The organism is Streptosporangium pseudovulgare (assembly GCF_014648055.1).
GTDB classification, from domain to species: domain Bacteria; phylum Actinomycetota; class Actinomycetes; order Streptosporangiales; family Streptosporangiaceae; genus Streptosporangium; species Streptosporangium pseudovulgare.
Genome location: NZ_BMQJ01000014.1, coordinates 57,672 through 115,342 on the forward strand (window position 1 = coordinate 57,672; position 57,671 = coordinate 115,342).

Sequence of the window (57,671 nt, forward strand, 5' to 3'; positions counted from 1 at the left end):
GCCACCAGCAGCGCGCTGGCCTCGTCCACGGCGAGCCGCAGCGGCCGGGCGATGGTGTCGGCGTTGTCGATGATGATCTCGCCGCCGTCCCAGGAGACGTCGATCAGATCGCCCGGGGTGTGGCCGGGCAGCCCGCACATCCACACCAGTTGCAGGTCGTCGATGAGCTGCTTCTCGGTCAGCCCGAAGACCTTCGCCACCTCCGGGACCTGCGCGCCCGGATGCGACATCAGGTAGGGCACCAGGGCCAGCAGCCTGGGCAGCCTGTCGGCCGTGCTCATCGCCCGCTCCGTTCCGCGCCGGCGGCACCGCGCCCGCGCACTCGCCGCTCCCCGTCGAGGCCTGTCAGACCGGTGGAACCGTCGGGACCGGTGGGTCCCCGATCCTCCGTACGGCGCCGCTCCCGCGCGGCGCGTTCCCGCGCCGTCACGCCAGGGCCCCCTTCAGCCTGCAGATCACCGCGTCGCGGGCGTCCGGCGGCCCGACCACCTCGGCGTCCGCGGCGAAGCCGACCACCCACCCGGCCAGCCGCTCGGGGTCGTTGAAGTCGATCTCCAGCTCGTCCCACCCGCCGGAGGCGGGCCGTACCTGCTTGGCCACCTGGCGCAGCCCCTGGCAGGTGCCCTCGCGGACCCGGATCAGCGCGGTACGCTCCCGGACCGTCAGCGCGTCGCTGTAGCCGACCATCGACTTCAGGTCGACGCCCTCGGGCACCACCACGTCGCCGGGGCGGCCGATCGGGGTGACCGGCCCGGTGATCCGGCTGAGCCGGAAGACCCGCGCGTCGTCGCGGTCGCGGTCGTGACCCACCATGTACCAGCGGCCGCGACGGCTGACCACGCCCCACGGCTCCACCGTGCGGGTCAGCACGGTCTGACTGGAGGCGGCGCGGTAGGGGAAGCGGACCGCGCGCCGGTCGCGCACGGCCTCCCACAGCGCCGGGAACGCCGGGTCCTGGGTGTCGAGCCGCAGTTCCAGGGCGCCGCCGAGCACCCCGCCGGCCTCCTCGGTCTCCACTCCCCCGGCGCGCAGCTTCAGCAGCGCCTTGCCGGCCGCCTCGGCCAGGCTGGCCCGCTGCCACACCTGGGCCGCCAGGCCCACCACGGCCGCCTCGTCCGGCTCCAGGGTGATCTCGGGCAGCTCGTAGCTCTGCCGGACGATCCGGTAGCCCGGATCCTCCTCCCAGGGGTCCTTGTGCACCTCGATCGGGATGCCGATCTCGCGCAGCTCGTTCTTGTCGCGCTCGAACATCCGCTGGAAGGCCTCGTCGTTCTCGGCGTCGTAGCCGGGCACGGCCTGGCGGATGTGGTCGGCGCTGAGCGGCCGCCGCGTGGCCAGCAGGCAGATGACGAGATTCAGCAGCCGCTCGGTCTTCCGGCGTGACATCGGGCCTCCTTCCTGTCCAAGTGACGCTACTCTTCCCGCGTGATCAGATGGCGCAAGGGAGTGGTCGCGCGGGTCCGGCGCGAGTGGCCGGGAGCGGTGGAACTCGACGTCACCACCGAGGAGGGCGGCGCGCGAGCGCTCGCCTATCCCGCCCTGGTGGGGCGCCCCGAACCCGGCGACACGGTGCTGCTCAACACGACCGCGCTCGCGATGGGCCTCGGTACGGGAGGTTACGCCATGGTGGTGGCGCTTCCCGACAGGTTGCCGCAAGATCCTTCCGGCCCCGGACACCTGGTGAAGGCACGCTACACCCCGTTGCAGGCGACCGTGCTCGGCGTCGACGAGCAGGACTCGCCCTTCCATGATGTGCTGCGCGACGCCGACTCGCTCGACGGCATGCCGGTGATCGTCGCCGACCTGCACTCGGCGCTCCCGGCGATCCTGTGCGGCCTGTACGGCCCGCACCCGCCGCAGTCGCCGTCCGGGGACGCGCGGGACACCGGCGGGGATTCCTCCCCCGAGGGGGCGGGCGGGGCGGTACGGCCGCCCCGGGTCGTCTACGTGATGCTCGACGGCGGCGCGCTGCCCGCCTGGTTCTCCATGTCGTGCGCGCGGCTCAGGGAGACCGGCTGGCTCGCCGGGACGGTCACGGTCGGCCAGGCGTTCGGCGGCGACATGGAGGCGGTGACCCTGCACACCGGCCTGCTCGCCGCCCGGCACGTCATGGGCGCCGACGTCGCGGTCGTCACCCAGGGGCCGGGCAACCTCGGCACCGGCACCCGGTGGGGCTTCTCCGGCGTCTCGGCCGGCGAGGCGGTCAACGCCGCCGCCGTCCTGGGGGGGCGGCCGGTCGCGGCGCTGCGGGTCAGCGAGGGCGACCTGCGCGAGCGCCACATCGGGGTGTCCCACCACTCGCTGACCGCCTACGGGCGGGTCGCCCTGGCCCCGGCCCAGGTCGCCGTGCCGGACCTGCCCGGCGGCTTCGGCGAGCGGGTCGCCCGGCAGGCGGAGCCGCTGTCGGCCCGGCACGAGCTGGTGCGGGTGCCGGTGGACGGCCTGCGCGAGACGCTCGCCGACTGCCCGGTGCGGCTGTCGACGATGGGCCGGGGCCTCGCGGAGGACCTGCCCTACTTCCTGGCGTCGGCCGCCGCCGGCCGCCACGCGGCCTCACTGCTGACCCGGCAGGACACGGGCTCCGGCGCCTCCTAGGAGGCAGCCGAAGATGTGCGGTCCGGCCTCGCCGTGAGAGGCGGTGAGGTCGGGCCGGCGCCATGGCCAGGCGTCGTCCGGCGGCGCCGAGGTCCGCTACCGGTGCGGGTCATGAGCCGTTCTCAGCTCCTTTTCACACAAGGTGCGTATGAACGGTGTCATGAGCCGGTACGTCTGCGCGAAAATCATGGTCGTCGACGACGAGCCCAGCATCAGGGAGTTGTTGTCGGAGGCTCTGGAACTGCACGGCTTCCTGGTGAGCACCGCCTCCAGCGGCTGCGGGGCGCTGGAGGCGGTGACGCGCGAGCGGCCCGACCTCATCGTGCTGGACGTGATGCTGCCCGACCTCGACGGGTACGCGGTGGCGCGGAGGCTGCGCGCACGGGGTGACAGCCCGCTGGTGCTGTTCCTGACGGCCAAGGACGCGGTCGGCGACCGGATCGCAGGGCTGACCGCGGGCGGCGACGACTACGTGACCAAGCCGTTCAGCCTGGACGAGGTGATTCTGCGCATCCGGGCGATCCTGCGCCGGGTCCGGCCGCCGGAGGAGCAGGCCCACGACGGCGTGCTGCGGTACGCGGATCTGGAGCTGGATGAGGAGGCCCACATCGTACGGCGGGCCGGGCGGGTCATCCACCTGTCGCCGACGGAGTTCAGCCTGCTGCGCTACCTGATGATCAACGCTGAACGGGTGGTCAGCAAGGCCCAGATCCTCGACCGGGTGTGGGACTACGAGTTCGACGGCAACAGCAGGATCGTCGAGTCCTACATCAGCTACCTGCGGCGCAAGATCGACCAGGACCGTCCGCCGCTGATCCACACGCTGCGCGGCGTCGGCTACCGGCTGCAGGCGCCCTCGTGAGGCCCCCCTGGCCCCTGCGGCACCGGCTGCTGGCCGCGCTGCTCGGCCTGTGCGCCGCCGGGCTGACGACGTTCGCCGCGGCGAGCGTGCTGCTCCTGGACCGTTCGCTGCTGTCCAGGACGGACGCGCAGCTCACCGAGGTCGCCCCCACCTTCGGCAGGCGCCCGCCCTCCCCTCCGCCGCACAACGGCGCGGCGCCGGACGTGCAGCTCCCGACGCAGTTCAGGATCGCCTTCCACAGCTCTTCGGGCACTCTGCTGCGCAACCTGCCCGCCGAGGACTCCGACGCGCCCGCCATCCCCGCCTCGGTGATCTCCGCGGTCCCGCGCGGTCCCGTGACCGTGCCCGACAGGACCGGGACGGGCCAGTGGCGCGTACTCGTGAAACGCCTGCCCGACGGCACCAGGCTGACGGTGTCGATGTCGCTGGAGCCCAACCTGGCGACCGTGCACCAGATCCTGGTGATCGAGGTGGCCGCGGGCACGCTGGTGCTGATGCTGCTCGGCGCCCTCGCCCTCGCGGTGGTACGCCTGGGGCTGCGTCCGCTCACGCGCATGGAGCGTACCGCCGAGGCCATCGCGGGCGGGGACATCGACCGCAGGGTCGGCGACACCGCCCCGGGCACCGAGACGGGGCGGCTGGGCAGGGCGCTCAACACCATGCTCGAACGTCTGGCGACGGCGCTGCACGAGCACGAGCGCTCCGAGCAGAGGCTGCGCCACTTCGTCGCCGACGCCTCCCATGAACTGCGCACGCCGCTCACCTCCATCCGCGGCTTCGCCGAGCTCTACCACCACGGCCAGGGCGCCAGGGACCCGGTGGCCGAGCGCCTGCTGCGCAGGATCGAGGGCGAGGCCGAACGCATGGGCGTCCTGGTGGAGGACATGCTGCTGCTGGCCAGGCTGGACCGCGAACCCGCGCTGGAGACCGGCATCGTGGACCTGCACGTGCTGGCGGGGGACGTGGTGCACGCCGCCCAGGCCCGCGACCGGGGGCGGCCGATCAGGCTGGTCCTGTCCGAGGAGCCGGTGTTCGTGGTCGGCGACGAGCACCGCCTGCACCAGGTCATCGCCAACCTGGTCGGCAACGCCATGAAGCACACGGCCTCGGGCACGGAGATCCGCGTACGGGTCGGCCGCCGCATGGTCGCCGGGGTTCCCGCTCCCGGGGTCGTGCACGCCGGCGCCGGGCCCGCCTCCCGTGCCGGGGCGGCGCTGGTCGAGGTGCGCGACGAGGGGCGGGGCATCGACCCCGGGCACCTGCCGCACGTGTTCGACCGCTTCTACCGCGCCGACGCGGGCCGCTCGCGCGACAGCGGCGGGACCGGGCTGGGGCTGGCCATCGCCGCGGCGCTCGTACAGGCGCACGACGGCCGGATCGAGGTGACGAGCACGCCGGGCCGCCGCACCGCCTTCCGTGTGCTCCTGCCGCTCCACCAGCCCCGGGACGGCTGAGGGCATCGCCCGTTCACCTTCGCGTCGACAGTGGTTCACACATTGTTCCCAGCTTCGTGCTGTCGGATGTGCGCTGACGAAAGGAGGGACATGCTGCAAAGGTTCCGCAGACCGGCTGTTCCGGCGGCGGGCGGCGAGGTGGACGGCGAGGAAGGTCGGCGGTTGCGGGCGCCCAGCACGCTGCACGCCTTCAACCGGTACGAGATCAAGTACCTCGTCAGCACGGCGGAGGCGGCCGGGCTCCGGGAGGAGATCGAGCGGCGCCTCGACCGCGACCGCCACAGCGGCGACGAGGGGTACGGCATCTGGAGCGTCTACTACGACACCCGGCAGCTCCGCTTCTACTGGGAGAAGATCGAAGGGCTGAAGTTCCGCAGGAAGCTGCGGGTGCGCCACTACGGCGACCGGTTCGCGGTGAACGACGGCACGCCGGTGTTCGTCGAGATCAAGCAGCGGGTCAACCGGGTCACGCAGAAGCGCCGGGTGCGTCTGCCGTACCGGGACGCGCTGCGCCTGTGCGACGGACGACGGATGCCCGAGCACGAGCCCTCGCAGCGCGCCTTCATGGAGGAGGTGCTCGACCTGGTGCTCCGCCTGGACCTGCGGCCCACCGCGATGACCGGCTACCAGCGGCACGCCTACGTGGGCCGCGACGCCGACGTGGGCCTGCGTGTGACCTTCGACCAGCGCATCCGCGGCCGCGACCGGGACTTCCACCTCGGCGCCGACGCCGAGAACCGGCTCATCGTCCCGGCCGGCAGGACGATCGTGGAGGTCAAGGCCAACGAGCGGGTGCCGTACTGGCTGACCGACCTGACCGCCCGGCGGAGCCTGCAGGTGGCGCGGGTCTCCAAGTACTGCCAGAGCGTGGAGGCGTACGGGCTGGCCCCGCGCTCGGTCTTCCACGTCCCCGACCACGACCTCGACCCTGTTCTCCCGGAGGCATGACCCCCATGGACTTCTCCTTCCAGGACCTGTCGGGCACGTTCAGCGTGGCCGACATCGCGATCGCGATGACGCTGTCGTTCGTGCTCAGCGCGATGATCGGCTGGGTGTACCGGGCCACGCACCGCAACGTGTCCTACAGCCAGTCCTACGTCCAGACCCTGGTCGTCCTCGGCATGCTGATCTCACTGATCATGCTGGTCGTCGGCTCCAACATCGCCCGCGCGTTCGCGCTGGTCGGCGCCCTGTCGGTGGTGCGGTTCCGCAACGCCATCAAGGAGACCCGCGACGTCGGCTTCATCTTCCTGGTCATGGGCATCGGAATGGCCGTCGGCACCCGCTTCTACCTGCTGGGCGTCGTGGCCGCCGTCGCGATCTCGCTGATCGTCATGGTCATGCACCGGTTCAACTGGTTCCACCTGAACGTACGGCGTCAGGTGGTCAAGGTGCAGGTGCCCTCGGACGAGGACTTCACCGCCACGATCCAGGACGTGCTCATCCGGCACACCGACGAGTTCGAGCTGGTCAGCATGGAGTCGATCCGCGGGGGCGCGCTGACGGAGCTGATGTACACCGTCAAGATCAAGAAGGGCGGTGAGCCCGCGGACCTGATCGCCGGGCTGCGCGAGCGCAACCACGGCCAGTCGGTCACCGTCCTGACCGGGTACGACCAGACCGACCTGTAGTGTCATGGCGCCCCTCAAGCATCGCATCCCCGTCAGACTCCGGCAGAACTGGAAGCTGGTCGCGCTGTGCGCGGCGTTCCTGACCGCCTGCTGGGGCCTGTTCGGCAGCGGGACGATCCGTCCGTACGTCACCACCACCCAGGCCGCCGAGGCCGAGACCGTCACCACGAACCTGACCGGCACCAAGGACCTGTTCGACGCCTCGGTCGCGCACGACGTGAAGCTCACCTTCACCGACGGGGCGTACGAGGACATGCTCGGCGAGTACTTCAAGGACGGCGAGAAGAAGTACGTCGAAGCCGACCTGACCATCGACGGCACCAGGATCCCCAGCGTGGGCGTCCGGCTCAAGGGCAACTCCACCCTGAGGGGGCTGACCTGGAAGGGGCGGAGCAAGCAGAGGACCGGGCCCGGCGGCGGTGGCGGTGGCGGGAGGCCCGAAGGACCTCCCGGTGACTTCCAGCCCCCGGACGGCTTCCAACCGCCCGGCAACGGACAACCGCAGAACGGGCAACCGCAGAACGGCCGGCCCCAGACCGGCCAGCCGCAGAACGGGCAACCCCGGAACGGCCGGCCGCAGAACGGGCAGCCGCAAGGTGACGGGCCGCCCGGAGGCGGGGGCATGTTCGGCGCTCAGCTCAAGGGTGAGGAGCCGGAGAAGCTGCCCTGGCTGATCAGCTTCGACGAGTTCGTGGAGGGCCGCCGCTACCAGGGCCACAGCCAGGTGGCGGTGCGACCGGCCGCCATGGGCTCGACGACGATGCTGAACGAGGCACTGGGCATCTCGGTGGTCGGCGCCTCAGGCGAACCGACCCAACGGTCCACCTACAGCTCCTTCACGGTCAACGGCCGCTCCTCCGCCCCCCGGCTCCTGGTGGAGTACCTCGACGAGGGGTACGCCGAAGGTCTCGGCGACGGTGTGCTGTACAAGTCGCTGGCCTCAAGCGGCTTCACCTACAAGGGCGAGGACCAGACCGGGTACACCACCGATTTCAAGCAGATCAACAAGGTCGGCGGCAAGGACCTGCAGCCGGTCATCGGCCTGGTCAAATGGGTGAACGAGGCCTCCGACGCGGAGTTCGCCGCCGGGCTGGCCGACCGCCTGGACGTGACGTCGTTCGCCCGTTACCTGGTCCTGCAGAACCTCATGGTCAACTTCGACGACATGGCGGGCCCCGGCCGTAACTACTACCTGTGGTACGACCTGAAGGCCGGGAAGTTCAAGGTCATCACCTGGGACCTCAACCTCGCCTTCAGCGGAAACGCCAGGAGCGGCGTGAACGACACGATCTCGATGGGCTTCGGCCAGGGCCGCCCCCCTCGGGACGCCACCCCTCCCGGGGAAGGCGGACAGGGGCGTCCGGAAGGTGGGCAGGGGCGTCCGGAAGGCGGCATGATGCGTACGGGCCATCCCCTGAAGGAGAGGTTCCTCAAGAACGCCGCCTTCAAGAAGATCTACGAGGAGCAGTACCGCGCCCTGTACGCCAAGCTGCTGGGCGACGGCACCGCCTCCGGCCTCCTCGACGGCCTCGTCGCGGCCTACAAGCTGAACGAGGGCGCCGACGCCTCCAAGGTCGACGCCGAGGCGCAGACCCTGCGCACGTTCCTGCAGACCAGGACCGAGGCGCTCCGCTCCGACAAGGCGATCGGCTAGCCCCCTCGCCATGAGCCCTCCCGGCCCCGCCGCGGGCCGGGAGGCTCAGGCTCCGCGGCAGACCTCGAACTCAACGCCGGGATCGTCTCCGCTCACCGCGGGACTCCGGTCTCTGTGCCGAGTGCCGGGGCCGCCTCGGGCGGCCCCGGCACTCCCCTCCCGGTCCGGGTGCGCCGCGGGAGGAGGCCGCCCGGAGGCTACCGGCGGCCCCCGGCGGGCTCCGGGGCGTCGTGGAGGTCCCCGGCGGGCCCCGGGGCCTCGTGGAAGTCCTTGAAGGTGAAGGCCGCCGGCGTGGGGCCCTCCCCCCGCAGCAGGGCCAGCCGCTCCATCCCCTCCTCCAGCGTCGGGACGTACCCGGCGGGGATCCACCACATCACCGTGTACGGCTCCGCCATGCGCAGGAACCACTCCCTGCGCCGCCGCAGGAACTCCAGATGGACGGTGCGGTAGGCGAAGTCCCACAGGGTCTCGCGCGACTCCCACACCGAGAAGTTGATCAGCAGGTGGTCGCCGTAGTCGTGCTGGACGGTGTCCTGAGGATCGTCGCCGCCCTTGAGCCGCCAGACGAAGCCGGGGGAGCTCTCGGCGAGCGCGTTGATGGGTTCGAGTCCGGCCATGAAGTCCGCGAGTTCAGGGGAGTCGGTGGGCGCGCGAAGGTGGCCCACGTTCATCTGAGCGAGGTGCATGGTCATCAGGAGACCATTCCGCCCTCTTCTATGTCAATCTTCATTGTTTTTAGAAGAAGGCGACGCAGCACTCCCCCGGTCTCGGATCCATCCGGGCCGTCACCCCCTCCTCGCCCGAACCCTCCAGCATCCCCTGGCACAACGCCAGGTTCATCGAGCAGACCAGCATCGGGTGCTCCCCGGCCAGAACGTGGAACGGGCAGTTGCGCAGCCGCAGCCGTCCCTCCTCCTCGTACGGCTCGTAGCCGCGCCGGCGCAGCAGCCCCGCCAGGTCCTCCCCGGGCTCGGCGAGGCGGGTCCCGGCCCGCCGCGCGGCCTCCTCGGCCCGCTCGTCCCCGCCCAGCAGCTCGACCACCTCGGCCAGCACCAGCGCGAGCGTCCGGTAGTCCCGGGCCGGGACGCTGACCTGCCACTCCCCCGCCGCGCGCCGGTAGACCTTGGCCGGACGGCCGCTCCCGGGGCCGGTCCGGTCCGTGAGCCGGCGGAACCCCGCCTCCAGCAGCCCGGCCTCGACCAGCCGGTCGAGGTGGAAGGCGGCCAGGGTCCGCTGCGCCCCCACCGCCTCGGCCACCTCGCCGCGTCCCACCTCGCGGCCCTGCGCGGCCACGTACTCGTAGACGGCGCGCCGTACCGGATCCTGCAGGATCGCGACCACGCCGAGATCGTCACTGCTCACAGCGGAATCTTAGGTTCTGCCCCGGAAAACGCAGCCGGGGCCGCCTCGGGCGGCCCCGGCACGGGGAACGGATCATGGACGGACCGGGAAGGGGTCCGGAGGCGGCCTCAGTAGGCGCCGAGGACGTCCACCGCGAAGACCAGGGTGTCGGTGCCCTTGATCTTGTCACCGGAGCCCTGCTCGCCGTAGCCGAGGCTCGGCGGGATGCTCAGCAGCACCCGGCTGCCGACCGGGACGCCCACCAGGCCCTGGTCCCAGCCCTTGATGACCTTGCCGGTGCCGATCTGGAACATGATCGGCTGGCCGCCGCGCGCCCAGCTGCTGTCGAACTCGACGCCCGAGCCCCAGATCTTGCCGACGTACTGGACCAGGATCGACTGGCCGGCCTTGACCGCCGGGCCCGACCCCTTGATCACCGTCTTGGCGACGAGGTCCTTGGGCGCCTTCTCCTTGGTCTTGGTGTCCAGCTTCGGCGCGGCGTCGCCGCCGGGGTTCTCCAGCTTGATGCCCTTGATTCCGGCGTCGGTGGCCTTGCCCTGGACCGCCTTGTCCTTGGGCACGCCCACCACGTCGATCACGAAGACCTGCGACTGGCCGGCGGGGGCCTGCTGCTGCTGCTCGGCGGGCAGCGAGTCCTTGGCGACGACGGACAGGAAGCGGCCACCGTCCTTGGTCTCGGCGAAGCCCTTGCGCAGGATCTCCGGGACCTGTTCGTTGAGCGTGATCAGCTGCGGCCCGCCCTCGTCATAGGTCGAGCCGATCATCTTGTTGGTCTTGCCGTCCCAGGTGTAGACGGTGAAGTTGGCGACCACGTTCGACCCCTTCTGGGCCGGGGCGCCGGCCGTACCGGGGGTGATCACCTGGTAGGAGGAGGTCTCGGCGACCTTCGCGGGGAAGGCCACGGCCGGCTTGGCGTTGGGCGCGCCGGTGACCTTCAGCGCCGAGACCGCCTCGCCGCTCGGGTTGGCGGAGTTCGCGGTGGCGGTGCCGTCACCGGACCCACAGGCCGCGGCGAACATCAGGGGCAGGGCGGCCAGTACGGCCAGGCTGCGGCGACGCATAGATATCCCTCAGGCAGACGTCAGGTTCGCGTCACACTACTCGCCTTGGCATAGGGTCGCGATAAATCACCGGTCGCCTTGCCGAAGCATGACCATCACATTCCGGCGATGAGCTTCTCCACCCTCTCGTCCACGCTGCGGAAGGGATCCTTGCACAGCACGGTGCGCTGCGCCTGGTCGTTGAGCTTCAGATGCACCCAGTCGACGGTGAAGTCGCGCCGCTTCTCCTGCGCCCGGCGGATGAACTCCCCGCGCAGCCGCGCCCGGGTGGTCTGCGGCGGCACCGACTTGGCCTCGAAGATCTTCAGGTCGGTGGTCACCCGCTCCACCGAGCCGCGCCGCTGCAGCAGGTAGTACAGGCCGCGGCGGCGGTGCACGTCGTGGTAGGCCAGGTCCAGCTGGGCGACCCGGGGACTCGACAGCGGCAGGTCGTACTTGTCGCGGTACCGCTCGATGAGCTGGTATTTCGTCACCCAGTCGATCTCGCGGGAGACCAGGTCGAGATTGCCGGTGTCGACGGCGTTGAGGGTGCGCTCCCACAGCTCCAGCACCCGCTCGCTGATCTCGTCACCGCCGCGGCGGTCGACGAAGTCGCGGGCCTTGGCGAGGTATTCCTGCTGGATCTCCAGCGAGGACGCCTCCCTGCCGTTGGCCAGCCTGACCCGCCGCCGCCCGGTCATGTCGTGGGAGACCTCCCGGATGGCCCGGATGGGGTTCTCCAGCGACAGGTCGCGCATCACCGTGCCGGCCTCGATCATGCGCAGCACCAGGTCGGTCGCGCCGACCTTGAGCAGCATGGTCGTCTCGCTCATGTTGGAATCGCCGACGATGACGTGCAGCCGGCGGAACCGCTCGGCGTCGGCGTGCGGCTCGTCACGGGTGTTGATGATGGGCCGCGAGCGGGTGGTCGCGCTGGAGACGCCCTCCCAGATGTGCTCGGCCCGCTGGGAGACGCAGTAGACGGCGCCCCGGGGGGTCTGCAGCACCTTCCCCGCGCCGCAGATGATCTGCCGGGTGACCAGGAAGGGGATCAGCACGTCGGCCAGGCGGCCGAACTCGCCGTGCCGGCCCACCAGGTAGTTCTCGTGGCAGCCGTAGGAGTTGCCCGCCGAGTCGGTGTTGTTCTTGAAGAGGTAGATGTCGCCGGCGATGCCCTCCTCGCGGAGCCTCTTCTCGGCGTCGACCAGCAGGCCCTCCAGGATGCGCTCCCCCGCCTTGTCGTGGGTGACGAGCTCCACGACATTGTCGCACTCGGGGGTGGCGTACTCGGGGTGGCTGCCGACGTCGAGGTAGAGACGGGCGCCGTTGCGCAGGAAGACGTTGCTCGATCGGCCCCAGGAGACGACGCGGCGGAAAAGGTAACGCGCGACCTCGTCGGGCGACAGCCGCCGCTGTCCCCTGAACGTGCAGGTGACCCCGTATTCGTTCTCAAGTCCGAAGATGCGACGGTCCATTGCCTCACACTATTCGCCGAACCCCTCCCGCGGGAGGGATCAGTGGGGGGTTTTCGGTCCTACGGCTTATGCCCGGCGCGGTGCTCGGCTAAGCACGCGCGGGCCTCGGCCCGGCACGCCGCGGCCCGCGCCCGGGACGTCCCCGGGCGCGGGCCGCGGCGTGGGTCCCCGGCGGCGCGCAGGACCGGCGAGGAGGGGCGAGGGGGTCAGGGGGTGTAGATCTCCTGCACCTTGACGATCCGGCCGCGGTAGACGGTGATCAGCGCCGGGCGCTGCAGCTTCGCGGCCCGCTTCAGCAGCGTCGCGCGGGAGCAGCGCTTGGCGCCCAGGCCGCTCCGCCTGTCGACGGTCATGTTCGCCATCCGCGACGAGCAGCCGAGGGCGCTCAGGTAGACCACGTTCCCGGCCACGGGCGAGCTGTAGGCGGTGACGTCACCCTCCGGCGGGCCCTCGAAGTGGCCCTCGGTGTACTTGTCCCGCACCCACTTGATCGGCTCGTACTCGGCCCGCCCGCCGGACACGTGGGTGATCCAGCCGCGCAGGATGCCGTCCTTGCGGGAGCTGATGCGCTTGGTGAAGTCGTGGCCGGGGTCGGACTGGAACGTCGTCCCGAAGATCTTCGGCGCCGGGAAGTGGGGGATCGCGGCCACCCGGGCGGGGGCCGCCTGGACGGAGGCCGCCTGGGCGGGGATCGCAGCCGCCTGGGCGGGGGCCGTACCGGCGGCGAGGGCGGCGCACAGGGCGGCGGCGGTCAGAACGGATCGTTTCATGACTGCTTCGACCACGGCTCCGCGCCTCCGGTTCACCGAACCGGGATGTGATCCGCGTCACAACGCGCGGGCGCCGCGTCCCCCGACGGGGACGCGGCGCCCGCGGAGCGTGCGGTCAGCCGCCGGAGCCGGTGTCGATCTCCCCCTCGGGAGCGGTGGGCGGCGTCTGGGACCCGCCGTCCTGCGGCGCGGCGGGCGCGCCGGCCTCGGCGGTTCCGCCGTCCGCGGCGCCCTCCGCGGCGGACGGCTCGGCCAGCAGCGCCTCCAGCCTCGGACCGGCCAGGCGCTGGAACTTGCGGTGCGGCCGGTTGCGGTCGAGCACCGCCACCTCCAGCTGACCGGCGGGGGGACGCTCACCGCCCGGCTCGGTCAGCGCGAACAGCGCCGCCTGCAGCGCGTCGGCCAGCGACAGGCCGTCGCGGTAGCGCTCCTTGAGCCGGCCCGCGACCGCCTCGGCCTGGCCGCCCATCGCCACCAGGCCGGACTCGTCGAACACCGAGCCGTCGAAGGTGAGGCGGTAGATGTGGTCCTCGTCGACGGTGTCGCCGACCTCGGCCACCACGAGCTCCACCTCGAACGGCTTCAGCGACTCGGTGAAGATCTGGCCGAGGTTCTGCGCGTAGAGGTTGGCCAGGCCCCGGGCGGTGACGTCCTCCCGGTCGTAGGTGTAGCCGTTGATGTCGGCGTAGCGGATCCCGCCGAGGCGCAGCGCCTCGAACTCGTTGTACCGGCCGACCGCGGCGAAGCCGATCCGGTCGTAGATCTCACTGATCTTGTGCAGGGCACGGGAGGGGTTGGGGGCGACGAACAGGATGCCGTCCTCGTACTGCAGCACGACGACGCTGCGGCCTCGCGCGATGCCCTTGCGCGCGTAGTCCGCCTTGTCCCGCATCTGCTGCTCGGGCGAGACATATCCAAAGGGTATGGACACCTGCGGTGATCCTCTCGTGTTAACGCAGCGGAGCGGTGGGACCGTCGGGGGAACTCTTCCGGCCCTCCACCATCGCCTCGACGTTCTCGGCGATCTCGTCGTCGCTCAGGCGGCGGTAGCCGTCGGCGGTGATCACCGCGACGACGGGCCAGATCCTGCGGATGACGTCGGGACCGCCGGTCGCCGAGTCGTCGTCGGCCGCGTCGTAGAGGGCCTGCAGGACCGTCAGCACGGTGTCCTCCGGGCTCGCTCCCTCGCGGTACAGCTTCTTCAGCGAACCCCGCGCGAAGATCGAGCCGGAGCCGATCGCGTGGTGCTGGTGCTGCTCGTACGGCCCGCCGCCCACGTCGTAGCTGAAGATCCGGCCGCTGTCCCCGCTCGGGTCGTAGGCCACGAACAGCGGGACCACGACCAGGCCCTGCATCGCCATCGGCAGGTTGCCGCGGATCATCGTGGCCAGCCGGTTGGCCTTGCCCGCCACCGACAGCGAGCGGCCCTCGCGCTTCTCGTAGTGCTCCAGCTCGACCCGGTAAAGGCGCGCCAGCTCGATGCCGGTGCTCGCCGCGCCGGCGATGCCCATGGCCGAATGGTCGTCCAGGCGGAACACCTTCTCCATGTCACGCTGGGAGATGATGTTGCCCGACGTCGCCCGCCGATCCCCGGCGATCACCACGCCGCCGGCGCAGGTCGCCGCGACGATCGTGGTGGCATGGGGGATCTGGTCACCGACCGGGGCCGCCAGCGTCTCGTTGCGGCCCGGCAGCAAGTCCGGCGCGTGGGACCTGACGAACTCCGAGAACGAGGAACTCCCGGTGTCGGTAAAGATGTGATTCACCATGCCGGCGGGCAGGTCCCTGTGCGATCCCACGCGACTCCCTCCAAAGGTGCGGTCCCTTATGGCCCGACCTTACTCACGTTGCCGTGCTGTCTGCACTTCCCTCGATCAGCTCAGCGCGAACCACCTGTGCCCCTCCCGTTCAATCTTTACGCCCGTGTAAGCCTGTGTAATCGTCGAGTTGTCGTGACATGCCTTACCTCCCCCTGGAGGTCACGTGAGACCCTTCCACCGGCCTGTCCTGATATCGACCCTGGCAGCCGCCGTGCTCGCCCTCTGCTCCTGCGGTTCCGGCTCCCCCGCCGACGGCGGCGTCACCCTGACCATCACGGCCAACGCCATCTCCGGCGGCAAGAACTCGGTCAGCGCCGACTGGTTCAAGAACTGGGTGATCCCGAGGTTCGAGGCCGCGCAGAAGCGGGCGGGGCGGGACGTGCGCGTGCTGTTCCAGCCCAACGGCGTCGACGACGAGCAGTACAAGACGAAGGTCGCGCTGGACCTGAAGTCGAGGACCGGCGCCGACGTGATCGACCTCGACGGGATCTGGGTCGGCGAGTTCGCCCAGGCCGGGTACATCAAGCCCCTCGGCGAGGTCGGCGGCGCCGCGGTGGACTCCTGGGACGGCTGGCGGCAGATCCCCGAGGCGGTGCAGGGCCTGGGCGTCTTCGACGGCAAGAGGTACGGCGTGCCGCAGGGCACCGACGGGCGCATCCTCTACTACAACAAGAGCCTGTTCGCCAAGGCCGGTCTGCCGGAGAAGTGGCAGCCCAGGAGCTGGCAGGAGATCCTCGACGCCGGGACGGCGCTGCGCCGGCTGCCCGGCGTGACGCCGATCCAGATCAACGCCGGCACCGCGATGGGCGAGGCCACCTCGATGCAGGGCGCGCTGCCGCTGCTGGCCGGCACCGGCACCGAGATCTACGCCGACGGCAAGTGGGCCGGGGCCTCCCAGGGCGTCAAGGACGTGCTGGACCTCTACCGGCGGATCTACGCGGGCGGCCTGGGCGACCCCAGACTGCAGCAGGAGGCCAAGGGCCGCGACAAGTCCTTCGCCGAGTTCGCCGCCGGCAAGATCGGCGTCCTCGCCGAGGGCGACTACTTCTGGCGCTCGGTGATCGATCCCAAGGCCGGCGTGGCCCCGATGGCCGACCGGGACAAGGTCGTGGGATACGCCAAGATCCCCGCGCGGACGCCCGGAGCGGGGATCCGCGGCCAGGACTTCGTCAGCATGTCCGGCGGCGCCGTACGGGTGCTGAACCCCTTCTCCAGACATCCTCGGCAGGCGTGGGAGCTGCTGGCGTTCATGCACTCGGCCGAGGCGGTCAAGGCCGAACTGGCCGGGGCCGTCCGCGTCACCTCCCGCTCCGACGTCAACGACGAGGTCCTCGCCGGCGACCCGCTGCTGAGCTTCGTCTCCCGGGAGATCCTGCCGATCACGGCCTACCGTCCCGGTCTGGCCCTCTACCCCCAGGTGTCGGCCGCCCTGCAGGAGGCCACGGCCGACGTCGTCTCCGGCAGGTCCGTCGAGGAGGCCGCCACCGCCTACCGCACCAAGCTGGAACGCCTCTCCGGCAACCCCGCCAACGTCACCAACTAGCTCGGGGGCGCCGGTGTCCGGACCGAGGAGAGCCGCGAGGGGGCGCCGGTGTCTGGACCGAGGAACGAAGGAGCGAAGCGACGCAGTGACGAGGGAAGACACCGGACACCAGCCCCCGAGCCGCGACACGCAGTGTCGCCATGAGCCCGCGAGGGGGCGCCGGTGTCTGGACCGAGGAACGAAGGAGCGAAGCGACGCAGTGACGAGGGAAGACACCGGACACCAGCCCCCGAGCCGCGACACGAAGTGTCGCCATGAACACAGAAGACACCGGGCAAGAGCCCCCGAGCCGCGACACGCAGTGTCGCAATGAGTACAGATGCGGTCGGCCTCGGGAAGAGCCGGGCGGTGGTGTTCGCGTTGCCTGCTCTGGTGCTCATCGGGGTCTTCCTGGTCTTCCCCGCCCTGTGGACCATCTACCTGGGTCTCACCGACTACCGGCTGACCGGCCTGGCGGCGGCGGACCCGCAGGTGGTGGGAGCCGCCAACTACACCGCCGCGCTCGGCGACGAGCGGTTCCGCAGCTCCTTCTGGCTGACCGCGCAGTACGTCCTCGGTTCGGCGGTCATCGGGCAGGCGGGGCTCGGCTTCACCCTGGCGTGGACGCTGCGCGGCCGGCGCGGGGCCGTACGGCGGGTCGTCGAGGGGCTGGTGCTGCTGTCGTGGATCCTGCCGGGCTCGGTGGTGGCGTTCCTGTGGATCGCGCTGCTGGACCGCGACGGCGGGACCCTCAACGCCCTGCTGGGCACCCCCGGCGCCGCCTGGCTGCTCGACCACCCGATGCTGTCGATCATCGTGTTCAACACCTGGCGGGGCACCGCGTTCTCGATGATGCTCTACTCGGCGGCGCTGGAGAACGTGCCCGTCTCCCACCTGGAGACCGCCCGCCTGGCCGGGGCCTCCACCCTGCAGCAGCTCCGGGACGTGGTGCTGCCCCAGATCAGGGTGCACGTGCTGACCAACGTGCTGCTGACGAGCCTGTGGACGTTCAACGACTTCACGCCGTTCCTGATCACCGCGGGCGGCCCCGAGGGGCGGTCGGAGATCCTGCCGTTCTACGTCTACAACACCGCCCTGCGCGGCGGGCAGCTCGGTTTCGGCGCCGCCGTGTCCTTCCTCATCCTCCTGATCAATCTCGTCTTCGCGCTGGCCTACCTGCGCCTGCTGCGCAACCGCCGGGAGGTGGCCGTGTGAGCTCCGAACCCGCCGCGGACCCCGGTGCCCACCCCGGACCGGCCGGGGCTTCCGAGCCCCGGATCCCGCCCGGCCCCGCCGTACCCGGCGGGCCCGCACCCGGCCCGCGTTCGCCCGTCCGGCACGCGCCCGTACGACACGCGCTCGGCCGGATCTCCTCGACCGCCTTCCTGGCGCTCGTCGCCGCCTTCTTCGCGCTGCCGATGCTCTGGCTGGCCTCGGCGCCGTTCGACGCCCACCCCTCCATCACGGTTTCGGTGCCGGAGTTCACGCTGGCCAACTTCCGCGCCATCCTCGCCAACCCCTACGCGGCGGGCTCCATCGTCAACTCCGTCATCCAGGCCGGCGGCGCGGCGGTCCTCGTGGTCGTCCTGGCCGCCCTGGCTGCCTACGCCCTGTCCCGGGTCCGGGTGCCCGGCCGCGACGTCCTGCTGTACGTGCTGCTGCTCCTGTCGTCGGTCGTCACCGGCACCGCCGCGATGGTGCCGATCTTCGAGCTGGCCACCCGGCTAGGCCTGGTCGACACCCATCTCGGTGTCATCCTCGTCGTCTCCGGCGGCCTCCTCCCGGCGGCGATCTTCATCCTCAAGGACTTCATGGACGCCACCCCCACCTCCTACGAGGAGTCGGCGCGGGTCTTCGGCGCCTCGCCGATGCAGATCCTGCGCCACATCGTGGTCCCCCTCGTCCGGCCCGGCCTGGCGACGGTGGCGGTGTGGGCGGTGGCCAGCGTGTGGGGCGGCTTCCTGATGCAGTACATCCTGCTGCGCGACCCGGACAAGTCGCCCAGCGCGGTCGTGCTGTTCACCCTCTACACCGAGGGCGGCCAGCCCGACCTGCCGTTGATCTCGACATTCTCCCTGCTCTACTCACTGCCGGTGGTACTGATGTACCTGTTCGTGAGCAGCAGGTACGGCTTCCGCTTCCATGGAGGGATCAAGCAGTGATCTCCGTGCACGGCCTGACCAAGGTGTTCCCCGGCGGCGTCCGGGCGCTCGACTCCCTCGACCTGGAGATCGGCGAGGGCGAGTTCTTCGCGCTGCTGGGGCCGTCCGGCTGCGGCAAGACCACGCTGCTGCGGACGATCGCCGGCCTGGAGACCCCCACCTCCGGGAGCGTCGTCATCGGCGGGACCGACGTGACCGCGCTGCCGCCCGGCCGCCGCGACGTCGCCATGGTCTTCCAGGACTACGCCCTGTTCCCCCACATGGACGTCACCGACAACATCGCCTACCCGCTGCGGATCAGGAAGGTCCCCCGCGCCCGCCGCCGGGCCAGGGCCGCCGAGGTCGCCGACCGGCTGAGCCTCACCGAGCTGCTCGGCAGGCGCCCCGGGCAGCTGTCGGGCGGCCAGCAGCAGCGGGTGGCGCTCGCGCGGGCCATCGCCTGCCACCCGCGGGCGTTCCTGTTCGACGAGCCGCTGTCCAACCTCGACGCCCGGCTCCGCCTGGAGGCCCGCACCTTCCTCAAGCGCCTGCAGGACGAGCTCGGCGTCACCACCGTGTTCGTCACCCACGACCAGGGCGAGGCGCTCGCCCTGGCCCACCGGATCGCGGTCATGGACGCGGGCCGCGTCGCCCAGGTCGGCACCCCCGCCGAGGTGTTCCACCGCCCCGCCACCACCTTCGTCGCCTCCTTCATCGGCTCCACCCCGATGAACCTGCTGCCCGGGCGGATGGGTGACGGCGCGCTGCACGTGGCGGGCGCCGTACTGCCGGTCCCCGGGGACCCGCCCGGCGGCGAGGCCGGGAGAGGCGCCGGGGACGGCGGGGACGGCGGGGAGATCGTGTACGGCGTGCGCCCGGAGTACACCGACCTGTCCACCACGCGGCGCGACGACGGGTTCGCCGGCGAGGTCGCCGTCCTGGAGAACCTCGGCACCGCCACCCTCGTCACCCTGGAGGGCCCCGGCCACCTCGTCCAGGCGGTCGTCCCCGAGGGCCGCGAACCGGCGCTGGGCACGACCGCCTGGGCGGTCCCCCGGCCGGGCCGCGCCCTGCTCTACCGCGACGACGTCCTGGTGGGCCGGGCATGAGGGCGCTGCGGCTGACCGGCCGCTGGAGCCTCGCGGACCGGGTCGCCGGCCCGGTCCGCGGCGTGCCGTTCGAGTTGCCCGCCGGGGCCCGCGCCTTCACCGTCCGCCTGGCCTACGATCGCTCCGCCGGTGTGCTGGACCTCGGCTGCGAGGGCCCGGCCGGGTTCCGCGGCTGGTCCGGCGGCGCCCGCTCGGAGTACACCGTCGCCCCCGGCTGGGCCACCCCGGGATACCTGCCCGGCGAGCCCGAACCCGGCGAGTGGCGCGTCCTGCTGGGCCTGTACCGCGTCCCGCCGGACGGCCTGCCGTACGAGGTGACGGTCATCCCGCACCTCGCGCCGCCCGTCGCGCCGCCCGCCCGCGCCGGGCTGCGGCCTCCGCCACCCCCGCCGCGGGCCCCCGCCGCGGTCCGCCGCGGCCTGCCCGCCCTCGGCGACCTGCGCTGGCTCGCCGGCGACCTGCACGCCCACACCGTCCACTCCGACGGCTCGCTCGGCGTCTCCGAGCTCGCCTGCCTGGCCGCCGACCGCGGCCTGGACTTCCTCGCCGTCACCGACCACAACACCGTCAGCCACCACGCGGAGCTTCCCGCCGCCGCGACCTACGCCGCGATCACCCTGGTCCCCGGCCAGGAGGTCACCACCGACCTCGGCCACGCCAACGTCTTCGGCGACGTCGGCTGGATCGACTTCCGCGAACCCCCCGACCGGTGGTCCGAGACGGTCGGCGAGCGCGGCGGGGTCATGTCGGTCAACCATCCCGTGGCCGCCGACTGCGCGTGGCGCCACCCCATGCGCATCCCTCCCCCGGCGGTGGAGGTGTGGCACTGGAGCTGGTGGGACCGCACCTGGGGGGCGCCGCTGGCCTGGACGCAGGCGTGGTCGCCCGGGGCCGTGCTGGTCGGCGGCAGCGACTACCACCGGCCCGAGGAGGGCCATCCGCTCGGCGAACCCACCACCTGGGTGCTCGGCCGCGACCCCCTGGACGGGCTGCGCCAGGGCGTCACCGCCGTCTCCGCCACCCCCGACGGCCCCCTGCTGCTGCGCCACGGCGACGACTTCCTCGTCGTCGGCGGCGACGGGCTCGTGCTGTGGGGGCCCGGCACCCGGCGGGTCGTCGTCGGCGACCGGGTCGTCCTGCCCGCCCGGCCGGGGCCGCACCGCCTGGAGACGTACCGCAACGAGGTGATGGCGCTGTGCACGTAGTGAAGGTCGCGCTCGCCGGGCTCGGCGTCGCCGCCCAGGTGATGTACCTGCCGCTGCTGGCCAGGCGGCGGGACCTGTTCGAGGTGACCGACGTGTGCGACCTCGACCCGGCACGGGCCGAGGCCACGGGCCGCCTCACCGGTGCCCGCCCGCACGCCGACCCCCTGGAGATGCTCGGCCGCGGCGGCTTCGACGCGCTGGTCGTGCTCACCGCCGGGTCCCACGGCGCCCTCGTCGCCGCCGCCCTGGAGGCCGGCTTCGCCGTACTGTGCGAGAAGCCCCTCGCCTACAGCCGGGCCGAGGCCGAAGCGCTGCGGGCCGGGCCGCTGCGGGCCGGCGAGCGGCTCATGGTCGGCTACATGAAGCAGTACGACCCGGCCGTGCGGCGTGCCGCCGCCCTGCTGGCGGGGAGGGCCGTACGGCACCTCGGCGTCACCGTCCTGCACCCCACCGACGAGGCCCAGCTCGCCTTCGCCCGCGTGCGGCCCTCCCGTCCCGCCCCCGGGGCGCTCGCGCCCTGGCTGCGGGCCGACGCGGCGGCACTGGACGCCGCGCTCGGCCCGGACGCCCCCGCGGCGGTCCGGTCCCTCTACGCCGGTGTGGTGCTCGGCAGCCTCTGCCACGACCTGGCGCTGCTGCGGACGTTCGGCGGCCCGCCCGTCACCGTCGACCACGCCGCCGCCTGGGACGGCCCCTCCCTGGAGGTCAGCGGGGCGCTGCGCCGGGGCCGCTACGGCCTGCGCTGGCACTACCTGCCCGGCCACCCCGCCTACCGGGAGACCGTCAGCGTCCACCACGAGGACGGCACACTGGAGCTGGTCTTCCCCTCCCCCTACCTGATGAACGCCCCCACCGTCCTGACCTCCTCCTCCCCGGACGGAGCCGCCGAGGTCAGGGCCGTCCACCGCGACGTGTCCGAGGCGTTCGAGCTGCAGCTGGAGGCGTTCCACGCCCTCGTCACCGAGGGCACGCCCCCGCTCACCGGCCTCGACGGCGCCCTCGCCGACATCGTCGCCGCCCAGCAGATCATCCGGGCGGTCGCCGGGCCGTCCGTCGGAGGTGAGGCACGTGACGCCTGACATCGCGACCGCGCGGACACCGTCGGAGGTGAGGCACGTGACGCCTGGCACCGCGTCCGCGCGGACACCGTACGGGGGTGGGAAGCGTGACGCCTGAAACCGCCGGCGTCCCCGGCGTCCCCGACGTCTCCGCCGCCCCCGGCATCGTGGTCGTCCCGCACACCCACTGGGACCGTGAGTGGTACCTGCCATTCCAGCGCTTCCGGCTCGGCCTGGTCCGCCTGCTGGACGAGGTCCTCGACACCATGGCCGCCGACCCCGCCTACCGGTTCACCATGGACGGCCAGCTCGCCGCCCTGGAGGACTACCTGGAGATCCGCCCCGAACGGCTCGGCGAGGTGCGGCGGCTGGTCGCCGAGGGCCGCTTCGCCGCCGGGCCCTGGCTCATCCTCGCCGACGAGTTCCTCTGCTCCGGCGAGACCCTCATCCGCAACCTGGAGTACGGCATGCGCGGCGCCGGGGAGCTCGGCGGTGCCATGCGCGTCGGCTACCTGCCCGACCAGTTCGGGCACTGCGCCCAGATGCCGCAGATCCTGCGCCAGGCCGGCCTTGCGCACGCCTGCCTGTGGCGCGGGGTGCCCGCCGCCGTCGACCGCGACGCCTTCGCCTGGGTCGGCGCCGACGGCACCGCGATCCGCACCCAGTACCTCCCCGGCGGGTACGGCAACGCCGTCGCCCTGTTCACCGGCCCGGCGGGTGACCTCGCCGACCGGCTGGCCGCCTTCGCCTCGATCATGCGGCCCTGGCACCCCGAGGGCCCGCTGCTGGCCATGTACGGCGCCGACCACAGCGCGCCGGCCGCGGACATCACCGCCGCCGGGCTGCGCCTGGCCACCCTGGAGGAGTACGTCACCGCCCACGACCCCGGCGTCTCCGGGCTGCCCGCCGTCCACGGCGAGCTGCGCTCCCACGCCCGCGCCAACATCCTGCCGGGCGTCGTCTCCGCCCGGATGCCCGCGAAAAGGCTCATGGCCCGCGCCGAACGCGTCGTCGCCCGCTACGCCGAGCCGCTCGCCGCGCTCTGGCTGCCCGGCAGCACCGTCGCCGCCAGGCTGCTCGACCTGGCCTGGCGCCGCCTCATCGCCTGCAGCGGCCACGACTCCATCACCGGCTGCGGCGCCGACGAGACGGCCCAGCAGGTCGCCGCCCGCATCGCCGAGGCCGGGCAGATCGGCCAGGCCGTCGTCGACCTGGTCGCCTCCTCCCTCTCCGCCGGCACGGCCCGCGACGCCGTCGTGGTCGTCAACCCTTCCCCCTTCCGGCGCACCGGCCTCGTCCTGGCCGACCTGCCCGAGTCCCGCCCGGTCCTGACCGGTCCCGGCGGGGTCCGCGTGCCGGCGCAGCGGCTGGAGCTGGCCCCGACCCTCCTCGACGAGACCGTCATGGACGACCTCGCACTGCTCCTCGGCCGGGTCCACGACCGGGAGCTGTTCGGCCAGCAGATCGTCTCGTGGTCCGTGGGCGGGGATTCCGCGGCGTCGTGTCCGGAGACGGACGGAGAGGCCCCGGCGGGGACGTCGCCGGCTCACGCGGGCGGCTCCGGAGCGGTTCCGGCGGACGCCCCGGAAGGGGTCTTCACCGTCGTCGTGGCCCGCGACCCCGTCACCGGCTACGAGTACGCCGATCTGCGTGCGGCGGTCCTGGACGCCGCCGCGGCCCGGCCCGGCCCGTGGCGGGTGCGCATCGTCGCCGAACCCGTCGTCACCGTCGCCGCGCTGGTCACCGTCGAGGCGTTCGGCCGTACGGTGCTCACCCCGGCAGCCGGCGGGGACTCCGGCGGGGAGAGCCCGGCGGTCGAAGACCCGATGGCGGAGGCCGTCCACGCCGGAGCCGGGTCCGCGCGGGACCGGTTCACGGACGGGATCCCACGTGACCGGTTCGCGGAGGACGGGGCCGCGGACGAGATCGCGCGGGACCGGTTCACGGAGGACGGGGCCGCGCGCCCGGAAGAGGTGCCGTGTTCCGCCGAGGGCGTCCTCGACAACGGCCTGCTGCGCGTCACGGTCGCCCCCGACGGCACCCTGTCGCTGCGGTCCGCCGGCGCCGAGGTCCACGGGGTGGGCCGCGTCGTGGACGGCGGCGACGCCGGGGACACCTACAACCACGCCCCGCCCCGTCACGACGTCCTCGTGGACGCCCCGTCCCGCGTGGAGGTCGAGACCCTCCACGCCGGGCCGCTGGTGTCGGTGCTGGAGATCCGCCGCGAGTACGCCTGGCCCGCGCACGAGGAGGGGGACGGGCGCTCCGCCGCCCGCGAGGACGTCACCGTCACCACCAGGGCCGAGCTGAGGGCCGGCGAGCCGTACCTGCGGCTGGAGATCTCCTTCGACAACCGCTGCCGTGACCACCGGGTCCGCTGGCACGCGCCGCTGCGGCCCGGCGCCGCCGAGTCCTTCGCCGAGGGGCAGCTGTCGGTGACGCGCCGGGGTACGGCCGCCGAGGGCGGCTGCGGCGAGGAACCGCTGCCCACCTTCCCGGCCGAGGGGTTCGTCGCCGCGGGCGGGCTGGCGGTCCTGCTGGACCAGGTGACCGAGTACGAGCTGACCGGCGGGGAGCTGGCGCTCACCCTGCTGCGGTCGGTGGGGCTGCTGTCACGCAACCGCAACGCCTACCGCGACGAGCCCGCCGGTCCCCAGATCGCCACCCCGGACGCCCAGTGCCCGGGGCCGGCCGTGACGCGCTTCGCCGTACTGCCCTGCCCCGGAGCCTGGCACGAGGCGGGGCTGCCGCGGCTGGCCGAGGAGTATCGGCACGATCTGCTGGTGGTGCCCGGCGGCGGCCCGGCCATCGGCCCGGCCGCGCGGGCGGAGGAACGGGCCGCGCGGGCGGACGAACGGGCCGCGGGGACGGCCCGGACCGGGACGGGGGCGGATCCGGTGGGCGGCGGGGCGGCGGGGACCCGGAACGGGACGGAGGCCGGCCCGGCGGGTCAGGTGGTGGAGGGAGCCCCGGACGGGGCGGGCGCGCGGCTGGAGGTCGAGGGCGCCGGTGTGGTGCTCACGGCGCTGCGCGAGCGGGACGGCGCGCTGGAGGCACGTCTCGTCGCCGAGCATCCCCGCACCACCGAGGCCGTCATCCGGGGGGCGTTCACCGCCGCCCGCCGTGCGGACCTGCTCGGGGTGCCGGGTGAGCCGCTGGAGGCGGCGGGCGGGGAGGTGCGGCTGCCGCTGCGCCCCTTCGAGATCGCGACGGTCCACCTCATCGGTTGAGCGGCGGGCCGGGCCCGTCCCGGCCGCCGCGCGCCGGGCTCGGCCGGGAGACCGTCCCGGCCACCGGTCGCCGAGCCCGGATCCGGAGGATCGGCTCGGCGGGCCGGCCGCCAGGACGGGTCCCTTCCGGATCCGTCGCCGGGACGGGCTCCCGTCCCGGCCGCGGGAACGCGGGTGACCCCGGCTATTCCCCGCCCTTCTGGATGTACGACCTGACGAACTCCTCGGCGTTCTCCTCCAGGACCTCGTCGATCTCGTCGAGGATCGCGTCGACGTCGTCCGAAAGCTTCTCGTTGCGCTCCTGGACGTCGGAGGTGTCGACCGAGGTGGTCTCCTCCGCCTCCCGTTCGGTCCGGCCGGTCTGCTTCTGGCCGCCGGTGTCCTTGCTAGCCATCTGTGGCACCTCCGCCTGGGGGACGCTTGTGCTTCCTATCTTCCCCGAAGCGACTGACATTGCGCGCGGATCGTCCCCCGATCTTTGCCCGGGGTCCGCGGCGACCGCCCAGGGGTTGTCGTCCGTCCAGGGAACCTCTTTCGTCCCCTTTAAGGCAAATATCCCCTTCTTTCGGTAACAACACCCCTGTCCGGAGCGGGAAACCATCCCGGCCCGGTCCGGGAACGTTCCCGCGACCTCCCGGCGGCCGGGCCGGGGAACCGGAGCCGCCCCGCGCCGGGAGCGGCCCCGCACGTTCTCCGCCCCCGTCTCCGCCGCTCCCTCCGGTCGCACGCCCTGGGTCTTCACCCTCTCCGCCGACTGCCTTTACAATGTAGATTCACAACTTGGACGGGTTTTCTGACAGATCGGGGGCGTGCCAGTTAGCCCGCGAGGGTGGAAAACTGAGATCATTGACCGGTGAGCACCATCGTCGACAACCGGTACAAACTCGCCTCCCCCGTCGGCCGAGGAGCGACAGGGGTCGTCTGGCGTGCCTATGACATGCTTCTGGACCGCGAGGTGGCGCTCAAGGAGATCCCACTTCCCCCGGGACCGGACGCGGCCGAACGGCGGCGCCGGGTGGTGCGCGAGGCGCGGATGGCGGCCCGGCTGAGCCACCGGGGCATCGTGACGGTGCACAACCTGGCCGAGGAGGCCGAGCGGCTCTGGATCGTCATGGAGTTCCTGGAGGCGCTGACCCTGCACGACACTCTGGTGCAGGCGGGGCCGCTGCCGGCGGACCTGGTGGCGGCGATGGGACGGCGCCTGCTGGACGCGCTGCGGCACGCGCACGACGGCGGGGTGATCCACCGGGACATCAAACCCGCCAACATCATGCTGACGGGCGACCGGGTGGTGCTGGCCGACTTCGGGTTCGCCGCGCCGGAGGGGGCGGCGAGCGGCTCGATGCGGGGCACGCCCGCGTTCCTCGCGCCGGAGGCCCTGCACGGGCGGGGCGGCACCCGCGAGGCCGACATGTGGTCGTTCGGGGCGACGCTGTACATGGCCGTGGAGGGGCAGACGCCGTTCCGCACGGTCAACTCGATGGCCGCGCTGGCGGAGGCGCTGCGCGGGCCGGCGCGGGCGCCGCGGCGGGCGGGCCCCCTGGAGCCGGTGCTGCGGGGACTGCTGCGCAAGGACCCGCGGGCCAGGCTGAGCGCCGAGCAGGCCTCGGTCCTGCTGGCCCGCGTCCGCTGCACCAGCGCCGCCTGACCCGCCGCCCCCGGGTGAAGGGGGCGTCACGCCCGCCGTACGGCCTGGGCGGGCGGGAAGGCCAGACGCGCCGCGCGGGGGCGCCCCCGCGCGGCGGCGGGTTCACCGGTCGCCGGTGAGGGCGCTGACCAGGTCGGCGGCGGTACGGCAGCGGTCGAACAGCTCGCCCACATGGGCCTTGGTGCCGCGCAGCGGCTCCAGGGTGGGGACGCGCTGCAGCGACTCGCGGCCGGGGATGTCGAAGATCACCGAGTCCCAGGACGCGGCGGCGACCGACTCGCTGAACTGGCTCAGGCAGCGGCCCCGGAAGTAGGCCCGGGTGTCGCTGGGCGGAGCCTCGATGGCCCGCTGGACCTCCTCCTCCGTGACCAGGCGCCGCATCCGCCCACGGGCGACCAGCCGGTTGTACAGGCCGCGGTCGGGACGGATGTCGGAGTACTGCAGGTCGACGAGCTGCAGACGCGGGTGGGACCAGGCCAGGCCGTCGCGGCTGCGGTAGCCCTCCAGCAGTTCCAGCTTGGCCACCCAGTCGAGCTCGCCGGCCAGCTGCATCGGATCCTCGGCCAGGCGGGTGAGGACCGACTCCCAGCGGTCGAGGACCTCCTTGGTGACCTCGTCGACGCCGTTGCCGCTGCGCTCCTCCGCGTACTTGCGCGCCAGCTCCAGGTACTCCATCTGGAGCTGGACGGCCGTCAGCCGGCGGCCGTCGCGCATGGCGATCTCGTACTTGAGGGTCGGGTCGTGGGAGACCGCACGCAGCGCCTGGACGGGGTTCTCCACGGAGAGGTCACGCGTGAAGTAGCCGTCCTCGATCATGGCGAGGACGAGCGCGGTGGAGCCGAGCTTGAGGTAGGTGGAGATCTCCGACATGTTGGCGTCGCCGATGATGACGTGCAGGCGCCGGTACTTGTCGGGGTCGGCGTGCGGCTCGTCGCGGGTGTTGATGATCGGCCGCTTGAGCGTGGTCTCCAGGCCCACCTCGACCTCGAAGAAGTCGGCCCGCTGGCTGATCTGGAAGCCCTCGCCGCGGGAGTCCTGGCCGATGCCGACCCGGCCGGCGCCGGTGACGACCTGCCGGGACACGAAGAACGGCGTCAGGTGCCGGACGATGTCGGCGAACGGCGTGGCCCGCCGCATCAGGTAGTTCTCGTGGCAGCCGTAGGAGGCGCCCTTGTTGTCGGTGTTGTTCTTGTAGAGCTGGATCGGAGCGTTGGAGGGGATCGCCGAGGCGCGGACCGCGGCGTCCTGCATGACCCGCTCCCCCGCCTTGTCCCAGATCACCGCGGCTCGTGGGTTGGTGCACTCGGGAGTGGAGTATTCGGGATGGGCGTGGTCCACGTAGAGCCGGGCGCCGTTCGTGAGGATCACGTTGGCCAGGCCCAGGTCCTCGTCGGTGAGCTGACTCTGGTCGGCCATCTCGCGGGACAGGTCGAAGCCCCGCGCGTCGCGGAGGGGGTTCTCCTCCTCGAAGTCCCACCGTGCCCGCCTGGCCCTGGCCGCGGAGGCGGCCAGATAGGCGTTGACGACTTGGGACGAGGTCACCATCGCGTTGGCCCCCGGCTGTCCGGGCACGGAGATGCCGTATTCGGTCTCGATGCCCATCACCCGCCGTACCGTCATGCGCATCCTCTGTTCATCCGGGACTGTCTCCTCCGCCGTATATATCCCCGACCCTAGACCTTTCACTATGCCCGGTGGCCGGACAGTTATGGCAACGAAGCCTTTTCACCCGTCGCCCAGGGGTCCGGGCGGGAATTCGGGGGCGGGCCGGGCGGGAACGCCGGGGCCGGGGGCACGGCGGGGGACGCCGGGGCCGCGGAGGCGACCGGGGGCGCGGCGGGGAAGGCCGGCGCGGTGGCGGGGACCGGAGACGTGGCCGGGAACGCCTGGGCGGCGGCGGGGACCGGCGGCGGGGCGGGCACCGGTGACGGGGCGGACCGGCGCGTCCTCGCCCTGACGAACTCCTGGACCGGCCGCTCGGCCACCCGGTACACGAGGTAGGAGAAGGCCATCGCGGCCGCGACGGTGACCAGGGCGGTCAGCCAGGGCGGGAGGGCGTCGCGCAGGGCGGGGACGATCAGCACGGCCGCCGCGGTGTGGAAGAGGTACAGGGGGTAGGTGAGCGCGCCCAGCGTGACCAGGCCGCGCCACCGCAGCCGGCGCAGCAGGCCGAGCGCGACCAGCGCCATGAGCACGTAGAAGCCGATGACGGTGGCGGCCACGGCCCACGGGGGCACGGGCATGGCCGCGTAGCCGACCAGCCCGATCCGTCCGGCCACCCGCTCCATGGCGGCGCTGACGGCCAGCCCGGCGCTGATCCCGGCCAGGCACCACAGGACGAGGCGGGGGCCGAACCTGGTCATCAGGAAGAAGGCCATGCCGCCGACGAAGTACGGCGCGTACTTCGGCATCACGACGAGGTCCACCCACGCCTGGTCGCTGCCGGACAGGAGACCGGCGGCCAGCAGCCAGACGCCCATGAAGACCAGGCACCGGTTGAGCGTCACGCCGACGATCACCAGGATCGAGATGAGCACGTAGAAGCGGAGCTCGGCCCACAGGGACCAGTAGACGCCGGTGGCGTCGTAGACGCCGAAGGCCCGCTGCAGCATCGTGAGGTTGACCCCGTACTCGGCGGGGCTGAGCTTGGGGTCCAGGGCGGTGGCGCCGGTCAGGCCGTAGAGGGCGGCGGTGACGGCGACGCTGACCCAGTAGGCGGGGAAGAGCCGCACCAGCCGGGAGAGGGCGAACGCGCCGAGGCCGCGGCCCCAGACGCTCATCAGGATGACGAAGCCGCTGATCATGAAGAACAGCTCGACGCCCAGGATGCCGAGCCCCGAGAGGGTCGAGATCGCGGGAAAGAGCTTCGCCGGCCGCTCGCCCCACACCGAGGCGAAGGCGATGAAGTAGTGGAAGGAGAGCACCGCCAGGGCGGCGACGAAACGGAGGAGGTCCAGCTCGGCGAGACGGCCACTCCCCCGGACCGTCCCGCGAGACCCCGCGCCGGTCACCGGATGACCGCGCCTGAATGATCACGCACGTCGGTTGGACGGCCGTTGGATCACCTGGGTTCCCGGTGGCGTGATCACACTTGTGTGACGGACGGGACGGCAGGTGCGCCGGGGCTCCCCGCGTGCCCGGCCCGGACACGCCTCGCGGCGCGACCCCCGCCGGGGCCGCGCCGCGAACGCGCTCGCCGTACGCCGGTGTGGCGACGGCCCTAGAGGTACTGACCGGTGTTGGCCACCGTGTCGATGGACCGGCCGGCCTCGGTGCCCTGCTTGCCCGTCACGAGGGTGCGGATGTAGACGATCCGCTCGCCCTTCTTGCCGGAGATGCGGGCCCAGTCGTCGGGGTTGGTGGTGTTGGGAAGGTCCTCGTTCTCGGAGAACTCGTCGACGCAGGCGGCCAGCAGGTGCTGGATCCGCAGGCCCTTCTGCCCGCTCTCCAGGAACTGCTTGATCGCCATCTTCTTGCTGCGGTCCACGATGTTCTGGATCATGGCCCCGGAGTTGAAGTCCTTGAAGTACAGGACTTCCTTGTCGCCGTTGGCGTAGGTCACCTCGAGGAAGCGGTTCTCCTCGCTCTCGGTGTACATCCGCTCGACGACTCTCTGGATCATCGCGGCGACGGTCGCGGTGCGGTCGCCGTTGTGCTCGGAGAGGTCGTCCGGGTGCAGCGGCAGTCCCTCGGTGAGGTACTTGGAGAAGATGTCCTTGGCCGCCTCGGCGTCCGGCCGCTCGATCTTGATCTTGACGTCCAGGCGGCCGGGCCGCAGGATCGCCGGGTCGATCATGTCCTCGCGGTTGGACGCGCCGATCACGATCACGTTCTCCAAGCCCTCGACGCCGTCGATCTCGCTGAGGAGCTGGGGAACGATGGTGTTCTCGACGTCGGAGGAGACCCCCGAGCCACGGGTCCGGAAGATCGAGTCCATCTCGTCGAAGAACACGATCACCGGGGTGCCCTCGGACGCCTTCTCACGGGCCCGCTGGAAGACCAGGCGGATGTGCCGCTCGGTCTCGCCGACGTACTTGTTGAGGAGCTCCGGCCCCTTGATGTTGAGGAAGAAGCTCTTGCCGGACTGACCGGTCTTCTCCGCGACCTGCTTGGCCAGGGAGTTGGCGACGGCCTTGGCGATCAGGGTCTTGCCGCAGCCGGGCGGGCCGTACAGCAGCACACCCTTGGGAGGACGCAGCTTGTGCTCGCGGAACAGGTCGGCGTGCAGGTAGGGAAGCTCGATGGCGTCCCTGATCTGCTCGATCTGCCGCATGAGCCCGCCGATCTCCTCGTAGGAGATGTCGGGCACCTCCTCCAGGACGAGCTCCTCGACCTCGGACTTGGGGATGCGCTCGTAGACGTAGCCGGAGCGCGGTTCCATCAGCAGCGAGTCGCCGGCGCGGATCGGCTGGTCGAGCAGCGACTCCGCCAGCCGCACCACCCGTTCCTCGTCGGCGTGCGAGATCACCAGCGCGCGCTGGCCGTCCTCAAGGAGCTCCTTGAGCATCACGATCTCGCCGATCTCCTCGTATCCGAGGGCCTCCACCACGTTGAGCGCCTCGTTCAGCATGACCTCCTGGCCACGCTTGAGCGACTCGACGTCCACCGCGGGGCTGACGTTCACTCGGAGCTTGCGGCCGCCGGTGAAGACCTCCACCGTGCCGTCTTCTCTGGCCTCGAGGAAGACGCCGAACCCGGACGGCGGCTGCGCCAACCGGTCGACCTCCTCCTTGAGCGCGACGATCTGGTCTCTGGCCTCCTTGAGGGTCGACACCAGACGCTCGTTCTGACCGGTGACGGCCGCGAGATTCGCCTGCACCTCATGGAGACGCTCTTCGAGGACTCTGGCCTGCCGGGGAGACTCCGTCAGCTTCCGACGCAACGCGGTGATCTCCTCCTGCAGGAAGGAGACCTGCGTTCTGAGGTCAGCGACCTCCCGTTCGCGCTGCGCGGCCCGAGCTTCGGCGTCATCGCGAGCTGCCACGGCGTCACCTCCTTCCCAGTCGAGACCGACTACTCAAAACCCTACCCATCGGGGGGCTGTCAGTTACCTGGTAGAGCAGTGTTCGTATAGCTACATTAAGTATTTGGTGATTAGTCCCTTATGAAGCGGTTAGTGCGTAGAAGCATAAGAACACGACCGTCTGGTGTCATGTAACACGCCTACGTGCTCTCGTGGCTGAATCGTCATCATGCGGTGGAAGTCGACTCCTCGCCATACGCTCCCTTTGCCGGACGCCTACGCCGGGGTGGTGGGGTCACCCCGTCCGCCATACGACGGGCGGTGACGAGGAATCCGGTGTGCCCGACCATCCGGTGGTCGGGCCGTACGGCGAGCCCCTCGACATGCCAGTCGCGAACCAGGGTCTCCCACGCGTGGGGCTCGGTGAAACTCCCGTGTTCGCGCAGAGTTTCGACCGTTCGCGACAACTGCGTGGTCGTCGCCACATAACAGCAGATCACCCCGCCGGGCGTGAGCGCCTTGGCCGCGGCGTCCACGCACTCCCACGGCGCGAGCATGTCGAGGATGACCCGGTCGACGTCACTCTCGTCGAGCGCTTCGATGAAGTCCCCGACCACCAGGCGCCACTGCTCCATCGGGCCGCCGTAGAACTTCTCCACGTTCTTGGTGGCCACCTCCGCGAAGTCCGCGCGCCGCTCGTAGGACGTCACCTTGCCCTCCGTGCCCACCGCGCGCAGCAGGAAACACGTCAGCGCGCCGGAGCCGACCCCCGCCTCGACGACGCGCGCGCCGGGGAAGACGTCGGCCATCGCGACGATCTGCGCCGAGTCCTTGGGGTAGATGACCGCCGCGCCGCGCGGCATGGACAGCGTGTAGTCCTGGAGCAGGTGGCGGAACGCGAGGTACTGGGTGCCGCCGGACGAACGGACCACCGACCCCTCGGGCTGCCCGATGAGGTCGCTGTGCGGGATCGCACCCTTGTGGGTGTGGAAGACCCCGTCCTCCTTCAGCGTCACCGTGTGGCGCTTGTTCTTGGGGTCGGTGAGCTGAACCTGATCCCCGGCCCTGAAGGGCCCATGCCTGCGAAAACCCATGAACGCAAGGTTATCGGCGCGCGGAGTGCCCCCGGTCCCGGACGGCGGGGCCGCCGGACGCGCGGAGGGGGCAATTCGTTCGCTCCTTTCGGGAGGAGCTGATAGCACTTGGAGGGTGTTCCCCAGAGACATCATCCCCGCCGGTTCCGTCCTCCTGCGCGAGGTGACCCCCGCCGACCTGGAACCGATGGTCAGGGCCTGCGCCGATCCACTGATCATCCGGTTCGTCCCGAGCGTCCGGGTGCCGTACACCCTCGCCGATGCGTCCTCCTACCTGGAGGTCGCCGGGCGGACATGGGGCAACGGCGGCGCCTCCTTCTCCGTGGCGGACGCCGGCACCGGCGAGTGGCTGGGCAACATCAGCCTCAAGCCGTCCGACCCGCGCGGCAACGCCGAGATCGGCTACCTCATCGCGCCGTGGGCGCGGGGCCGCGGCGTCGCCACCGCGGCCACCCGGGCGCTGACGGAGCGCGCCTTCGCCCACGGGGTGGCGCGCGTGGAGCTGCTGGCCGACGTGGAGAACCTCCCCAGCCAGCGGGTCGCGATGGCCGCCGGCTTCGACCGCGAGGGCGTGCGGCGCGCGGCCGAGCCCCGCCGCGACGGCACCCGCGGTGACCTGGCGTCCTTCGCCCGGCTGTCCACCGACTCGGGTGAGCGGGTACGGCCGTTCCTCCCGGACCTGCCCGGCGGCTCGCTGACCGACGGCGTCGTACGGCTGACGCCGCTGGAGCCGGACGACGCCGACGACTACCACGCCCTGCAGAGCCTGCCGGACGTCGTGGCCCACAGCGTCCCGCCGGAGGCGCCCGACCCGGACGACAGCGAGCGGTTCTGCCGGGAGGCGGGCATGCTGTGGCTGGCCGGCGAGCGGGTCGAGCTCGCCGTACGCGACGCCGCCACCGGCGCCTTCGCCGGGCACATCCAGCTCAGCGCGATCATCCCCCCGCTGGGCGAGGCCATGACCGGCTACAGCCTGCTGCCGGAGTTCCGGGGCAGGGGGTTCGCCTCCCGCGCGGTGGACCTGCTCACGGAGTGGGCCCTGACGCACACCCCGCTGGCCCGGATCGTGGCCGGCACCTCGCCGGACAACACCGCCTCCCACCGCGTGCTGGAGCGCGCGGGCTTCACCCGGGAGGCGCTGCTGCACGGCAGGCTGCCCGGCCCCGGCGGCACGCGCGTGGACGACCTGCTGTGGTACCGCGCCCGGCCGGCCGGGGCCTGACGGATCGGCCCGCCCGCCCGGCCCAGGGGCCTCCCCGGGCCGGGCGGCGCCTCCCCGGACCGGGGAGGCGCCTGCCGGGGAGGCGTGGGAAAGGCGACCGGGGACCGGCTAGCGGTTGCGGTGCGACTCGTAGCGCATGGTGCGGGAGACCCCGATCCGCACGGTCGTGCCGGGCATGATCGTGACCGGCTCGTTCGGCGGGATGTCGTAGAAGTTGGGGTCGCCCGGCGGCTGGATCTGCGTGCCGTTGACCGAGCCGAGGTCGATCAGGTTGACGTCCCAGCCGTCCAGCGCCACCCGCAGGTGACGGCGCGACACCGAGCCGTCGGGGCTGGTGACCTTCGCCGGGCGGACCGAGCCGTCGGCGACCTCCGGGGCCCGGTCGGGGTCGCGGCCGACGAGGTGGTCGGCGTCGAGGCGCAGGGTCATCCCGTCGTCGAGGAGCAGCACGCCCAGCGGCGGGCGCGGCCCCTGGTAGGGGGCGAGCGAGCGCTGCACGAGGGCGATGCCGCACACCGCGCAGTACGGCACGCGCGGGTCGTTGAAGTGGTCGTTCTTGCAGTCGACCCCGTAGACCAGCGGCTGCGCCGCGGGGGCGGCCTCCGGCTCGGGCGCCGCCTGCGGGCCGCCCTGCGCCGCCGGCTCGGGGGCGAACGGACGCTCGCGCGGCCCGCCGGGCTCGCCGTCCGCCCCGGTGGCCTCCATGGCCCCCGTGGGCTCCAGGGCGTCCGTCTCCCGCGGCGCGACGGCCGGGATCGGCCCGGACACCGGCCCCTGCTGCGGCGGGACCTGCGGCCCCGGCTCGGAGTGCCACGCCTGCTGCTCCGGCCGCGGCGGCGGCGGGACCGGGACCGGCGGGACGGGGTCGGGGGCACCCATCGGGTAGGGCGCCGGCGGCGGGGCCTCCGTCGCGGGCGCCTCCGCCTGCCGCGGCACGGCGCTCCGGGCCGCGGGCGGGGCCCCGGCGCCGGCCGGGTCGCACAGGATGCCGCCGCCGACGACCACGCCGCCGTCCAGCCGGACCAGCGGATGCGCCGGTCCGGCCTCCGGCAGGCGCAGTTCGATGCCGGTGACCGGACCGGGGACCAGCCGGTCCGACCAGGTGAGCGCGTCGCGCCCGGCGAGCCGTACCTCTCCGCCCTGGCCGGTGACCGCCGCGGAGGCGGGTCCGCTGACCAGGACGGCCACCCCGTCGCCCACGGCTCCGGCGACGGCGCACGCGACGGGCTCGCCCATCATGACGGCCAGCACCTGGGCCACCCGGCGGGCCAGCGCCCGGCCGTCGCCGCCGGAGGCGGCGGTGTCGTTCAGCGCCGCGAGGAGGTCCGCGGCGACGGTCTCGGCCGCGTCGCACACCAGCAGCAGGCCCTCCACGCGGGCCACCAGTCCGTTGCCCGGCAGCGGGCGCACCGTTCCCAGGCCGTCCCCGCTCACCGAGCACCCCCGGCGTGACGACCCCGTCCTTCGGTGCGGGGAGAAAACGCGGCTCGTTTCTGCATTCTGTCCTCTGAGTCTCGGTGGCTGGGATGGCGCGTCCGGCCGGCCCGGGGCGGGGATCGGCGGACCGACATCGCCGATCATTCCAGGCCATAGGAAAAAGTACAGCAGACGGACCCGGGGCTGACTCCCTCTCGGCGGCCGCCGGCCGGGCCTCCGGCGTGGATCAGACGCCGGTCAACGACCCAGGGCTGAAGCAGCCCTGGGCTTGCGTCTCTCGCGCCTGTCTGGAGGGCAGGCACGGGACGCACTGACCCCGCTTTCCACGGCGGGGTCGTTGGGCGTGTTGACGAACACCCACGCCACCTGGGCACGTCGTGCGACGTTGAGGGCGGCGATGTGGTCGGCGGGCCCAGCGAACCCACACGACCGGCAAGAGAAAAGGTCCCGGCTGGGACGGTTGCCCCGCCCGACGGACCCGCACCAGGACACCGGGCACGTCTGCGAGGTGCAGGCCGGATCCACCCCCGTGTACGGCACCCCGGCGCGGCGGGCCTTGTAGGCCAGGAACTCGCCCAACTGGTGGAACGGCCAGGACGAGAGCGTGGCCCGCTGGGACGGCCAGAGCCGTACCCGCTCACGGATCCCCGCCAGATCTTCGACGGCGATGCCGCGCCCGGTGCGTTGCGCATCGGCCACGATCTCTTTGCTGATCTTATGGTTGGTGTGCGTGGCGTGCCGGGCCTCACGCCCGGCGCGCTTTTTGAGCTTGCGCCGCGCCGACTTGGTGCCCTTGGCTTGGAGTTCGGCCCGCAGGCGCGCCATGCGCCGCCGGTAGCGGGCCAGACCCTCACCGCTGTGGTCGACGCCGTCGCTGGTGGTCGCGAGGTTCACGATGCCCCGGTCCACCCCGATCCACCCGCACGGCTCTGCGTTGAGCGGCGCCTCGGGCACCTCGCAGGTGGCGATCAGAAACCACATGCCGTCCCGGCACACCAGATCCGATTCACCCCGCCGGTGGGCGGCGAGCATCGTGAGCTGCTCGGCCGAGCCGGTGAACGCGAGGTCCTTGATCCGGCCGCGCACCGTCCGGATCGACACCGTGCGCGCGTCGATCCGCCAGGACAGGCACCGGTCATCGAACGGGTGGGCGGCCTCGGGCCGGAACGCGATGGGTGTGCTCTCGGCCTTGCGGCGGCGCCTGCCGGTCAGGCGTCCGGCGCGGACCAGGCCGCGCAGAGTGGCATAGGCGTCAGCGACCTTCTTGATGACGTGCTGGGCGGTCTGCGCCGACAGCCCATCGGCGCGCAGCTCGCCGTAGACGAGCCGGCGCAGGTCGTAGACACCGAAGGTGTGCGTCGCATATGCGGTGTGGGAGACGGCGGTGGCGGCTGCGTTGACCGCGTGCAGGGTCGCGGCCAGGGCCGCCGCCTGCTCGGGCGTCGGCAGGAGCTTGACCTGCACCACCAGCTTCACCTCGAACACAGTAGCGACCGGCCCCTGCCCTCGTCCGGGAAAGCCGGACACCGAATCCAGCCGCATCCGGCCGAATCTGGCCGGACCTGGCCAGATCGCGGCAGGATCTTCTCTAGCCTCCCTGCTCATGTGGTTTTCACGCCCGAGCATCGGCGCGGAGTGTTCACCGAAGAGCCGCTCCTCGCGCCGCGAGGAGATCATGACGGAGGTGTGCGACTCATCCGGCACGGACCCGGCCACGTTCATCGGCGCATCCGGCCATACCCATCCGCTGGTGCACTACCCGCTCAAGGTCGCCTTGTCGGTCCTGGTCAAATCGCCCAAAAGCGTCTCGGCCCGGCTGCTGCGCAAGGAGTACGGCGAGCATGCCCGCAGGTATCCGCAGGGCGGGCATTTTTGGTCCCCGTCCTGTTTCGCCGCTTCCTGCGGCGGGGCTTTTCTATCGGTCGTCAAGGAGTACATCGAGAATTAGAAGCGTCCGGAGAGGGGGAAGGGAAGCGATTCCTCCCGGGCGTGAACGCCCGGGGTTCCTCGCTAGTGTCCTGCGCCTGAAATTCGTCGGCAATATCGTGCGATGGATTCGAGGATCTCCTCTGCGATCTTCTTCCACACGAACGGCCGGGGGTTGTCATTCCACTGAGCGATCCAGTCCCGGATGTCCTTCTCCAGGGACTGGACGCTCTTGTGCACCCCGCGCCGGATCAGCTGATCGGTCAGGAACCCGAACCACCTCTCCACCTGGTTGATCCACGAGGACCCGGTCGGGGTGAAGTGCATGTGGAACCGCGGGTGGCGGGCCAGCCACGCCTTGATCGCCGGCGTCTCGTGGGTGCCATAGTTGTCGCAGACCAGATGGACGTCCAACACGGCGGGAACCGTCTTGTCGATCATGACCAGGAACTTCTTGAACTCGGTAGCACGGTGCTGACGGTGCAGCTCACCGATCACGGTTCCATCGTTGATGTTGAACGCGGCGAACAGGCTCGTGATCCCGTTGCGGACATAGTCGTGGGTACGCCGCTCGGGCATGCCCGGCATCATCGGCAGGACCGGCTGCGACCGATCCAACGCTTGGATCTGTGACTTCTCATCCACGCAGAGCACCACCGCACGCTCGGGCGGGTTGTGATACAGCCCCACGACATCGACGGCCTTCTCCACGAACAGTGGATCCGTCGACAGCTTGAAGGTATCGGCCTGGTGGGGCTTGAGCCCGAAGTCGCGCCAAATCCGCCCGATCGTGGACTTCGACAGGCCGCTGCGCTTGGCCATCGAGGCGCGTGACCAATGAGTGGCGCCCTTGGGCGTTTCCTCCAAGGTCATCACCACGACCTCTCCGACGAATTTCAGGCGTATGACACTAGATAGTGCTGAACATCCGGTTGACGTCGGAGGTGGCGAGCACCCCGAAGACGGTGCCGTCGCGCTCCACCAGGAGGTACTCCCCCGACGGGGACTGGCGCATGGCGTCGATCAGGGACTCCCCCGCCAGGTCGGCGGCCAGCACCAGCGACGGTTCGAGGCCGCGCGCCAGCGAGCCCGCCGTCACCCAGGGACGGCGGTGCTCCGGGGTGGCCTCGACCGCCACCTCGTTGACGATGCCCGTCGGGCGGCCGTCGTGGTCGACCACGACCACCGCGCCCGCGTGCGCCTCGGCGGCCCGGCGCAGCGCCTCGGCCAGCGGCACGTCCCCGGTCACGGCGACGGCCCGGCGGGCCAGGGAGCGGGCGTTCAGCTGGGGGATGCGGGCCCGCAGCTTGGCGCCCTGCAGTGCCTGGGTGGCGCCGATCCAGATGAAGCTGGCCAGCAGCACCGACCAGATGACCATGCCCCAGCTGGGGTCCTGGCCGCTCATCAGCGCCAGGCTGACCGGCACCGCGATCAGGACGACGGCCAGCACGCGGCCGGTCCAGGCCGCCGCGATCGTGCCCGAGCCGGGGCTGCGGGTCGCCTTCCACACCCCGGCGCGCAGCATGCGCCCGCCGTCCAGCGGCAGGCCGGGCAGGAGGTTGAAGATCCCGACGACCAGGTTGGCCAGCCAGAGCTGGAAGACCAGGACGCCGAGGACGGTGCCGGGGTCGATGAACATCGAGGCGGCGTAGCCGGCGGCGCCCAGGCCCAGCGACAGCAGCGGCCCGGCGAAGGCGACCATGAACTCCCTGCCGGGCGTCTCCGGCTCGCGCTCGATCTCCGAGACGCCGCCGAGGAGGTAGAGGGTGACGCGCCGGACCGGCAGGCCGTACATCTTGGCGACCACGCAGTGCGACAGCTCGTGCAGCAGCACCGACACGTACAGCAGGACCGCGAAGACGAAGGAGACGACGTACGTCATCGGGAGGCTGAGCTGCGGCAGCCGGTACGCCACGACCTCCTGGAAGGTGAACGTGATGAACGCCGCGACCAGCAGCCAGGTCGGTGAGACGTAGACCGGGATTCCGAACGGCCGCCCCATCCGCAGCCCGGGACTTTCCTGGCGCGGGCTCTCGCTGCTCACCGCTGGCTCACCGTTCCTCGCTCGCTCGCGTCTGTTGGCCTTGATGCTACGCGCCGCCCACGCCGGGCGCGGACGCCCGCGGCCCACCCCGGGCCCAAACTGTCGCCACCGTGACCTACAGTGCGGGCATGTCACTGACCGAGCCCACGATCATCGGAGCGCTGTCGCCGTCCCGCGCCGGCGACTTCATGACGTGCCCGCTGCTGTACCGGTTCCGCGTGGTCGACCGGCTTCCCGAGCCGCCGTCGCCCGCCGCGGTGCGCGGCACGGTCGTCCACTCGGTGCTGGAGCGCCTGTACGACCTGCCGGCGCCGGGCCGTACGGTGGCCGCGGCCCTCGATCTGCTGGAGCCGCAGTGGCACAGGCTCCTTGAGGAGGAGCCCGCCTACGCCGGCATGTTCTCCGGGGAGCGGGAGCGGGCCGAGTGGCTGGCCGGGGCCCGCGCCATGCTGGAGCGCTACTTCACCCTGGAGGACCCCACCTGCATGGAGCCCGCCGAGCGGGAGCTGTACGTCGAGGCGGTGCTCGACAGCGGCCTGATGCTGCGGGGCTTCATCGACCGGCTGGACGTCGCGCCCACCGGCGAGGTCCGCGTGGTCGACTACAAGACCGGCAGCGCGCCGGGGCCGGCCTTCGAGGCCAAGGCGCTGTTCCAGATGAAGTTCTACGCGCTGACGCTGTGGCGGCTGCACGGCTCGGTGCCGCGCCTGCTGCAGCTGATGTACCTCGGCGGCGCGGGCGAGGTGCTGCGCTACGCCCCCGACGAGGCCGACCTGCTGGCCACCGAGCGCAAGGTGCAGGCGCTGTGGGCGGCCATCGAGCGGGCGCTGGAGACCGGCGAATGGCGTCCACGGCCCAGCCGGCTGTGCGACTGGTGCAACTACCGCGAGCTGTGCCCGGAGTTCGGCGGCACTCCCCCGCCGGTGCCCGAGCGGCAGCCGGGCGACACCGTGCGCAGCACCCGCCGCACGCCCAGGGCCGCCACCGACGAGCTCTGAGGTCCGCCGCACCGGTACGGCCGGCGGGCTCCGGGACCGGCCCCGTACCGGCCGGGCGTGCGGCGGGCGGGACCGGTGACGGCCGCGGCCCCGTGGGGCCGGGCCCCTCCTCGGAACGAACCCGGCGCGGGCTCGCGGCGCCGGGGGGCGCGCCGTCCCTCTATGGTGGAGTTCCGCGGATCGGCCCGTGCGGAGGGCCGCTCCGAGGCCGGCGCCCGGTTCCCCTCGAAGGTGTGTGATGACGATCAGAGTGCTGCTGGTCGACGACCAGCCACTGCTGCGCACCGGTTTCCGCCTCATCCTGGAGGCCGAGCCGGAGATCGCCGTCGTCGGCGAGGCCGGGGACGGCAAGGCCGCCCAGGAGCAGGCGAGGGCGCTGCTGCCCGACGTGATCCTGATGGACGTCCGGATGCCCGGCGTGGACGGCATCGACGCCACCCGCCGGATCGTCCGGGAGGCGGCGCACGGCGCCCACGTGCCCAGGGTGCTGGTGCTGACCACGTTCGACCTGGACGAGTACATCGTGGAGGCGCTGCGCGCCGGAGCCAGCGGCTTCCTGCTCAAGGACGTCCCGCCCGAGGAGCTGGTGCAGGCCATCCGGGTGGTCGCGGCGGGCGACGCCATCGTCGCGCCGAGCGTCACCCGGCGGCTGCTCGACCGGTTCGGCGCGCACCTGCCGTCCACCCGCCGCCCGTCGGCCCCGGCCCGGCTGGAGCGCCTCACCGAGCGCGAGCTGGAGGTGCTGCGGCTGATCGCCCGGGGCATGTCCAACGCCGAGATCGCCGCCGAGCTGGTGGTGAGCGAGACGACCGTCAAGACGCACGTCGGCAACGTCCTCACCAAGCTGGGCCTGCGCGACCGCGTGCAGGCCGTGGTCCTGGCCTACGAGACCGGCCTGATCACCCCGGGCACCGCCTTCTCCTAGGAACCGTTCGGAGGTGGTCGCGTCCGCCTCCGTGGCCGTCACCACCGGGGGCTTCGTCCATACGGAAGGTGTTCCACGGGCATACGAGAGAGCTTTGACGGCGGCGATGCCGGCATCGGCGGACCGATGCCGGCGGCGACGGGCGCGGGACACCGGCTCACATCATCCGGCGGCGTCGAGCACCGCTTTGATGGACGCCTCGAGGATGTCCACGCCGAGGTGCAGTTCGTCCTCCCCGATCGTGAGAGGCGGGGCGATGCGGAAGATGCCACCCATCTCAGGCAGCTGGACGATGTTCATGTGCAGGCCGCGTTCGAGACAGGCCGCGGTGATCGCTTTACCCAGTGCGTCGGCGGGCGCCTTGCTCTTCTTGTCCTTGACGAGCTCGACACCCTGGAGCAGGCCACGGCCGCGAACGTCACCGACGACCTCGTAGTCGTCGCGCAGCGCCAGCAGCCGGCCGGTGAGCTGCTCGCCCAGCGTCGCGGCACGCTCCGTGAGGTTGTCGCGCTCGACGACGTCGAGGACCGTCAGCGCGACGGCGGCCGCCAAGGGGTCGGAGACGTGGGTGGTGTAGAAGAGGAAACCCCGGTCGTGGCAGACCTGCTCGATCTCGGCGGTCGTGATGACGGCCGCCACGGGCAGTCCGGCTCCCAGGGTCTTCGACAACGTCAGGATGTCGGGTACGACCCCGTCGCGCTCGAACGCGTACATCGCCCCGGTGCGGCCGAGGCCGGTCTGCGCCTCGTCCAGGATGAGCAGCATCCCGCGTTCGTCGCACATCTCCTTGAGACGACGCAGATACCCCGGCGGCAGGTCGATGATCCCGCCTGAGGACAGGATGGGCTCGATGAGGCAGGCGGCGAGGCTCCCGGCGGACTGCCGGTCGACCAGGGCGAAGCCGTAGGCGAGCTCGGCCTCCCAGTCGTGCGACCCGTCGGAGGTTCGGAACGGCGAACGATAGGCGTTCGGCGTGGGCAGCGCCAGGTTGCCCGGCGTCGGGGGACCGTAACCATGCCGCCCGGCGGAGAAGGTCGCGGCGGCGGCCCCCTGGGTCATGCCGTGCCACGAGCGGTCGAAGGAGACGATCTCGAAGCGGCCGGTGGAGAGCTTGGCCATCTTGATCGCGGCCTCGTTCGCCTCGGCTCCCGTGGTGAGCAGCATCATCTTGCCGAGCGCCGGGGGCAGGGTCGCGGTGAGCCTGTCGGCGAGCTCCAGCACGGGGGCGCTGAGCATGCCGCTGAAGAGATGGTCCAGCGACGCGACCGCGGACGAGACCGTCGCCACGATGTCCGGGTGCGCGTGGCCGAGGATGGAACTCATCTGCCCCGAGGTGAAGTCGAGGATCGGCGTGCCCTGGCGATCGAAGACGTACGCACCGGAGGCTCGTTCGATGACCCGCGGGGTGAAGCCGGTTCCGTAGCGGATCAGGAGGCGGTCCGCCTCGTCCCAAAACGTCGTGTCCATCGTCAACCCTCTCTCACCGCGTCCGAGACGACGTCGGATCTTCTGCTCGGTGCCATCTTCCACCGACGACAAAACTCGCAACAAGCAAACAAATGCGACTTATCATTCGGTATTGCCTTATGGTCGATATCATGCTCAACCCGCAACGCCTCGCGATCCTGCGCGCGGTCCTGGCCGCCGGGTCGATCAACCAAGCGGCGCGGAACCTCAGCTACTCCCCCGCGACGATCAGCCAGCACATGACCGCCCTGGCGAAGGAGACCGGGCTGGTCCTCTTCGAGAAGCAGGGACGCGGTATCAGCCCCACCGATGCCGCACGGCACCTGGCAGACCAGGCCCAGTCGCTCCTCGCCGACTTCGGACGCCTCGAACGTGTCGTCGCGGACCTCCGGAGCGGTCAGGCGCAGCATCTGGCGATCACCTGCTTCGCCTCTGCGGCCGAGCGGTGGATCCCAGAGGTCGTGCGGACCGTTCGCCGGCACCAGCCGAACCTCACCGTCGAGATCAGCCTCAACGAACCCGTCGACGGGCGCGGTCGCCGACGGCCGGACCTCGACATCCGGACCGAGCCCGCCGACGGAGCCGAAGTGCACCTCGACGGCTACCAGCGTCATGAACTCGCCATCGAGGAACTCGTCGCCGTGCTCCCCGCCGCCCACCCCCTCGCCGATGCCCGCGAACTCGCTTTCCGGGACCTCGAAGGCGAGCCCTGGGTGGACCACGACATCTACGACAGCCCGATCGGACAGATCATCTTGACCGCTTGCCGGGCCGCCGGATTCACGCCACGCTATGCCGCCCGCCTGGACGATCACCGGGCGGCGCTGCGACTGGTGGAGACGGGCATCGGCGTCACCGTCCTGCCCCGCCTGGCCGTTGCGGAGCTCCCCGACGGAGTCGTCGCCAGGCCCGTGGTCCGCCCCACCGTCTTCCGGCGCATCGTCGTCCACGCCCGTCAGGATCGGCGGCGCGGCGACCTCATCGCCCGCGCGGTGGCACAGCTTCGCGACAGCGCCCGCGAGGCGGTACCGGCGGAGACCTCAGCGGCGAGGAACGGTCCTTGATCGAGCAGGGCCGGCCGGGGCCGGGGCCGCGCCGGGCGGCGGGGAACCCTCGGTCACGGCGCCGGCGGATGGCCCGCCGGGGCGTGACCGCGCAGCTCGGCGAGGATCCTGGAGAGCACCGGCCGGGTGTCGGCGCGCCGCCAGGCGAGGGCGACGGTGCACCGCCGGTCGCCGGAGAGCGGCACGAACACCACCCCGGTGCGGGCGTAGTGCTCGTCGGTGCTCTGCGACAGCAGGGCGATCCCCTGGCCCGCCGCCACCAGCTCCAGGGTCTCCTCGATGGCGCCGGACCCGATCTCACCGGCGATGTCCGTCACGCCGAGCGACCCGGGGCTGCGGAAGTCCCGCCAGACCGGGTCGGGACTGCGCGGCACCACCCACACCCGGCCGCCCAGGTCGGCCGGGCCGAGGGCGGAGGCCCGGGAGAGCGGGTCTCCGGCGGGCACCGCGACGGCCCGGCGGTCGGCGCTGACGACCATGAGGTCCAGGGCGTCGTCGGTCAGCGGCGGCCACACCACGGCCAGGTCGCTGGTCCCGGCCAGCAGGCCGCAGGAGGGGTCGTCGAAGTCGAAGCGGCGCAGCCGTACGTCCCGGCCGGAGGCCCGCCGTACCGCGCCGAGCAGCATCGAGGTGCGCGTCCCCGCCGCCTCGCCCATGAAGCCCACGGTGAGGCCGGGGGCGTCCCCGGCGAGCAGGGCCTCGAACTCGTCGGCGGCGGCGGTCACCGCGGCCGCGTGGGCCAGCACTCCGGCGCCCAGCTCGGTCAGGCGGGCGCCGTCGCGGTCGCGGACCAGCAGCGGCCGGCCCGCCGCGGCCTCCAGGCGGCGCACCGCGGCGCTCACCGTCGGCTGGCTGACCCCGAGTGCGGCGGCGGCCCCGCGGAAGGAGCCGGCGCGGGCGACGGCGACGAACGCCCGTACGGCGGGCAGCGTGATGTCCACCCCGAGATGATAGTCGTCGGCTATCGGCATAGCGGGAAACTGTCGGACCGGCCGGCACCCCGTACCCGAGGATCGTCCGGTGATGTTCGCGGGACGGGCGAGCCGCCCGGACGGGCCGGGCCCGCCGCGACGGCGTTCCCCGGCACCGTGGCGGGGGCGCCCGGGACCTTGGAGGAATGTGATGGTGATCCGGAAGCTGACGTCCGGCGACCTCGACGACTGCCTGCGGCTCGCCGAGGACAGGGACTGGGGCCGGGAGGAGCGCAAGTGGCGTTTCCTGCTGGAGGGCGGCGAGGGGTACGGGATCGTGGACGGCGCCGGGGACCTGGTGGCGACCGCGATCCTGACCCGGTACGGAGGTCGCACCGCGGCGGTCAGCATGGTGTTGGTGGCCTCCCGCCTCGCACGGCGGGGCCTGGGCACCCGGCTGATCGCGCACGTGCTGGACCGGGCGGGCGGCCTGACCGTCTTCCTGAACGCCACCGCCCAGGGGCGGCCCCTGTACGAGAAGCTGGGGTTCCGGGTGACCGGCGGGGCCTCCATGCACGTGGGGGTCTTCACCGGGCCGCCGTCGGGCGCCTCCCGCGCCGCGCGGCCGGAGGACCTCAAGGCGATCGCCGACCTGGACGCCGAGGTCGCGGGCGCGGACCGGTCCGATCTGCTGCGGCGCTACGCGGGCTTCGCCGAGGAGATCCGGGTGATCGACGACGGCCGGGGCGTGTCGGGGTACGCGGGGATGTGGCGCAACGTCACCAACACGGTCGTCGGCCCGGTGGTCGCGGCGAGCCCGGAGGACGCCCGCGCCCTGATCGCCGACCTCGCCGCGCGGGCCGGGCGGCCGGTGCGGCTGGAGGTCGAGGACCGGCGCCCGGAGCTGGCGGCGTGGCTGGACGGCCACGGCGTGACCGCGGGCATGCGGACGTCGGACATGGTCGCCGGGTCCGGGCCGCTGCCCGGTGACCGGTCGCGGTTCTTCGCCCCGGTCATGTCGGCGCTCGGCTGAGGTGCCCGCGGGCCGGGAGCGGCTCGCGGGCCGAGGGGCCGGACGCCGGGGCCGGCCGGTCCGCGGACCGGACGCGGACGGACGGGCGGACGCGGGGGCCGATCGGGCCGAGGGGCCGGACGCGGACGGACGGACCCGGGGAAACGGCGCGGTGGGAGACGACGAACGCCGGGACGAGGTGTGCTCGTCCCGGCGTCGCGCGGGACGGCCGGCCGGGCGGTCTCCCCCGGCGGGCGGTCAGGCCGGGACGGTCTCCCCCGGAGCGGGCCCGGCGGCCGGGGCGGGGGCGTTCTCCGGGAAGTGGCAGGCGACCTGGTGGCCGGCGGCCAGTTCGACCAGCGGCGGCTCCACCGTCTTGCAGACCTCCTGGGCCTTCCAGCACCGGGTGTGGAAGCGGCAGGCGGGCGGCGGGTTGAGCGGGCTGGGCACGTCGCCCTGGAGCCGGATGCGCTCGCGGTCCTTGCGCCGGGCCGGATCGGGGACCGGCACCGCCGACATCAGCGCGTTGGTGTACGGGTGCATGGGCGACTCGTACAGGTCCTTGCGGTCGGCCAGCTCGACGATCTTGCCGAGGTACATGACCGCGACCCGGTCGCTGATGTGCCGGATGACCGACAGGTCGTGCGCGACGATGACGTAGGTCAGGTCGAGCTCGTTCTGCAGGTCCTCCAGGAGGTTGACCACCTGCGCCTGGATCGACACGTCGAGGGCGGAGACCGGCTCGTCGGCGATGATGAGCTTGGGCTTGAGCGCGAGCGTGCGGGCGATGCCGATGCGCTGGCGCTGACCGCCGGAGAACTCGTGCGGGTAGCGGTTGTAGTGCTCGGGGCTGAGCCCGACCAGCTCCAGGATCTCCTGGACGGCCTTCTTGGTGCCCTGCTCGGTCTTGATGCCCTGGATGCGGAAGGGCGCGCCGACGATGGCGCCCACCGTGTGCCGGGGGTTGAGCGAGGAGTAGGGGTCCTGGAAGATCATCTGCATGTCGCGGCGGAGCGGCCGCAGGGACGACTGCGACCTGTGGGTGATGTCCTCGCCCTCGAACACGACCTTCCCGCCGGTCGGCTCCAGCAGGCGGGTGATCAGGCGGCCGGTGGTGCTCTTGCCGCAGCCGGACTCGCCCACCAGGCCGAGCGTCTCTCCCTTGCGGACGTCGAAGCTGACTCCGTCGACCGCCTTGACCGCGCCGACCTGACGCCTGAGCAGGCCCTTGGTCACCGGGAAGTGCTTCTGCAGCCCCTGGACGGACAGCAGCGCACCGGGATCGGTCACCGCAGCGCCCTTGTCGTCAGTCACGTGCTCTCCAACATCGGCTTGATCTCGTTTTCCCAGATGGCCCGCCGCTCCGCGGGCGGCATGTGGCAGCGGACCAGGTGGCCGCCCTCGGTCTCGGCGAGCTGGGGCACCTCGGTGGTGGCCTTGCCCCCGGTGCGGCCCTCGTAGGCGCAGCGCGGGTTGAAGGCGCAACCGGACGGCACGTTGATCAGGGAGGGCGGGCTGCCCTTGATCGGCATCAGCCGGTCGGTGGGCTCGCGGTCCAGGCGGGGCATGGAGCCCAGCAGGCCCCAGGTGTAGGGGTGCTCGGGCCGGTAGAAGATGTCCTCGGCGCTGCCGTACTCGACGCACCTGCCGCCGTACATCACCAGGATGTCGTCGGAGAGCTCGGCGACCACGCCGAGGTCGTGGGTGATGACGATCAGCGCGGAGTTGAACTCGCGCTGCAGGTCGAGCATCAGGTCCAGGATCTGCGCCTGGACCGTCACGTCGAGGGCGGTGGTGGGCTCGTCGGCGATCAGCAGCTCGGGGTCGCACGACAGGGCCATGGCGATCATGGCGCGCTGGCGCATGCCACCGGAGAACTCGTGCGGGTAGCTGTCGACGCGCTTGTCGGGCTGCGGGATGCCCACCCGGCCGAGCATGTCGATGGCGTGCTTGCGGGCCACCTGCTTGCTGACCTTGTGGTGGATCCGGTACGCCTCGATGATCTGGGCGCCGACCGTGTAGTACGGGTGCATGGACGACAGCGGGTCCTGGAAGATCATCGCCATCTTCTTGCCGCGCAGCGTCCGCACGTGGTCGACGCTCGCCCCGACGAGCTCCTCGCCGTCCAGCCAGATCTCGCCGGAGATCTTCGCCCGGCCGCCCTTGTGCAGGCCGAGGATGCCGAGGCTGGTCACGCTCTTGCCGGAGCCGGACTCGCCCACGATGCCCAGGGTCTTGCCCCGGTCGAGCTTGAACGACAGGCCGTCGACCGACTTGACGACCCCGTCCTCGGTCGGGAAGTGGATGCGCAGGTCGCGCAGCTCCAGGAAGGAGTCGGGCGCGGAGGAACCGGGCGCCGTCGTCATGAGAGCCTCACCCTCGGGTCGACCACCGCGTACAGGATGTCCACGATGAGGTTGGCCAGGACGATGAAGAAGGCCGCGAACATGGTCACGCCGAGCACGACCGGCAGGTCGTTGCCGCGGATCGCGTCGATGACCAGCTTGCCGACGCCGGGGATGGAGAAGGTGCTCTCGGTGAGCACGGCTCCGCCCAGCAGCAGGCCGACGTCGAGTCCGAAGATGGTGAGGATCGGGGTCAGCGTGGCGCGCAGCGCGTGCTTGGTGACGACCGTGCTCTCCTTGAGGCCCTTGGCCCGGGCCGTGCGGATGTAGTCCTCGCCCATGGTCTCCAGCATGCCCGCCCGGGTGAGCCGGGCGTACAGGGCCGCGTAGAGGAACGCCAGGGTGATCCAGGGCAGGACCAGCGCCTGGAACCAGGCGACAGGGTTCTCGGAGATCCCGGTGTAGGTGCCGCCGCCGGGGAAGATCCCGAGCGTGTAGGCGAACACCGACAGCGAGACCAGGCCGGTGAAGTAGATGGGCAGCGAGACGCCGGCGAGCGCCACGGTCATGGCCGCGCGGTCGAGCGCGGTGCCGCGTCTCAGCGCGGAGACGATGCCGATGCTGACGCCGGCGATGAGCCAGAGGATCGCCGCCCCCGCGGCCAGCGACATCGTCGCGGGCAGCCGGTCGAGCAGCGTCGGCCAGACCGGCTGGTTGTTGTTGAAGGAGTAGCCGAAGCAGGGCGCCGGGCACTCGGCCTTGCGCGGGCCGAGCGAGTAGTCCTCGCCGGCGACGATGCCCTTGGCGAACCGCCCGTACTGCACGATGAGCGGGTCGTCCAGGTGCAGCCGTTTGACGGCGCCCTGGATCGCTTCGGGGGTGGCATCCCGTCCGACGTAGCGCGACGCCATGCCCTCGGGGGTCTGTCCCAGGGCCCGTGGGATGAGAAAGAAGATCGCGAAGGTGGCCGCGCTGACGACAGCGAGCATCAGCACGGCGGCGATCACGCGGCGGACGATGAATGCGACCACGATCGTTCGGCCGGGTGCCCGGGAGGGTCGCTCCCGGGCACCGTGGCCTTCACCTGCCTTTGGTTGGCTAGAGAAGGACTACTGCTGCTTGACGCCGAGCCACGTGTAGTCGTACATGCCGTAGGCCGGGTGCACGTACACGTTGGTCAGGTTCGAGGGGCGGAAGAGGAGCGTCTTCTCGTAGACGAACGACATGAACGCCGCCGACTCCATGACCTTCTTGTCGACCTCGGACCAGATCTCGTTGCGGGCCGTCGTGTCGGTGGTCTGGATGCCCTTGTCGAGCAGTTCGTTAACGGACGGGTCGTTCAGCTCCATCATGTTGTAGTTGCCGGAGTCCTTGATGAAGCGACCGTCGACGATCTGCGACAGGAAGCCGAAGCCGGACGGCCAGTCGGAGCCCCAGCCGGCGACCATGATGCCCAGGCCGTTCTTGTGCACGAAGTCCGGCTTGCCAGCGTACTGCGAGCTCCAGTCACCCGAGGGGTACTTCTTGATCGTGGCCTTGATGCCGACCCGGTCGAGCGAGGCCTGCATGGCCTCGGCGACCTGGACCTCCTTGACCCGGTCACCGCGGACCGCGATGTTGGTCTCGAAGCCGTTCGGCTGGCCGCAGGCCGCGAGGCTCTCCTTGGCCTTGGCCAGGTCGCCCTTGTGGTCGGCGCCGTTGGGGTACAGGTCGAACGGCTTGTAGCCGACGGTGGTCGGGGTCATCGCGGTGCTGCCGATGTCACCGCCGAGCGGGCCGCCCCACGGCGCCTGGGTGGCGACCTTGTCGGTGGCGTACTGCACGGCCTTGCGGCACTCGATGTTGTCGAACGGCTTGACCTTGGTCGACATCATCGCGTAGCGGTTGAACGGCGTGTACGGGTTGTCCGACGAGTTCTTCAGCTCGGGCTTGCCGACGATCTTGGCGCGGGCCGCGGGCTGGACGCCGGTGCCGCCCAGGTCGACGTGGATCTGCCCGTTGAGCAGACGCTGGTCGATGTCGTCGGCGTTCTGCTTGTACTGCACCTCGATGCGGTCCGGCAGCTGCTTGCGGGTGGTGTCGGTGGACGGGTCCCAGTTCTCGTTCTTGACGAGGTTCAGCTGCTTGCCGACCTCGTAGCTCTCGAACTTGTAGGGGCCGGTCGAGGCGACGTTCTTCTCGTAGTCGAGACCGGTGTCCTTGGCCTGCGGCACCGGAGCCGACTGCGGGTTGGCGACCAGGAAGTCGAACTCCGAGAACGGGGCCTTGAGCTTGAAGACGACGGTGTAGTCGTCGGGGGTCTCGACGCCCTTGAAGTCGTCGAGGTTCTTGTCCTTGTACGGACCCTTGTAGCCCTCGGCGTCGAGGTACTGGGCGAAGTACTTCGGGCCGTCGGTGAGCTCGGAGGTGAAGTTGCTGCGGGCGATGGCGTACTTGACGTCGGCGGCCTTGACCTCCGTGCCGTCGTCGTACTTGATGCCCTTCTTCAGCTTGTAGGTCCAGGTCTTGCCGTCCTCGCTGGCCTGACCGGGGCCCTCGGCGAGGTCGGGGACGAGCTTCAGTCCCTCCTCACCCGGGGCGGGCTGGTAGGTCATCAGCGGACGGGCGTACAGCCGCGAGAAGTTCCAGTTCCAGGCGTAGTAGGTGTTGCCCGGGTCCGTGGAGTCCGGCTCGTCCGTCAGCGCGAACTTGAGCGTGCCGCCCTTGGCGTCGGAGGCGTTGACGAGCTTGGTGTAGGCGTCGTTGAAGGCCGTGCCGGAGGCTCCGGTGCCCTGGTTGCCCGAGCCCGTGTTGTTGCCACCGCCGCCGGCCGTACCGCCGCAGGCGGCAAGACCCATGGTCAGCGTGGTACCCAGCGCGGCGAGCGCCAAGGCTTTGGTCTTCCTCATCGTGGTGGTACACCCCTTGTCGTGAAGTGGCGGTGGTGGAGACGAACGGTCGCGACGGTCGCTTCGCGCTACCTGGCTCGCGGGTCGAGGGCGTCCCGCAGCCCGTCGCCCAGGAGGTTGAAGGCCATCACGGTGATGAAGATGGCGAGGCCGGGAACGATCATGAAGTGCGGGGCGATCTGGTAGTAGTCGACCGCCCGGGTGAGCATGCCGCCCCAGGACGCCTGGGGCTCGTTCACGCCCACGCCGAGGAACGACAGCGACGCCTCGAACATGATGTTGGTGGGGATGAGCAGCGTGGAGTAGACCAGGATCGGCGCCACGAGGTTCGGGAACACCTCGCGGAAGATGATGTAGCCGTTGCTCGCCCCCAGCGAGCGGGCGGCGTCGACGAACTCGCGCTCGCGCAGCGACAGCGTCTGGCCGCGCACGATGCGCGCGATGTAGGGCCAGCTGAAGAACCCGATGATGAACACGATCACCGCGATGCGCAGCGCGTTGCCCTTCATGCCGAGCGCCTGGTCGGGCAGCGCGCCGACGATGGCGATCGCGAACAGCAGCAGCGGGAAGGCCAGGAAGACGTCCATCAGCCGGCTGATGACCGTGTCGATCCAGCCGCCGAAGTAGCCGGCGAGCACGCCCAGCAGCGCGCCGATCACCACCGAGACGAGCGTGGCGAGGAAGGCGACCAGCAGCGAGATCTGCGCGCCGGACAGGATGCGGGCGAAGATGTCGCGGCCGTTGACCGGTTCCAGGCCGAAGGGGTGCTCCAGGCTGATGCCGCCGAAGGCGGCCGTCGGCGCGCTGGTCATCGGGTCGATGAGGTCGTTGTTGGGGATGTTGGGCGGGTCGCCGAAGAGGGCGATCAGTCCTCCGAAGGGGCGCTCCGCGAAGATCGCCACCAGGACGAGGAACACCACCACGACGGCGCCTGCGACGGCGGCCTTGTCGCGCTTGAGGCGGGTCCAGGCGATCTGGCCGAGCGAACGGCCTTCGATGGCCTTTCCGCCCGTCCCCTGGAGAACGGCCTCCGGCTGGGCCTCCATGGCCTGCCCGGAGACGTCGAGCGGTGTGGTCATGCGTGTGGCCCCCTGGATCCCAGACGACGTTGTCCGACGGGTGCGCCCGGGTGGGGTGCGCCCTCTGCTGTTCCGAACCGCGCTCACGGTCCTGGACGCAGAATCTATGGGCTGATCTGCGCAGACCAACCCCTGAGGGCGCTATGTGGCTCAACTGTGATTCATGCGCAATTCATTTGTTTTGATCTTGGGCCGAATGTCCGGAAGCCGTTCCGCTTCTGTCTCGGATTCGTGACATTGCACTGATGGGTAACTCAGTGTCAACCGATCCCACGTCGCTTGAGGATGTCCTCGATCTCCGAGAAGTCGTCATCGGAGGAGGATGCCTGCTTCCCGGCCTGCTTCCCGGCGGGTTTCGCGGCGGGCCGGGCCATGGGCTGGGTGCCGGATCCGGCGGCGGGCCGGGCGGGGTCGGCGGGCGCCGCCCCGGGACGCGGCAGCGGCCGGGTGCCCGAGGAGCCCCGTACGGCGCCGCCCCCGGCGGCCTCCGCTCCCCCGGCCGGCGCCTCCGCGGCCCGCCCGGACCCGGACGTCCGCAACCGGCGGCCGCGCACCGCCCCGGTCACCACGAACAGCACGGCCGACAGCCCGGCCAGGGCCACCCCCGCCCACACCGTGGGGTTGAGCGCCACACCGGTGACGAACCCGACGATCGCCGTGCCGATCCGCCAGAGGGTGGGCAGCGCGCCCGTCAGATAGGCGGCCAGCGGCAGCAGCGACCACGCCACCCCCCGCAGTCCCGCCAGCACTCCCCTGCGGCGCATCCGCAGGAAGCTGAGCAGCAGCCCCACCCCGGTCAACCCGGCGCAGAGCGGCAACCACGCGATCTGTTCGAACGACATAGCGGACCGTCCCTCGTATCGGCGTACCCGTCTTCCATCCTGGCACGCGGGATCGCGGGGCCCCTCCTCCCCGGGGAGGGATGATCCCCTAGGGGACGGCCCCGGGAGCGGCGGCGGTCCCTCGGGGATCTCCCCGGGTCGGCGGGCCCTTCGAGGGCGTGCCCCGGCCCTCTCCGCGGGCGGCCCGGGTCAGGCGGCGCCGAGGACGTGCGCCCGGAGCACCTCGACGTCGACCTCGTGCAGGGAGCCCACGACGAGGCGGCCGGGGGCCGAGGGGATCGGCAGCACGCTGGGCACGGCCACCACCCGGCAGCCGGCGGCGGTCGCCGCGGTCACGCCGTTCGGGGAGTCCTCCAGGGCGACGCACCGGGCGGCGGCCACCCCCAGCAGGCGGGTGGCCGTGAGGTACGGCTCGGGGTCCGGCTTGGTCCGCGCCACGTCGTCGCCGGTCACCACGCGGTCGAAGTGGTGACGGCCGATGAAGGCCAGGCAGGCGTCGGCGATCGGCCGGACCGAGGAGGTGACCAGGGCCGTGGGCAGGCCGGCCCGCCGTACGGCCGTCAGCAGCTCGGCGGCGCCCGGCATCATCTCCACGCCTGCGGACAGCCGGCGGGTCATGCCCTCCAGCATCCACGTCTCCACGTCGGCCGGGTCGGTGGCCGAACCGGTGACCCTGAGCATGTGGGCCACGGCGGCCGGCATGGAGCCGCCCACCAGGTGCCGCTGGTCGGCGTGGCTCCACTCGCCGCCGAGCCGCGCCATCACCTCGCTCTCGACCTCGAACCACACCTTCTCGCTGTCCACGAGAAGCCCGTCCATGTCGAACAGAACCGCGTCCATGTATCGGTGGAATCCTTGACGGTCAGACGTTGAAGTAGTTGGCCTCGGGGTGGTGCGCGACGAGCGCGGAGGTCGACTGCTCGGGGTGCAGCTGGAACTCCTCCGACAGGCTCACCCCGATCCGGCCGGGGTCCAGCAGCCCGGTGAGCTGCACCTGGTCCTCCAGGTTGGGGCAGGCGGGATAGCCGAAGGAGTAGCGGCAGCCGGTGACGTCGACCTTCAGCATGTCCTCCAGCGACTCGTCGCCGCCGATGCCGAGCTCGGAGCGGACCCGGGCGTGCCAGTACTCGGCCAGCGCCTCGGTGAGCTGCACCGACAGGCCGTGCAGCTCCAGGTAGTCGCGGTAGGCGTCCTTGGCGAACAGCTCGGCGGTGGCCTCGGCGATCCGGCTTCCCATCGTGACGATCTGGAAGGCGACCACGTCGGTCTCGCCGGACTCCCGGGGGCGGAAGAAGTCCGACAGGCACAGGTGCCGGTCGCGCCGCTGGCGCGGGAAGGTGAACCTGGTCCGCTCGCCGCCCGCGTCGTCCAGGATCACCAGGGAGTCGCCCTCGCTGACGCACGGGAAGTAGCCGTAGACGACCGCCGCCTCCAGCAGCCCCTCGGTCTGCATCCGGTCCAGCCACATCCGCAGGCGCGGCCGGCCCTGGGTCTCGACCAGCTCCTCGTAGGAGGGGCCCTCGCCGCCGCGGGCGGCCTTGAGGCCCCACTGGCCCATGAACGTCGCCCGCTCGTCCAGGAACGCGGCGTAGTCGGCGAGCGGGATGCCCTTGACCACGCGGTCGCCGTGGAAGGGGGCGACCGGCACGGGGTTGGCGGTGCTCACGTCGGAGCGGGCGGGCAGCTCCTCCACCGGGGTTCGCTTCAGGGTCGCGCCGGTCCTGACGCGCCGCTGCCGCAGCGGCGGCAGGGCCGCGCCGTCCTCGCCGCGCTTGACCGCCATGAAGGCGTCCATCAGCCGCAGCCCCTCGAAGGCGTCGCGGGCGTAGCGGACCTCGCCCTCGAACAGCCCGGCGAGGTCCTGCTCGACGTAGGCGCGGGTCAGCGCGGCGCCGCCGAGCAGCACGGGGTATCTGCCGGCCAGCCCCCGGGAGTTCATCTCCTCGAGGTTCTCCTTCATCACGACCGTGGACTTCACCAGCAGCCCGGACATGCCGATCACGTCGGCCCGCTGCTCCTCGGCGGCCTCCAGGATCGCCGACACCGGCTGCTTGATGCCGAGGTTGACGACCTCGTAGCCGTTGTTGGACAGGATGATGTCCACCAGGTTCTTGCCGATGTCGTGCACGTCGCCCTTGACGGTGGCCAGCACGATGCGGCCCTTGGTCTCGCCCTCGACGCGGTCCATGTGGGGCTCCAGGTAGGCCACGGCGGCCTTCATCACCTCGGCCGACTGCAGCACGAACGGCAGCTGCATCTGCCCGGAGCCGAACAGCTCGCCGACGGTCTTCATGCCGTCGAGCAGCACGTCGTTGACGATCTCCAGGGCGGGACGCCGGGTGAGCGCCTCGTCGAGGTCGGCCTCCAGGCCCTTGCGCTCGCCGTCGACGATGCGGCGCTTGAGGCGCTCCCACAGCGGCAGCGCGGCCAGCTCCTCGGCCCGGCCCGCCTTCACCGCGGCGGCGTCGACGCCCTCGAACAGCTCCATGAACCGCTGCAGCGGGTCGTAGCCCTCGCGGCGGCGGTCGTAGATCATGTCCAGGGCGACCTGGCGCTGCTCGTCGGGGATCCGGGCCATCGGCAGGATCTTGGAGGCGTGCACGATCGCCGAGTCGAGACCGGCGTTGACGCACTCGTTGAGGAAGACGCTGTTGAGGACGACCCGCGCGGCCGGGTTGAGGCCGAAGGAGATGTTGGACAGCCCGAGGGCCGTCTGCACGCCCGGGTGGCGGCGCTTGATCTCGCGGATCGCCTCGATCGTCTCGGCGCCGTCGCGGCGGGTCTCCTCCTGGCCGGTGGCGATGGGGAAGGTGAGGGCGTCGATGACGATGTCCTCGACCCGCATCCCCCAGTCAGCGGTGAGGTCCGCGATGAGGCGGCCGGCGATCTCGACCTTCCGTTCGGCGGTGCGGGCCTGGCCCTCCTCGTCGATGGTCAGCGCCATGACGGCGGTGCCGTGCTCGCGGACCAGCCGCATGATCCTGGTGAAGCGGGAGTCGGGGCCGTCGCCGTCCTCGTAGTTGACCGAGTTGATGATCGCGCGGCCGCCGAGCGCCTCCAGCCCGGCTTCGAGGACGGCGGGCTCGGTGGAGTCGAGCACGATGGGCAGCGTGGAGGCGGTGGCGAAGCGGAACGCCAGCTCCCGCATGTCGGCCGCGCCGTCGCGGCCGACATAGTCGACGCACAGGTCGAGCATGTGCGCGCCGTCGCGGGCCTGGGCCCGGGCGATCTCGACGCACTCCTCCCAGTCGCCGGCGAGCATCGCCTCGCGGAACGCCTTGGAGCCGTTGGCGTTGGTGCGCTCGCCGATGGCGAGGTAGGAGGTGTCCTGGCGGAAGGGGACGGTCTGGTAGAGGGAGGCGGCGCCGGGCTCGGGGCGCGGGCGCCGCGCCGCGACCTCCCGGCCGCGCACCCGCTCGACCACCCGGCGCAGGTGCTCGGGGGTGGTGCCGCAGCAGCCGCCGACCAGCGACAGGCCGAAGTCGCGGACGAAGTGGTCGTGGGCGGCGGCCAGCTCGTCGGGGGCGAGGGGGTAGTGGGCGCCGTCGGCGGTCAGCACCGGCAGCCCGGCGTTGGGCATGCAGGACAGCCGCACCCGGGCGTGGCGCGCGAGGTAGCGCAGGTGCTCGCTCATCTCGGCCGGGCCGGTGGCGCAGTTGAGGCCGATGACGTCGACGCCGAGCGGCTCGATCGACGTCAGCGCCGCGCCGATCTCCGAGCCGAGCAGCATCGCGCCGTTGGTCTCGATCGTCACCTGGGCGATGATCGGCACGTCGCGGCCGGCCTCGGCGACGGCCCGCCGCGCGCCGACGACGGCGGCCTTGACCTGGAGGAGGTCCTGGGCGGTCTCGATGATCAGGGCGTCGGCGCCGCCGGAGATCAGGCCGGCCGCGTTCGCCTGGTAGGCGTCGCGCAGCTCGCCGTACGGCTTGTGCCCGAGGGTGGGCAGCTTGGTGCCCGGACCGATGGAGCCGAGGACGAAGCGGGGGTGGTCGGGAGTGGACCAGGCGTCCGCGGCCTCCCTGGCGACGCGGGCCCCGGCCTCGGAGTACTCGTGGACCCGGTCGGCGATGTCGTACTCGCCCAGCGCGCTGAGGTTGGCGCCGAAGGTGTTGGTCTCGACGCAGTCGACGCCGACCTCGAAGTAGGCCTCGTGCACGGCGCGGACGATGTCGGGGCGGGTGACGTTGAGGACCTCGTTGCAGCCCTCGTGGCCCTCGAAGTCGTCGAGGCCGACGTCGTGGGCCTGGAGCATCGTCCCCATGGCCCCGTCGGCGACCATCACGCGCTGGGACAGGACGTCACGGAAGGACGGGATGCTCGTCATGGCCCCAAGGGTACTAACCGATCCACCCTCGGTCGCTCATGACGGCGTCCGGATGCTGACATCGGAGTGACCGGATGCTGAACCGCCCGCCCCGGGCGCCCTCCTCCGGGAGACCTCGGACGGGGTCCCGGAGCCGTCGCGGGCGAGGCCCCGGGAGGCCCCGGACGCCCCTGTCCCGGACGGCGGAGAACCGGCGGAGAACCGGGGCCGTCGCGGCGGACCGGCCCCGGAACCCTCGTCCGGCCGAGGCCCCGCGAGCCCGGGCGGAGCGGGGAAGGGGCCCGTGCCCTGGGAATTCGGTGATGGCCACCGCACCGCATAGGCTTATGCGGTAGACGGCCATGGCGAGGCGAAGAAGGAGGCCGCGCGTGATCGAACTCGAAGGTCTACCCAAGCTCGTCGACCCGGTGCTGATCGCCGCGTTCGAGGGGTGGAACGACGCGGGCGAGGCCTCGAGCGGAGTGATCGCGCACCTCGAGAACGAGTGGAAGGCGACCCCGCTGGTCTCCTTCGACCCCGAGGACTACTACGACTTCCAGGTCACCCGCCCG

At 71.7% G+C, this 57,671-nt stretch carries 48 protein-coding genes and 1 pseudogene (2 of these 49 cut by a window edge); 21 read left to right on the forward strand and 28 right to left on the reverse strand.

Translation table 11 applies throughout. The annotated features are described in order from the left end of the window. Window positions 1-281, reverse strand: the beginning of a protein-coding gene (locus tag IEZ10_RS25645; protein ID WP_189249089.1) for a helix-turn-helix transcriptional regulator. The gene continues 673 nt to the left of window position 1, outside the view; the window shows 281 of its 954 coding nt (coding positions 1-281); the start codon lies at window positions 279-281; its stop codon lies beyond the left edge, outside the window. A gap of 145 nt (window positions 282-426) precedes the next feature. Continuing rightward, entirely contained in the window at window positions 427-1,386 is a 960-nt protein-coding gene (locus tag IEZ10_RS25650; RefSeq protein ID WP_189249090.1) for a helix-turn-helix transcriptional regulator, read from the reverse strand. A gap of 39 nt (window positions 1,387-1,425) precedes the next feature. Here IEZ10_RS25650 and IEZ10_RS25655 point away from each other — a divergent pair, with 39 nt between their 5' ends. From IEZ10_RS25655 to IEZ10_RS25680, 6 genes are all read left to right on the forward strand, one after another. Next, window positions 1,426-2,595 (forward strand): DUF3866 family protein, encoded by a 1,170-nt coding sequence (locus IEZ10_RS25655; RefSeq protein ID WP_189249091.1) that lies wholly within the window; start codon window positions 1,426-1,428, stop codon window positions 2,593-2,595. Between the two features lie 160 nt (window positions 2,596-2,755). Continuing rightward, complete coding sequence (locus IEZ10_RS25660; protein ID WP_229811640.1) at window positions 2,756-3,457, forward strand: response regulator transcription factor; 702 nt, start codon at window positions 2,756-2,758, stop codon at window positions 3,455-3,457. Then, window positions 3,454-4,911, forward strand: coding sequence for a sensor histidine kinase (locus tag IEZ10_RS25665; protein WP_229811641.1), 1,458 nt, complete (start codon window positions 3,454-3,456; stop codon window positions 4,909-4,911). Before IEZ10_RS25660 ends, IEZ10_RS25665 begins: the two co-directional genes overlap by 4 nt. 90 nt (window positions 4,912-5,001) lie before the next feature. Further along, window positions 5,002-5,859: a polyphosphate polymerase domain-containing protein gene (locus IEZ10_RS25670; protein ID WP_189249093.1), complete on the forward strand. Its 858-nt coding sequence runs from the start codon at window positions 5,002-5,004 to the stop codon at window positions 5,857-5,859. Next, complete coding sequence (locus tag IEZ10_RS25675) at window positions 5,856-6,542, forward strand: DUF4956 domain-containing protein (protein ID WP_229811642.1); 687 nt, start codon at window positions 5,856-5,858, stop codon at window positions 6,540-6,542. Before IEZ10_RS25670 ends, IEZ10_RS25675 begins: the two co-directional genes overlap by 4 nt. A gap of 4 nt (window positions 6,543-6,546) precedes the next feature. Continuing rightward, window positions 6,547-8,196 (forward strand): CotH kinase family protein, encoded by a 1,650-nt coding sequence (locus tag IEZ10_RS25680; protein ID WP_189249094.1) that lies wholly within the window; start codon window positions 6,547-6,549, stop codon window positions 8,194-8,196. 197 nt (window positions 8,197-8,393) lie between these two features. On the opposite strand, the gene IEZ10_RS25685 is transcribed toward IEZ10_RS25680, so the two are convergent. The 7 genes from IEZ10_RS25685 to prcB all read right to left on the reverse strand — a co-directional run bounded on the left by IEZ10_RS25685 (window position 8,394) and on the right by prcB (window position 14,612). After that, window positions 8,394-8,888, reverse strand: coding sequence for a DUF3291 domain-containing protein (locus IEZ10_RS25685; protein WP_308426305.1), 495 nt, complete (start codon window positions 8,886-8,888; stop codon window positions 8,394-8,396). Window positions 8,889-8,931: 43 nt separating this feature from the next. Continuing rightward, window positions 8,932-9,558 carry a helix-turn-helix transcriptional regulator gene (locus tag IEZ10_RS25690; protein WP_189249095.1) on the reverse strand — a complete coding sequence of 209 codons (627 nt, stop codon included), beginning with the start codon at window positions 9,556-9,558 and terminating at the stop codon, window positions 8,932-8,934. A 107-nt stretch (window positions 9,559-9,665) separates the two neighbouring features. Further along, complete coding sequence (locus IEZ10_RS25695; RefSeq protein WP_189249096.1) at window positions 9,666-10,619, reverse strand: FKBP-type peptidyl-prolyl cis-trans isomerase; 954 nt, start codon at window positions 10,617-10,619, stop codon at window positions 9,666-9,668. Between the two features lie 95 nt (window positions 10,620-10,714). Continuing rightward, window positions 10,715-12,073 (reverse strand): Pup--protein ligase, encoded by a 1,359-nt coding sequence (gene pafA, locus IEZ10_RS25700; RefSeq protein WP_189249097.1) that lies wholly within the window; start codon window positions 12,071-12,073, stop codon window positions 10,715-10,717. 206 nt (window positions 12,074-12,279) lie between these two features. After that, on the reverse strand, window positions 12,280-12,843 hold the full coding sequence (locus IEZ10_RS25705) for a hypothetical protein (protein WP_189249098.1): 564 nt from the start codon (window positions 12,841-12,843) through the stop codon (window positions 12,280-12,282). 115 nt (window positions 12,844-12,958) lie between these two features. Further along, complete coding sequence (prcA, locus tag IEZ10_RS25710) at window positions 12,959-13,774, reverse strand: proteasome subunit alpha (RefSeq protein ID WP_189249099.1); 816 nt, start codon at window positions 13,772-13,774, stop codon at window positions 12,959-12,961. A gap of 19 nt (window positions 13,775-13,793) precedes the next feature. Further along, a complete protein-coding gene (gene prcB, locus IEZ10_RS25715) occupies window positions 13,794-14,612 on the reverse strand; it encodes a proteasome subunit beta (protein ID WP_189249249.1) in 819 nt (272 codons plus the stop codon). Between the two features lie 214 nt (window positions 14,613-14,826). Here prcB and IEZ10_RS25720 point away from each other — a divergent pair, with 214 nt between their 5' ends. From IEZ10_RS25720 to IEZ10_RS39215, 7 genes are all read left to right on the forward strand, one after another. Beyond that, window positions 14,827-16,206, forward strand: a complete 1,380-nt coding sequence (locus IEZ10_RS25720; RefSeq protein ID WP_189249100.1) for an extracellular solute-binding protein — start codon at window positions 14,827-14,829, stop codon at window positions 16,204-16,206. Window positions 16,207-16,515: 309 nt separating this feature from the next. Then, complete coding sequence (locus IEZ10_RS25725; protein WP_189249101.1) at window positions 16,516-17,400, forward strand: carbohydrate ABC transporter permease; 885 nt, start codon at window positions 16,516-16,518, stop codon at window positions 17,398-17,400. Further along, window positions 17,397-18,347 (forward strand): carbohydrate ABC transporter permease, encoded by a 951-nt coding sequence (locus tag IEZ10_RS25730; RefSeq protein ID WP_229811643.1) that lies wholly within the window; start codon window positions 17,397-17,399, stop codon window positions 18,345-18,347. The genes IEZ10_RS25725 and IEZ10_RS25730 overlap by 4 nt, the downstream gene beginning before the upstream one ends. Next, on the forward strand, window positions 18,344-19,435 hold the full coding sequence (locus IEZ10_RS25735) for an ABC transporter ATP-binding protein (protein WP_189249102.1): 1,092 nt from the start codon (window positions 18,344-18,346) through the stop codon (window positions 19,433-19,435). Before IEZ10_RS25730 ends, IEZ10_RS25735 begins: the two co-directional genes overlap by 4 nt. Next, window positions 19,432-20,640, forward strand: coding sequence for a CehA/McbA family metallohydrolase (locus IEZ10_RS25740; RefSeq protein ID WP_189249103.1), 1,209 nt, complete (start codon window positions 19,432-19,434; stop codon window positions 20,638-20,640). Before IEZ10_RS25735 ends, IEZ10_RS25740 begins: the two co-directional genes overlap by 4 nt. Further along, a complete protein-coding gene (locus IEZ10_RS25745; protein ID WP_229811644.1) occupies window positions 20,631-21,719 on the forward strand; it encodes a Gfo/Idh/MocA family protein in 1,089 nt (362 codons plus the stop codon). Before IEZ10_RS25740 ends, IEZ10_RS25745 begins: the two co-directional genes overlap by 10 nt. A gap of 86 nt (window positions 21,720-21,805) precedes the next feature. Then, window positions 21,806-24,928: a glycoside hydrolase family 38 N-terminal domain-containing protein gene (locus tag IEZ10_RS39215; protein WP_229811645.1), complete on the forward strand. Its 3,123-nt coding sequence runs from the start codon at window positions 21,806-21,808 to the stop codon at window positions 24,926-24,928. Window positions 24,929-25,112: 184 nt separating this feature from the next. On the opposite strand, the gene IEZ10_RS25755 is transcribed toward IEZ10_RS39215, so the two are convergent. After that, entirely contained in the window at window positions 25,113-25,322 is a 210-nt protein-coding gene (locus IEZ10_RS25755; protein WP_179828145.1) for a ubiquitin-like protein Pup, read from the reverse strand. A gap of 459 nt (window positions 25,323-25,781) precedes the next feature. Between IEZ10_RS25755 and IEZ10_RS25760 the strand changes: the two genes are divergently transcribed. Next, on the forward strand, window positions 25,782-26,576 hold the full coding sequence (locus IEZ10_RS25760) for a serine/threonine-protein kinase (RefSeq protein WP_189249104.1): 795 nt from the start codon (window positions 25,782-25,784) through the stop codon (window positions 26,574-26,576). A 102-nt stretch (window positions 26,577-26,678) separates the two neighbouring features. On the opposite strand, the gene dop is transcribed toward IEZ10_RS25760, so the two are convergent. The 4 genes from dop to IEZ10_RS25780 form a co-directional block, all read right to left on the reverse strand. Further along, a complete protein-coding gene (gene dop, locus IEZ10_RS25765; protein WP_189249105.1) occupies window positions 26,679-28,196 on the reverse strand; it encodes a depupylase/deamidase Dop in 1,518 nt (505 codons plus the stop codon). Between the two features lie 86 nt (window positions 28,197-28,282). Beyond that, window positions 28,283-29,587, reverse strand: a complete 1,305-nt coding sequence (locus tag IEZ10_RS25770; protein WP_229811646.1) for an acyltransferase family protein — start codon at window positions 29,585-29,587, stop codon at window positions 28,283-28,285. Window positions 29,588-29,796: 209 nt separating this feature from the next. Next, the gene (gene arc / locus IEZ10_RS25775; RefSeq protein WP_189249106.1) at window positions 29,797-31,560 is read right to left on the reverse strand and encodes a proteasome ATPase; all 1,764 of its coding nucleotides are present in this window, start codon (window positions 31,558-31,560) and stop codon (window positions 29,797-29,799) included. A 206-nt stretch (window positions 31,561-31,766) separates the two neighbouring features. Then, on the reverse strand, window positions 31,767-32,633 hold the full coding sequence (locus IEZ10_RS25780) for a tRNA (adenine-N1)-methyltransferase (RefSeq protein WP_189249107.1): 867 nt from the start codon (window positions 32,631-32,633) through the stop codon (window positions 31,767-31,769). A gap of 115 nt (window positions 32,634-32,748) precedes the next feature. On the opposite strand from IEZ10_RS25780, the gene IEZ10_RS25785 reads away from it, so the two are divergent. Continuing rightward, on the forward strand, window positions 32,749-33,855 hold the full coding sequence (locus tag IEZ10_RS25785; protein ID WP_229811647.1) for a GNAT family N-acetyltransferase: 1,107 nt from the start codon (window positions 32,749-32,751) through the stop codon (window positions 33,853-33,855). Between the two features lie 108 nt (window positions 33,856-33,963). Here the strand turns inward: IEZ10_RS25785 and IEZ10_RS25790 are convergent, their stop codons facing one another. Beyond that, window positions 33,964-35,289: an FHA domain-containing protein gene (locus tag IEZ10_RS25790; RefSeq protein WP_189249109.1), complete on the reverse strand. Its 1,326-nt coding sequence runs from the start codon at window positions 35,287-35,289 to the stop codon at window positions 33,964-33,966. A gap of 240 nt (window positions 35,290-35,529) precedes the next feature. Then, window positions 35,530-36,768 carry an RNA-guided endonuclease InsQ/TnpB family protein gene (locus IEZ10_RS25795; RefSeq protein WP_229811648.1) on the reverse strand — a complete coding sequence of 413 codons (1,239 nt, stop codon included), beginning with the start codon at window positions 36,766-36,768 and terminating at the stop codon, window positions 35,530-35,532. On the opposite strand from IEZ10_RS25795, the gene tnpA reads away from it, so the two are divergent. Continuing rightward, window positions 36,746-37,240 (forward strand): IS200/IS605 family transposase, encoded by a 495-nt coding sequence (gene tnpA, locus IEZ10_RS25800; protein ID WP_229811649.1) that lies wholly within the window; start codon window positions 36,746-36,748, stop codon window positions 37,238-37,240. The two genes, IEZ10_RS25795 and tnpA, sit on opposite strands and share 23 nt — an antisense overlap. 62 nt (window positions 37,241-37,302) lie before the next feature. On the opposite strand, the pseudogene IEZ10_RS25805 reads toward tnpA, so the two are convergent. After that, window positions 37,303-38,109, reverse strand: a pseudogene (locus tag IEZ10_RS25805) (IS630 family transposase); the annotation flags it as partial. A gap of 19 nt (window positions 38,110-38,128) precedes the next feature. Beyond that, entirely contained in the window at window positions 38,129-39,220 is a 1,092-nt protein-coding gene (locus IEZ10_RS25810; protein WP_189249252.1) for a site-2 protease family protein, read from the reverse strand. A gap of 170 nt (window positions 39,221-39,390) precedes the next feature. Here IEZ10_RS25810 and IEZ10_RS25815 point away from each other — a divergent pair, with 170 nt between their 5' ends. Next, on the forward strand, window positions 39,391-40,260 hold the full coding sequence (locus IEZ10_RS25815) for a RecB family exonuclease (protein WP_189249110.1): 870 nt from the start codon (window positions 39,391-39,393) through the stop codon (window positions 40,258-40,260). Between the two features lie 238 nt (window positions 40,261-40,498). Further along, entirely contained in the window at window positions 40,499-41,185 is a 687-nt protein-coding gene (locus IEZ10_RS25820; RefSeq protein WP_189249111.1) for a response regulator, read from the forward strand. A 162-nt stretch (window positions 41,186-41,347) separates the two neighbouring features. Here the strand turns inward: IEZ10_RS25820 and IEZ10_RS25825 are convergent, their stop codons facing one another. Beyond that, on the reverse strand, window positions 41,348-42,652 hold the full coding sequence (locus tag IEZ10_RS25825) for an aspartate aminotransferase family protein (protein WP_189249112.1): 1,305 nt from the start codon (window positions 42,650-42,652) through the stop codon (window positions 41,348-41,350). Window positions 42,653-42,744: 92 nt separating this feature from the next. Here IEZ10_RS25825 and IEZ10_RS25830 point away from each other — a divergent pair, with 92 nt between their 5' ends. Further along, the gene (locus tag IEZ10_RS25830) at window positions 42,745-43,716 is read left to right on the forward strand and encodes a LysR family transcriptional regulator (RefSeq protein WP_229811650.1); all 972 of its coding nucleotides are present in this window, start codon (window positions 42,745-42,747) and stop codon (window positions 43,714-43,716) included. 53 nt (window positions 43,717-43,769) lie between these two features. Here IEZ10_RS25830 and IEZ10_RS25835 read toward each other — a convergent pair whose 3' ends face one another. Next, window positions 43,770-44,657, reverse strand: a complete 888-nt coding sequence (locus IEZ10_RS25835; RefSeq protein WP_189249113.1) for a LysR family transcriptional regulator — start codon at window positions 44,655-44,657, stop codon at window positions 43,770-43,772. Between the two features lie 181 nt (window positions 44,658-44,838). Between IEZ10_RS25835 and IEZ10_RS25840 the strand changes: the two genes are divergently transcribed. After that, window positions 44,839-45,660 (forward strand): GNAT family N-acetyltransferase, encoded by an 822-nt coding sequence (locus IEZ10_RS25840; RefSeq protein ID WP_189249114.1) that lies wholly within the window; start codon window positions 44,839-44,841, stop codon window positions 45,658-45,660. Window positions 45,661-45,897: 237 nt separating this feature from the next. Here IEZ10_RS25840 and IEZ10_RS25845 read toward each other — a convergent pair whose 3' ends face one another. From IEZ10_RS25845 to metH, 8 genes are all read right to left on the reverse strand, one after another. Continuing rightward, the gene (locus IEZ10_RS25845; protein WP_308426306.1) at window positions 45,898-46,953 is read right to left on the reverse strand and encodes an ABC transporter ATP-binding protein; all 1,056 of its coding nucleotides are present in this window, start codon (window positions 46,951-46,953) and stop codon (window positions 45,898-45,900) included. Continuing rightward, window positions 46,950-48,005 carry an ABC transporter ATP-binding protein gene (locus IEZ10_RS25850; protein ID WP_189249115.1) on the reverse strand — a complete coding sequence of 352 codons (1,056 nt, stop codon included), beginning with the start codon at window positions 48,003-48,005 and terminating at the stop codon, window positions 46,950-46,952. The genes IEZ10_RS25845 and IEZ10_RS25850 overlap by 4 nt, the downstream gene beginning before the upstream one ends. Then, window positions 48,002-49,015, reverse strand: coding sequence for an ABC transporter permease (locus IEZ10_RS25855; protein ID WP_189249116.1), 1,014 nt, complete (start codon window positions 49,013-49,015; stop codon window positions 48,002-48,004). The genes IEZ10_RS25850 and IEZ10_RS25855 overlap by 4 nt, the downstream gene beginning before the upstream one ends. A 78-nt stretch (window positions 49,016-49,093) precedes the next feature. Then, window positions 49,094-50,872: an ABC transporter substrate-binding protein gene (locus IEZ10_RS25860; RefSeq protein ID WP_189249117.1), complete on the reverse strand. Its 1,779-nt coding sequence runs from the start codon at window positions 50,870-50,872 to the stop codon at window positions 49,094-49,096. A gap of 68 nt (window positions 50,873-50,940) precedes the next feature. Further along, a complete protein-coding gene (locus tag IEZ10_RS25865; RefSeq protein ID WP_189249118.1) occupies window positions 50,941-51,951 on the reverse strand; it encodes an ABC transporter permease in 1,011 nt (336 codons plus the stop codon). A gap of 260 nt (window positions 51,952-52,211) precedes the next feature. Next, window positions 52,212-52,793, reverse strand: coding sequence for a cellulose synthase (locus tag IEZ10_RS25870; protein WP_189249119.1), 582 nt, complete (start codon window positions 52,791-52,793; stop codon window positions 52,212-52,214). A 189-nt stretch (window positions 52,794-52,982) separates the two neighbouring features. Continuing rightward, the gene (locus IEZ10_RS25875; RefSeq protein ID WP_189249120.1) at window positions 52,983-53,633 is read right to left on the reverse strand and encodes an HAD family hydrolase; all 651 of its coding nucleotides are present in this window, start codon (window positions 53,631-53,633) and stop codon (window positions 52,983-52,985) included. Window positions 53,634-53,655: 22 nt separating this feature from the next. Continuing rightward, window positions 53,656-57,120 carry a methionine synthase gene (metH, locus tag IEZ10_RS25880; protein WP_189249121.1) on the reverse strand — a complete coding sequence of 1,155 codons (3,465 nt, stop codon included), beginning with the start codon at window positions 57,118-57,120 and terminating at the stop codon, window positions 53,656-53,658. A gap of 368 nt (window positions 57,121-57,488) precedes the next feature. On the opposite strand from metH, the gene IEZ10_RS25885 reads away from it, so the two are divergent. Next, window positions 57,489-57,671, forward strand: the 5' end (the start) of a protein-coding gene (locus IEZ10_RS25885) for a PAC2 family protein (protein WP_189249122.1). Its footprint extends 672 nt past the window's final position; only the first 183 of its 855 coding nucleotides appear in the window; it begins with the start codon at window positions 57,489-57,491; its stop codon lies off the right edge, out of view.

Coding starts and splice junctions, on each gene's coding strand:
- IEZ10_RS25815 (WP_189249110.1), top strand. CDS start 39,391: ATGTCACTGACCGAGCCCACGATCATCGGAGCGCTGTCGCCGTCCCGC.
- IEZ10_RS25755 (WP_179828145.1), bottom strand. CDS start 25,322: ATGGCTAGCAAGGACACCGGCGGCCAGAAGCAGACCGGCCGGACCGAA.
- prcB (WP_189249249.1), bottom strand. CDS start 14,612: ATGGTGAATCACATCTTTACCGACACCGGGAGTTCCTCGTTCTCGGAG.
- IEZ10_RS25840 (WP_189249114.1), top strand. CDS start 44,839: ATGGTGATCCGGAAGCTGACGTCCGGCGACCTCGACGACTGCCTGCGG.
- IEZ10_RS25850 (WP_189249115.1), bottom strand. CDS start 48,005: ATGACGACGGCGCCCGGTTCCTCCGCGCCCGACTCCTTCCTGGAGCTG.
- IEZ10_RS25870 (WP_189249119.1), bottom strand. CDS start 52,793: ATGTCGTTCGAACAGATCGCGTGGTTGCCGCTCTGCGCCGGGTTGACC.
- metH (WP_189249121.1), bottom strand. CDS start 57,120: ATGACGAGCATCCCGTCCTTCCGTGACGTCCTGTCCCAGCGCGTGATG.
- IEZ10_RS25830 (WP_229811650.1), top strand. CDS start 42,745: ATGCGACTTATCATTCGGTATTGCCTTATGGTCGATATCATGCTCAAC.
- IEZ10_RS25725 (WP_189249101.1), top strand. CDS start 16,516: ATGAGTACAGATGCGGTCGGCCTCGGGAAGAGCCGGGCGGTGGTGTTC.
- IEZ10_RS25780 (WP_189249107.1), bottom strand. CDS start 32,633: ATGGGTTTTCGCAGGCATGGGCCCTTCAGGGCCGGGGATCAGGTTCAG.
- IEZ10_RS25740 (WP_189249103.1), top strand. CDS start 19,432: ATGAGGGCGCTGCGGCTGACCGGCCGCTGGAGCCTCGCGGACCGGGTC.
- IEZ10_RS25705 (WP_189249098.1), bottom strand. CDS start 12,843: ATGAAACGATCCGTTCTGACCGCCGCCGCCCTGTGCGCCGCCCTCGCC.
- IEZ10_RS25875 (WP_189249120.1), bottom strand. CDS start 53,633: ATGGACGCGGTTCTGTTCGACATGGACGGGCTTCTCGTGGACAGCGAG.
- IEZ10_RS25695 (WP_189249096.1), bottom strand. CDS start 10,619: ATGCGTCGCCGCAGCCTGGCCGTACTGGCCGCCCTGCCCCTGATGTTC.
- IEZ10_RS25675 (WP_229811642.1), top strand. CDS start 5,856: ATGACCCCCATGGACTTCTCCTTCCAGGACCTGTCGGGCACGTTCAGC.
- IEZ10_RS25650 (WP_189249090.1), bottom strand. CDS start 1,386: ATGTCACGCCGGAAGACCGAGCGGCTGCTGAATCTCGTCATCTGCCTG.
- IEZ10_RS25685 (WP_308426305.1), bottom strand. CDS start 8,888: ATGACCATGCACCTCGCTCAGATGAACGTGGGCCACCTTCGCGCGCCC.
- IEZ10_RS25660 (WP_229811640.1), top strand. CDS start 2,756: ATGAGCCGGTACGTCTGCGCGAAAATCATGGTCGTCGACGACGAGCCC.
- pafA (WP_189249097.1), bottom strand. CDS start 12,073: ATGGACCGTCGCATCTTCGGACTTGAGAACGAATACGGGGTCACCTGC.
- dop (WP_189249105.1), bottom strand. CDS start 28,196: ATGACGGTACGGCGGGTGATGGGCATCGAGACCGAATACGGCATCTCC.
- IEZ10_RS25825 (WP_189249112.1), bottom strand. CDS start 42,652: ATGGACACGACGTTTTGGGACGAGGCGGACCGCCTCCTGATCCGCTAC.
- IEZ10_RS25670 (WP_189249093.1), top strand. CDS start 5,002: ATGCTGCAAAGGTTCCGCAGACCGGCTGTTCCGGCGGCGGGCGGCGAG.
- IEZ10_RS25810 (WP_189249252.1), bottom strand. CDS start 39,220: ATGGGGCGGCCGTTCGGAATCCCGGTCTACGTCTCACCGACCTGGCTG.
- IEZ10_RS25865 (WP_189249118.1), bottom strand. CDS start 51,951: ATGACCACACCGCTCGACGTCTCCGGGCAGGCCATGGAGGCCCAGCCG.
- IEZ10_RS25820 (WP_189249111.1), top strand. CDS start 40,499: ATGACGATCAGAGTGCTGCTGGTCGACGACCAGCCACTGCTGCGCACC.
- IEZ10_RS25680 (WP_189249094.1), top strand. CDS start 6,547: ATGGCGCCCCTCAAGCATCGCATCCCCGTCAGACTCCGGCAGAACTGG.
- IEZ10_RS25860 (WP_189249117.1), bottom strand. CDS start 50,872: ATGAGGAAGACCAAAGCCTTGGCGCTCGCCGCGCTGGGTACCACGCTG.